General features: G+C 59.8%; 56 protein-coding genes and 1 tRNA gene (1 of these 57 only partly in view). 30 read left to right on the top strand and 27 right to left on the bottom strand.

Annotated features, from left to right (window positions below):
- From AB4Z13_RS10275 to AB4Z13_RS10235, 9 genes are all read left to right on the top strand, one after another.
- Positions 1–824, top strand: the 3' portion of a protein-coding gene (locus AB4Z13_RS10275; RefSeq protein WP_439017065.1) for a DegT/DnrJ/EryC1/StrS family aminotransferase. It extends 325 nt beyond the left edge of the window; only the last 824 of its 1,149 coding nucleotides appear in the window; the start codon falls outside the window, past its left edge; it ends in the stop codon at positions 822–824.
- A 31-nt stretch (positions 825–855) separates the two neighbouring features.
- Positions 856–1,611, top strand: coding sequence for a cephalosporin hydroxylase family protein (locus tag AB4Z13_RS10270; RefSeq protein WP_439017064.1), 756 nt, complete (start codon positions 856–858; stop codon positions 1,609–1,611).
- 78 nt (positions 1,612–1,689) lie between these two features.
- Positions 1,690–2,415, top strand: a complete 726-nt coding sequence (locus AB4Z13_RS10265) for a WbqC family protein (RefSeq protein WP_439017063.1) — start codon at positions 1,690–1,692, stop codon at positions 2,413–2,415.
- Positions 2,412–3,269: a phytanoyl-CoA dioxygenase family protein gene (locus AB4Z13_RS10260; RefSeq protein WP_439017062.1), complete on the top strand. Its 858-nt coding sequence runs from the start codon at positions 2,412–2,414 to the stop codon at positions 3,267–3,269. Before AB4Z13_RS10265 ends, AB4Z13_RS10260 begins: the two co-directional genes overlap by 4 nt.
- Positions 3,266–4,423 carry a class I SAM-dependent methyltransferase gene (locus AB4Z13_RS10255; RefSeq protein WP_439017061.1) on the top strand — a complete coding sequence of 386 codons (1,158 nt, stop codon included), beginning with the start codon at positions 3,266–3,268 and terminating at the stop codon, positions 4,421–4,423. Before AB4Z13_RS10260 ends, AB4Z13_RS10255 begins: the two co-directional genes overlap by 4 nt.
- Positions 4,424–4,554: 131 nt before the next feature.
- Positions 4,555–5,286 carry a class I SAM-dependent methyltransferase gene (locus AB4Z13_RS10250; RefSeq protein WP_439017060.1) on the top strand — a complete coding sequence of 244 codons (732 nt, stop codon included), beginning with the start codon at positions 4,555–4,557 and terminating at the stop codon, positions 5,284–5,286.
- Positions 5,283–6,158, top strand: coding sequence for an NAD-dependent epimerase/dehydratase family protein (locus AB4Z13_RS10245; protein WP_439017059.1), 876 nt, complete (start codon positions 5,283–5,285; stop codon positions 6,156–6,158). The genes AB4Z13_RS10250 and AB4Z13_RS10245 overlap by 4 nt, the downstream gene beginning before the upstream one ends.
- Positions 6,159–6,169: 11 nt before the next feature.
- Positions 6,170–7,147 (top strand): ATP-grasp domain-containing protein, encoded by a 978-nt coding sequence (locus tag AB4Z13_RS10240; RefSeq protein WP_439017058.1) that lies wholly within the window; start codon positions 6,170–6,172, stop codon positions 7,145–7,147.
- On the top strand, positions 7,144–7,836 hold the full coding sequence (locus AB4Z13_RS10235; protein WP_439017057.1) for a metallophosphoesterase family protein: 693 nt from the start codon (positions 7,144–7,146) through the stop codon (positions 7,834–7,836). The genes AB4Z13_RS10240 and AB4Z13_RS10235 overlap by 4 nt, the downstream gene beginning before the upstream one ends.
- A 53-nt stretch (positions 7,837–7,889) precedes the next feature.
- Here the strand turns inward: AB4Z13_RS10235 and AB4Z13_RS10230 are convergent, their stop codons facing one another.
- Together AB4Z13_RS10230 and AB4Z13_RS10225 are read right to left on the bottom strand one after the other, a co-directional pair.
- Positions 7,890–8,216 carry a hypothetical protein gene (locus AB4Z13_RS10230; protein ID WP_439017056.1) on the bottom strand — a complete coding sequence of 109 codons (327 nt, stop codon included), beginning with the start codon at positions 8,214–8,216 and terminating at the stop codon, positions 7,890–7,892.
- A gap of 70 nt (positions 8,217–8,286) precedes the next feature.
- On the bottom strand, positions 8,287–9,909 hold the full coding sequence (locus AB4Z13_RS10225) for a GumC family protein (protein ID WP_439017055.1): 1,623 nt from the start codon (positions 9,907–9,909) through the stop codon (positions 8,287–8,289).
- A 130-nt stretch (positions 9,910–10,039) separates the two neighbouring features.
- On the opposite strand from AB4Z13_RS10225, the gene AB4Z13_RS10220 reads away from it, so the two are divergent.
- The 12 genes from AB4Z13_RS10220 to AB4Z13_RS10165 all read left to right on the top strand — a co-directional run bounded on the left by AB4Z13_RS10220 (position 10,040) and on the right by AB4Z13_RS10165 (position 25,348).
- The gene (locus tag AB4Z13_RS10220) at positions 10,040–11,095 is read left to right on the top strand and encodes a glycoside hydrolase family 5 protein (RefSeq protein WP_439017054.1); all 1,056 of its coding nucleotides are present in this window, start codon (positions 10,040–10,042) and stop codon (positions 11,093–11,095) included.
- A 1-nt stretch (position 11,096) separates the two neighbouring features.
- Positions 11,097–12,368, top strand: coding sequence for a hypothetical protein (locus AB4Z13_RS10215; RefSeq protein WP_439017053.1), 1,272 nt, complete (start codon positions 11,097–11,099; stop codon positions 12,366–12,368).
- Between the two features lie 54 nt (positions 12,369–12,422).
- Positions 12,423–13,439, top strand: a complete 1,017-nt coding sequence (locus AB4Z13_RS10210; RefSeq protein WP_439017052.1) for an acyltransferase family protein — start codon at positions 12,423–12,425, stop codon at positions 13,437–13,439.
- 214 nt (positions 13,440–13,653) lie between these two features.
- A complete protein-coding gene (gene purU, locus AB4Z13_RS10205; RefSeq protein ID WP_310379717.1) occupies positions 13,654–14,538 on the top strand; it encodes a formyltetrahydrofolate deformylase in 885 nt (294 codons plus the stop codon).
- Between the two features lie 106 nt (positions 14,539–14,644).
- Positions 14,645–17,572 carry an aminotransferase gene (locus tag AB4Z13_RS10200; protein WP_439017051.1) on the top strand — a complete coding sequence of 976 codons (2,928 nt, stop codon included), beginning with the start codon at positions 14,645–14,647 and terminating at the stop codon, positions 17,570–17,572.
- A gap of 520 nt (positions 17,573–18,092) precedes the next feature.
- Positions 18,093–18,287, top strand: a complete 195-nt coding sequence (locus AB4Z13_RS10195) for a hypothetical protein (protein ID WP_025669973.1) — start codon at positions 18,093–18,095, stop codon at positions 18,285–18,287.
- A gap of 138 nt (positions 18,288–18,425) precedes the next feature.
- Positions 18,426–19,421 (top strand): P1 family peptidase, encoded by a 996-nt coding sequence (locus AB4Z13_RS10190; RefSeq protein WP_439017050.1) that lies wholly within the window; start codon positions 18,426–18,428, stop codon positions 19,419–19,421.
- 44 nt (positions 19,422–19,465) lie between these two features.
- On the top strand, positions 19,466–20,386 hold the full coding sequence (locus AB4Z13_RS10185; protein ID WP_439017049.1) for a LysR family transcriptional regulator: 921 nt from the start codon (positions 19,466–19,468) through the stop codon (positions 20,384–20,386).
- Between the two features lie 150 nt (positions 20,387–20,536).
- On the top strand, positions 20,537–22,066 hold the full coding sequence (locus AB4Z13_RS10180) for an ABC transporter substrate-binding protein (RefSeq protein ID WP_439017048.1): 1,530 nt from the start codon (positions 20,537–20,539) through the stop codon (positions 22,064–22,066).
- A 43-nt stretch (positions 22,067–22,109) separates the two neighbouring features.
- Complete coding sequence (locus tag AB4Z13_RS10175; protein WP_439017047.1) at positions 22,110–23,057, top strand: ABC transporter permease; 948 nt, start codon at positions 22,110–22,112, stop codon at positions 23,055–23,057.
- The gene (locus AB4Z13_RS10170) at positions 23,057–23,920 is read left to right on the top strand and encodes an ABC transporter permease (RefSeq protein ID WP_439017295.1); all 864 of its coding nucleotides are present in this window, start codon (positions 23,057–23,059) and stop codon (positions 23,918–23,920) included. The genes AB4Z13_RS10175 and AB4Z13_RS10170 overlap by 1 nt, the downstream gene beginning before the upstream one ends.
- 36 nt (positions 23,921–23,956) lie before the next feature.
- Positions 23,957–25,348, top strand: coding sequence for an amidase (locus tag AB4Z13_RS10165; protein WP_439017046.1), 1,392 nt, complete (start codon positions 23,957–23,959; stop codon positions 25,346–25,348).
- A 15-nt stretch (positions 25,349–25,363) separates the two neighbouring features.
- Here the strand turns inward: AB4Z13_RS10165 and AB4Z13_RS10160 are convergent, their stop codons facing one another.
- From AB4Z13_RS10160 to AB4Z13_RS10150, 3 genes are all read right to left on the bottom strand, one after another.
- Positions 25,364–26,218, bottom strand: coding sequence for a C40 family peptidase (locus tag AB4Z13_RS10160; protein WP_439017045.1), 855 nt, complete (start codon positions 26,216–26,218; stop codon positions 25,364–25,366).
- Between the two features lie 51 nt (positions 26,219–26,269).
- The gene (locus AB4Z13_RS10155) at positions 26,270–26,620 is read right to left on the bottom strand and encodes a MarR family transcriptional regulator (RefSeq protein ID WP_113298189.1); all 351 of its coding nucleotides are present in this window, start codon (positions 26,618–26,620) and stop codon (positions 26,270–26,272) included.
- Between the two features lie 188 nt (positions 26,621–26,808).
- Entirely contained in the window at positions 26,809–28,200 is a 1,392-nt protein-coding gene (locus AB4Z13_RS10150; protein ID WP_310379737.1) for a leucyl aminopeptidase family protein, read from the bottom strand.
- Positions 28,201–28,338: 138 nt separating this feature from the next.
- On the opposite strand from AB4Z13_RS10150, the gene AB4Z13_RS10145 reads away from it, so the two are divergent.
- Positions 28,339–29,172: a tetratricopeptide repeat protein gene (locus tag AB4Z13_RS10145; RefSeq protein WP_113320572.1), complete on the top strand. Its 834-nt coding sequence runs from the start codon at positions 28,339–28,341 to the stop codon at positions 29,170–29,172.
- Between the two features lies 1 nt (position 29,173).
- Here AB4Z13_RS10145 and AB4Z13_RS10140 read toward each other — a convergent pair whose 3' ends face one another.
- The 11 genes from AB4Z13_RS10140 to AB4Z13_RS10090 form a co-directional block, all read right to left on the bottom strand.
- The gene (locus AB4Z13_RS10140) at positions 29,174–29,806 is read right to left on the bottom strand and encodes a LysE family translocator (RefSeq protein ID WP_037100579.1); all 633 of its coding nucleotides are present in this window, start codon (positions 29,804–29,806) and stop codon (positions 29,174–29,176) included.
- A gap of 184 nt (positions 29,807–29,990) precedes the next feature.
- Complete coding sequence (locus AB4Z13_RS10135; protein ID WP_113320571.1) at positions 29,991–30,974, bottom strand: type II secretion system F family protein; 984 nt, start codon at positions 30,972–30,974, stop codon at positions 29,991–29,993.
- Positions 30,975–30,989: 15 nt separating this feature from the next.
- The gene (locus tag AB4Z13_RS10130) at positions 30,990–31,997 is read right to left on the bottom strand and encodes a type II secretion system F family protein (protein WP_439017044.1); all 1,008 of its coding nucleotides are present in this window, start codon (positions 31,995–31,997) and stop codon (positions 30,990–30,992) included.
- Position 31,998: 1 nt separating this feature from the next.
- Complete coding sequence (locus AB4Z13_RS10125) at positions 31,999–33,486, bottom strand: CpaF family protein (protein WP_439017043.1); 1,488 nt, start codon at positions 33,484–33,486, stop codon at positions 31,999–32,001.
- A gap of 23 nt (positions 33,487–33,509) precedes the next feature.
- The gene (locus AB4Z13_RS10120) at positions 33,510–34,787 is read right to left on the bottom strand and encodes an AAA family ATPase (protein WP_439017042.1); all 1,278 of its coding nucleotides are present in this window, start codon (positions 34,785–34,787) and stop codon (positions 33,510–33,512) included.
- 17 nt (positions 34,788–34,804) lie between these two features.
- Positions 34,805–35,557 carry a CpaD family pilus assembly protein gene (locus AB4Z13_RS10115; RefSeq protein ID WP_113320567.1) on the bottom strand — a complete coding sequence of 251 codons (753 nt, stop codon included), beginning with the start codon at positions 35,555–35,557 and terminating at the stop codon, positions 34,805–34,807.
- Positions 35,554–37,065 carry a type II and III secretion system protein family protein gene (locus AB4Z13_RS10110; protein ID WP_439017041.1) on the bottom strand — a complete coding sequence of 504 codons (1,512 nt, stop codon included), beginning with the start codon at positions 37,063–37,065 and terminating at the stop codon, positions 35,554–35,556. Before AB4Z13_RS10110 ends, AB4Z13_RS10115 begins: the two co-directional genes overlap by 4 nt.
- A 5-nt stretch (positions 37,066–37,070) precedes the next feature.
- Positions 37,071–37,886 carry a Flp pilus assembly protein CpaB gene (gene cpaB / locus AB4Z13_RS10105; protein WP_439017040.1) on the bottom strand — a complete coding sequence of 272 codons (816 nt, stop codon included), beginning with the start codon at positions 37,884–37,886 and terminating at the stop codon, positions 37,071–37,073.
- A 110-nt stretch (positions 37,887–37,996) separates the two neighbouring features.
- Positions 37,997–38,509, bottom strand: a complete 513-nt coding sequence (locus AB4Z13_RS10100; RefSeq protein WP_439017039.1) for an A24 family peptidase — start codon at positions 38,507–38,509, stop codon at positions 37,997–37,999.
- A gap of 101 nt (positions 38,510–38,610) precedes the next feature.
- Positions 38,611–38,799, bottom strand: coding sequence for a Flp family type IVb pilin (locus AB4Z13_RS10095; protein WP_007827289.1), 189 nt, complete (start codon positions 38,797–38,799; stop codon positions 38,611–38,613).
- A gap of 51 nt (positions 38,800–38,850) precedes the next feature.
- Positions 38,851–39,039, bottom strand: coding sequence for a Flp family type IVb pilin (locus AB4Z13_RS10090; protein WP_113320563.1), 189 nt, complete (start codon positions 39,037–39,039; stop codon positions 38,851–38,853).
- A gap of 392 nt (positions 39,040–39,431) precedes the next feature.
- Here AB4Z13_RS10090 and AB4Z13_RS10085 point away from each other — a divergent pair, with 392 nt between their 5' ends.
- The 7 genes from AB4Z13_RS10085 (at position 39,432) to AB4Z13_RS10055 (ending at position 45,125) form a co-directional block, all read left to right on the top strand.
- Positions 39,432–39,833, top strand: a complete 402-nt coding sequence (locus AB4Z13_RS10085) for a pilus assembly protein N-terminal domain-containing protein (RefSeq protein WP_113320562.1) — start codon at positions 39,432–39,434, stop codon at positions 39,831–39,833.
- Between the two features lie 112 nt (positions 39,834–39,945).
- Positions 39,946–40,575: a TadE/TadG family type IV pilus assembly protein gene (locus AB4Z13_RS10080; RefSeq protein ID WP_113320587.1), complete on the top strand. Its 630-nt coding sequence runs from the start codon at positions 39,946–39,948 to the stop codon at positions 40,573–40,575.
- Positions 40,575–41,156 (top strand): TadE/TadG family type IV pilus assembly protein, encoded by a 582-nt coding sequence (locus AB4Z13_RS10075; RefSeq protein ID WP_439017294.1) that lies wholly within the window; start codon positions 40,575–40,577, stop codon positions 41,154–41,156. Before AB4Z13_RS10080 ends, AB4Z13_RS10075 begins: the two co-directional genes overlap by 1 nt.
- Positions 41,157–41,404: 248 nt before the next feature.
- A complete protein-coding gene (locus AB4Z13_RS10070; RefSeq protein ID WP_439017038.1) occupies positions 41,405–42,625 on the top strand; it encodes a phosphopentomutase in 1,221 nt (406 codons plus the stop codon).
- Positions 42,622–43,590: an adenosine deaminase gene (locus AB4Z13_RS10065; protein WP_439017037.1), complete on the top strand. Its 969-nt coding sequence runs from the start codon at positions 42,622–42,624 to the stop codon at positions 43,588–43,590. Before AB4Z13_RS10070 ends, AB4Z13_RS10065 begins: the two co-directional genes overlap by 4 nt.
- A 210-nt stretch (positions 43,591–43,800) precedes the next feature.
- Complete coding sequence (gene upp / locus AB4Z13_RS10060; RefSeq protein ID WP_037072717.1) at positions 43,801–44,430, top strand: uracil phosphoribosyltransferase; 630 nt, start codon at positions 43,801–43,803, stop codon at positions 44,428–44,430.
- Between the two features lie 125 nt (positions 44,431–44,555).
- Positions 44,556–45,125 carry a TIGR02281 family clan AA aspartic protease gene (locus AB4Z13_RS10055; RefSeq protein WP_310379766.1) on the top strand — a complete coding sequence of 190 codons (570 nt, stop codon included), beginning with the start codon at positions 44,556–44,558 and terminating at the stop codon, positions 45,123–45,125.
- 6 nt (positions 45,126–45,131) lie between these two features.
- On the opposite strand, the gene deoA is transcribed toward AB4Z13_RS10055, so the two are convergent.
- From deoA to AB4Z13_RS10010, 9 genes are all read right to left on the bottom strand, one after another.
- On the bottom strand, positions 45,132–46,439 hold the full coding sequence (gene deoA, locus AB4Z13_RS10050) for a thymidine phosphorylase (protein WP_439017036.1): 1,308 nt from the start codon (positions 46,437–46,439) through the stop codon (positions 45,132–45,134).
- 1 nt (position 46,440) lies between these two features.
- Positions 46,441–47,217, bottom strand: a complete 777-nt coding sequence (deoC, locus tag AB4Z13_RS10045) for a deoxyribose-phosphate aldolase (protein ID WP_439017035.1) — start codon at positions 47,215–47,217, stop codon at positions 46,441–46,443.
- Positions 47,218–47,238: 21 nt separating this feature from the next.
- Positions 47,239–48,033, bottom strand: a complete 795-nt coding sequence (locus tag AB4Z13_RS10040) for a purine-nucleoside phosphorylase (protein WP_439017034.1) — start codon at positions 48,031–48,033, stop codon at positions 47,239–47,241.
- Complete coding sequence (locus AB4Z13_RS10035; protein ID WP_439017033.1) at positions 48,030–48,419, bottom strand: cytidine deaminase; 390 nt, start codon at positions 48,417–48,419, stop codon at positions 48,030–48,032. Before AB4Z13_RS10035 ends, AB4Z13_RS10040 begins: the two co-directional genes overlap by 4 nt.
- 1 nt (position 48,420) lies before the next feature.
- Positions 48,421–49,392, bottom strand: a complete 972-nt coding sequence (locus AB4Z13_RS10030; protein ID WP_439017032.1) for an ABC transporter permease — start codon at positions 49,390–49,392, stop codon at positions 48,421–48,423.
- Between the two features lie 10 nt (positions 49,393–49,402).
- Positions 49,403–50,506, bottom strand: a complete 1,104-nt coding sequence (locus AB4Z13_RS10025) for an ABC transporter permease (protein WP_439017031.1) — start codon at positions 50,504–50,506, stop codon at positions 49,403–49,405.
- A gap of 7 nt (positions 50,507–50,513) precedes the next feature.
- Positions 50,514–52,025, bottom strand: a complete 1,512-nt coding sequence (locus AB4Z13_RS10020; RefSeq protein WP_439017030.1) for an ABC transporter ATP-binding protein — start codon at positions 52,023–52,025, stop codon at positions 50,514–50,516.
- 72 nt (positions 52,026–52,097) lie between these two features.
- Complete coding sequence (locus AB4Z13_RS10015) at positions 52,098–53,090, bottom strand: BMP family lipoprotein (RefSeq protein WP_113320553.1); 993 nt, start codon at positions 53,088–53,090, stop codon at positions 52,098–52,100.
- Between the two features lie 320 nt (positions 53,091–53,410).
- Complete coding sequence (locus AB4Z13_RS10010; RefSeq protein WP_113320552.1) at positions 53,411–53,728, bottom strand: hypothetical protein; 318 nt, start codon at positions 53,726–53,728, stop codon at positions 53,411–53,413.
- A 228-nt stretch (positions 53,729–53,956) separates the two neighbouring features.
- On the opposite strand from AB4Z13_RS10010, the gene AB4Z13_RS10005 reads away from it, so the two are divergent.
- Positions 53,957–54,046 (top strand) — tRNA-Ser (locus tag AB4Z13_RS10005).
- A 314-nt stretch (positions 54,047–54,360) separates the two neighbouring features.
- Here the strand turns inward: AB4Z13_RS10005 and AB4Z13_RS10000 are convergent.
- Both AB4Z13_RS10000 and AB4Z13_RS09995 read right to left on the bottom strand, forming a co-directional pair.
- A complete protein-coding gene (locus AB4Z13_RS10000; protein ID WP_439017029.1) occupies positions 54,361–55,785 on the bottom strand; it encodes a hypothetical protein in 1,425 nt (474 codons plus the stop codon).
- Between the two features lie 573 nt (positions 55,786–56,358).
- On the bottom strand, positions 56,359–56,844 hold a 486-nt coding region (locus tag AB4Z13_RS09995; protein ID WP_442205973.1), incomplete at its 5' end, for a hypothetical protein.

The following is a 56,844-nucleotide window of genomic DNA, read 5'->3' as shown; positions in this document are numbered from 1 at the left end:
GCATCGACCCGGCGGAGGTCGAGCGCCAGATTACGCCGCGCACACGCGCCATCATCGCAACCCATATCTACGGCAATCTCTGCGACATGGATGCGCTGCTCGACATCAGCCGCCGCACCGGCATCCCTGTTATTGAAGATGCGGCGGAGGCGATCGGCTCGGTCTGGCATGGCCGGCGTGCCGGCTCCATGGGCGTCTTCGGCACCTTCTCCTTCCACGGCACCAAGACGCTGACGACGGGCGAAGGCGGCATGTTCGTGACGAGCGACGCCGATCTCTATGAAAAGGTGCTGACGCTCAGCAATCACGGCCGCGCTCGCAGACAGAGGAAGCAGTTCTGGCCGGACGCAATCGGCTTCAAATACAAGATGTCGAACATCCAGGCGGCGCTCGGCTGCGCCCAGCTGGAGCGCATCGAGGAGCTCGTCTCCCGCAAGCGGGAGATCCTGGCAGCCTATATGGTGCGGCTCTCGACCCTGAACGGCATCAGCATGAACCCGGAATATACCGGCACGATCAACGGCGCCTGGATGCCGACAGCCGTCTTCCATCCCGCCACCGGCATCACCCGCGAAGTGCTGCAGCAGGCCTTCGAAGCCGCCAATATCGATGCGCGCGTCTTCTTCCACCCGCTTTCCAGCCTTTCGATGTTTGCGGAAAAGCAGGCCAACATCAACGCCTGGAGCATTCCGGAGCGGGCGATCAACCTGCCGAGCTATCACGACATGAGCGAGGCCGATATCGACCGCGTGGCGGAAACACTGATCTCGGTCGTCCGCAGCCATCAAGACAATGGCGCCGTTCACCTCCGTCAATCGGCCTGAGCGCAGAATATACAGAAGGTTTCAAAGAGTTATGACCACCAAGGACGATCGCCTCGAATTCGAAGCCCATAAGCGCGAAATGTCGCTTGCTCTCGGCAAGGACGAGGAAGCCTTTCAGCATTCGCTGAACACGCTGGTAGCGCTCGACAAGTATGACTACGCCTACCTCTGGTCCTGGATGGGTGTGCCGATCATTCAGATGCCAGCCGACGTGATTGCCACCCAGGAAGTGATCTGGAACACCAAGCCCGACGTCATCATCGAAACGGGTGTGGCGCGCGGCGGCTCGATGATCTTCATGGCTTCGTTGCTGAAGGTGATCGGCAAGGGCAAGGTGATCGGCGTCGACATCGATATCCGCGCCCACAACCGCGATTCCATCGAAAAACATCCGCTTTCGCCGTTGATCACCCTCATAGAAGGCCCCTCGACGACAGCCGAGACGCTTGCCAGGGTCAAAGCGGAAATTCCGGCAGGCGCTTCAGTCATGGTCGTACTCGACAGCGACCACAGCCGCGACCACGTTCTCGACGAGCTGCGCTGCTACGGCCCGCTGGTCACCGAGGGCCAGTATATCGTCGTTGCCGATACTCTGCTCGGCTACGGAAAAGATACGGCTCTGACCCCGAACAGGCGCTCGAAAATCTGGCATCCCGGTGACGAGCCCTACACGGCGCTCAACATGTATCTCGAGGAGACCGATCGTTTCGAGACCGACGAAGCGCTAAACGGCAAGCTGGTGCTTTCCAGCTCGCCGGGAGGATATCTCAAATGCATCGGCAAATGACGGAGGGCCATCGGCATGTGGCCGGCGGCATGACGCGCGACGTGATGCCATCCGAGCAGCGACTGGAGAAGGTGTGACATGACTGCCGTCGTCATTACGCAACCCATGCTGTTTCCCTGGCCGGGCTTCTTCGAACAGCTCATGATCGCCGATAGCTATATCTATCTCGACGATACGCAGTTTTCGAAAGGCAGCTTCACCAACCGCATCCAGCTTCTACGTGGTAACGACCGCTGCTGGATGACGATTCCGCTTGCCGGCAAGGGCAGCTTCCAGAAGATTTCAGAGCTTGCTGCGGCAGGCGAGGACTGGAAGGCGAGCCATCGCGCCCTGCTGCGCCAGTCGCTGCTTGGTGCGCCCTTCATAGACGATGCTCTTTCGATCTTTGATAGCGTTTACAGCCATTCCTCCCTGGTGGAGCTGCTGATCGCCAGCATCGAGGAGCCAGCCCGCTATCTCAGCGTCGGTGCGAACCGGACAATCGGGAAAACCAGCGATATGGGTGTCGAGGGCACTTCCTGGCAGCGCGTGCTCGACATCGTTCTGAAGGCTGGAGGCAACCGTTATCTCACGGGCCATGGCGCGGCGAATTATATGGATCACAAGGCTTTCGAACGAGCTGGCGTGCAGGTGGACTACATGGACTACAGCCGCACCCCTTGGCCGCAACCGGCAGGCTCTTTCACTCCCTATGTTTCTGTACTCGACCTAATCGCCCGAATGGGTCCGGAGGCACGTCACTGTCTCATCCCGACCACCGTGGCGTGGCAAGACTTCCTGAAGGAGGAAACGGTAACATCATGACCGACGCAATAACGTTCACCGACAGCCTGCGCGCTGAATTCGACAGCAAAGGCTACCTCGTCATCCGCGGTTTCTACGATCCGGCGACCGACATCGCGCCTATCCAGGAAGGTATTCGCAAGATCGTCGAAGCCATCTGCAGGAAGTACGGCGTCGACGCCCCGACCGAAACCACGCATGAGGCCATGACGATCGCCTATCCGAAGCTGATCGCCCAGAACCGTTCGTGGGGCGGCGAAGTCTATGATGCGGTGAAGCAGATCCCCGCCTTCATGCAGCTCGTGACCAAAGCGAAGAATGCTACGATATTCGAAGATCTGCGACCCGGGTCCGTGCCGGGCATCGCTGCCGGCGGTTACGGCATCCGTATCGACAATCCTGGAGAAGAGAAATTCCGCGCGCAATGGCACCAGGAATTTCCGGGCCAGTTGAGAAGCCTTGATGGTATCGTCTTCTGGACGCCGCTACTACCGGTCACCCCTGAAATGGGTCCGGTGCAGATCGCCGAAGGCTCCCATGCCGAGGGCCTGATCCCGGTCTATCGCGATAGCGCAGGTCTTGGAAAGACGGGCGCCTACGCACTGTTCATGGATCGCGTCGACGAACGGTTGGCGAAATATGACGTCGTCGCGCCACTCCCCAAACCGGGTGACCTCATTCTGATGGACTTCCTGACAATGCATCAGGGCGGCCATAACGTTTCGAAGACACCGCGGTGGAGCATTCAGTTCCGGTATTTCAATTTTGCCGAACCGCTCGGCGTTCGCATCGGCTGGTGCGGCTCCTTCGCCGCCGGCGTTGATTTCAGCAAGATCCTGCCGGAACTGGTGACCGATGGGGAGAACACCATATGACAGCGTGCCGCGTCTGCGGGTCGCATATCGCCGAAGCCGCATACGAGGCTTCGGCGCCGGCGCTCACAACGACCATGGCGTTCGTCGATATTCCGACGCTCGCCTTCGTTTGCGATGAATGCGGGCATGCGCAATCCGGCGATCTGCCCGATATCCAGGCCTTCTACGATACGTCCTACCAGATATCGATGGAGTCGGACGATCACGACCAGATTTTCGCCATCGGTGCAGACGATCAGCCGATCTACCGCACCGACCATCAGGCGGCCGTGAGCCTGCGTCTGCTCGACCTACCGCAGGGCGCCGCCATCCTTGACTACGGCGCGGCAAAATCGACGACCTTGCGCAAGATGCACAAGGCAAGGCCGGATCTGCGGCCGCACGTCTTCGACGTCAGCGCCGACTACAAGCCCGCCTGGCAGGGATGGGTCGCACCGGAAGATCAGGCGTCCTATACGATACCGGCCGAATGGGCTGGTCGCTTCCATGCGATCATGAGCCATTTCGTCATCGAACACGTGCCCGAGCCGGTCACCTTTCTCAGGGCCCTGCATGATCTCCTTGCTCCTGAGGGACGTCTTCTGCTGTCGATGCCGGATGTCGCCGCCAATCCAGGCGACATGGCGGTTGCCGATCACCTCAACCATTTCAGCATCCCATCGCTGAAACGGGCCTTCAGCCTTGCCGGCTTCAGCGTCGATACGATCGACAGCGAGGTTTTTCCTGGCGCATTCTTCGTCGTTGCGAAACGTGCAGCCGATTCTGTTCGCCTGATCGTGGACAGGGACGAGATCGTTACGGCGACAGAGAACGCCAGAGAGATTTGTGCTTTCTGGAAACAAGCCGCCATCCGTCTCGACGAGGCGGCGAAAGAGTTTGCCGGTCGCCGCGCGGCAATTTACGGCTCCGGCTTTTATGGAAGCTGGATCTGCAGCCGGATCGAAAGCGAAGTCGATCTCAGCGTCTTCCTCGACCAGAACCCCAACCTGCAGGGGACCAGCCATTTCGGCAGACCGGTCATAGCGCCTGCGACCCTCGCGGACGAGGTCGACGTGGTTTTTGTCGGACTCAATCCCCTTAAAGCAAAGGCAGCCATCGCGCAGCAGCCAAGTCTGCATCGCTCCGGACTGAACCTCGTCTGGATCGACGGCTAGCGTGCGAAGCTACCAGCAAGCCTGGGGCCTTATAAAAGGGCCATGAGCCGGACGATCGTCGTCGCCAACTGCGGAACCGAAAGAACCATATCGGTACATTCGGGAACCATCGACTCGAAGGAATTTGTATAATGACAGCAGCAGCCATAAACCTTGATGCGGTAACGTCAGAATATCGTCCGAACGGTGCAACGGCGATCGAGAACGATCTTATCCTCAACTGGTACCCCGAGCGGATCATCAAGCGCTTCGGCCATTGCGGCTCGCTGCTGGAATTGGGCATCGGGCATGGATACACGCCTGGCATCTTCAACGCTGCCTGCGATCGCCACGTCATCATCGAAGGGTCGCAGGTCGTCATCGATCTCTTCAATGAGAAGAGCCCTGACTTCTCGGGTGAGGTTGTCTTCTCCTACTTCGAGGACTTCGATACGGAAGAGCGCTTCGACGTCATCGTCATGGGCTTTGTTCTCGAGCATGTCGAGGATCCGGGCCTGGTTCTTGACCGGTTCAGAAAATTCCTGAAGCCGGGCGGCAAGCTCTTTGCAGCGGTTCCAAACGCAAAGTCGATGAACCGGAGACTCGGGGTCGAACTCGGCAAGATCGACGACATCTACAGCCTGAATGCGAACGATCTGGCACTTGGGCACCGTCGGCAATATTGCCGCGATACGTTCCAGCAGGAGTTGGAACGTCACGGGTATTCGATGACCTACCAGGAAGGGATCTATCTTAAGCCGCTTCCGCTCGGCGTTCTCAAAACACTGCCGGATTTCCAGGAAAATCTCGAAGCGATGCTCCACGTCGGCATCGAATTTCCCGATCTCTGCGTTGCTTTGCTGATGGAAGCCGAAGCGGCATGACGACAGCCCTCGTCATTGCTCCGCGGTCCATGCTGGGAAGCCAGATTATCGAGCGGCTGCGGGCGCTCGATATCAAGACATTGACCGCGGGACGATCGAGTGCAGACGATATCTTCCTTGATCTCGGCGTCTCCGGGGCCAAAATGCCGGAAGGACTTTCCGCCGATATCGTCTTTCACTGCGCAGCAAATTTTGCCGACGACAGTGACAAGGGGCGCAGGCAGAATTTCGACGTCAATACTGCCAGCGCTGTCGATGTCGCGCAGCTGGTCACGGAGCTCGGCGCCAGCGTTCTTGTTTATGCAGGCTCAGCCTCTTCCGACGAGAACTTGGATCCAGGCAATTTCACATCCTATGGTCTGACCAAGGGTCTCGCGGAGCAAGTCCTTGCCTGGGCGGCGCAAAAACAAGGGTTTCGGTTTTGCAGCCTGCGTTTTCCGCAGATCTACGATATGGAGGGACGCTGCTGCAGCCACCAGGCTTGGTTCGGCCGGATCATCGCGTACACCTCACGTGGCCAAAATATCCGCATGCCCCGGTCGCTTGGTATCCGAAACTTCCTTCATGTGAGGGATGCCGCCGATTTGATGATCCGCGCCGGCCAAATCGAGATTACCGGCATATTGAATATTTCCCATCCGGAAGCGATGACCTGCGATGAAATCGCGGTGGTCGCTTACGACACGTTTGGCCTCGGCGGCAATGTTATCGAAGCGCCGGAAAAGGCGCCGTTCCGGCGGATAAACTTCCCCGATGGCGCACAGGCATTCAGCCAACTCAACTTGTTGCCCTCGATCACAATGAAAGACGGCGTCGGCATGATACGGGATGCGGGGACCTCAAAGGCTTTCGGACCTATGGATATAACATGACGGCAGCAGGCATGAAGACAGCTCCTATCACGGTCGTCGTTACCGCGGTCGGCGCCATCATCGGGCAAGGAATCGCGAGTTCCTTACGGAAATCCGGACTATCTATCCGGATCATCGGCGTAGATCGCGATGCGAACGGTATAGGCCGATACTGGTGCGACGACTTCTCCGCCAAGCCACCATGCAGCGAAGACAGCCCCGAATATCTGGACTTTTGGAAAAATCTTCTGATTCGGGAAAATGTCGATCTCGTGTTCCCCGGGCTGGAGTCGGACGTACTGTTCTTCAATCGAAATCGGGCCCTGACCCAGGAGACAAACGCTCGGGTCGTCCTTAACAATCCCGATCTGATCGAACTTGCGCAGGACAAATGGGATTTCGGCGAAGGGCTTCAGCGCCTCGGCCTGCCGGCCATACCCAGTTGCCTGAGTGCGGACTGGGAAGGTGCGATCGATCGTCTTGGCGCCCCTCCGCTACTTCTGAAACCCCGGCGCGGAAACGGATCGCGCGGCATCGCCATTCTTCGGGACGAGCATGATTTTGCCTACTGGAGCAGGAAAAGCACCGACGATTTTCTCATCCAGAAATTCATCGGCAGCGACGACACGGAATTTACCGTCGGCGCCTTCGGCTTCGGCGACGGCACCGGCCTGCCGCCGATCATCTTCCGTCGTAAGCTGTCCGTTGCCGGCAATACCCAATATGCCGAAGTCGTCGAGCATCCGGTTCTGGCCAAGACGGTCGAGACGATCGCCGGCCTTTTCAAGCCATTGGGACCGACAAACTATCAATTCCGCGTGGATGGCGAGATCCCCTATCTTCTCGAAATCAATCCCCGGTTTTCCAGCAGTACTTCCCTGCGCACCGCCTTCGCATACAACGAAGCCCTCATGGCCGTAGAGCTTTTTCTTTGGGGCAAACGGCCCGCAGCACCGGAGATCCGCTCGGGTCGCGGCTGGCGATATTATGAAGACTATGTGGTGACATGATCGCAATCATTTCCGATATTCACGGCAATCTGCCTGCCCTCGAGGCGGTGCTGGAACGCATTGATGCACTCGGATGCCGCCGGATCATCTCGCTCGGCGATGTCGTGGGTTATTATGCGCAGCCAGGCGAATGTATCGATCTGCTGCGTGCTCGCGGGATCGTCAACGTTCTGGGAAACCACGACCACTATATCGTCAGTGGCGAGGGATGCCCGCGTTCGAAGCTGGTTTCGGATATCACCGACTATCAGAGAACGATCATTTCGCCGGAGCAGGTCACATGGCTGGCGACTTCGATGAGTTTCATCTCCAATAGTCCGATCCATTTCTACCACGGCGGCATGCGGGACCCTATCGATCAATATCTCTATGAGATCGGGCCTGGCGACATTCCGGACGACGCATCGATCCTCTTTGCTGGCCATACCCATGTCCAGACGTTGCTGGAACTGGGCGGGAAGCAATTCTGCAATCCGGGTGCCGTCGGACAGCCGCGCGATGGCGACCCGCGCGCCGCCTTCGCCACGCTTTCCGGCGATGTCATCGATCTGCATCGTGTCGACTACGATATCGACCGGACGGCATTTCATATGCGACAGACCGGCTTTCCGGCAAAGTGCTACGAGAATCTCTATATCGGAGCCCAGATCGGTGGCCGGATCGACAAGATCTCCCTGGCAGCTGCCTGACGGCTAAAAGTCGGCTTCAGGTTAAGGCTGTCAGCAGTACCCACCTCCGGCTTTCACCGCACCGGCTGGTAGTGGCCGCGCAGCGGCACGCGGCTGTCCATCGAAATCACACCGTCGCGTTCGCAGACATACATCAGTGTCGGCATGCCGCCCGAGCGGAAGATCTGGTCATGGCGGCGGCGGATCTGCACCGTCTCGGTGTGGCAATCATACGACTCCTCCACCTTCTTATCCGGCTGGGCCTTTACGCCCGGAAGATCCTTGTAGGGATAGAGCGGTTGCGCGGCCTGCTTGCCGGAATTCTGCCAATCGATGGCAAAGGCGGGCGCAGCCGAAGCGCCGGCAACAAGCGACAGCAGGAGAACCGCAACGAACCGCATCACAACCTCTTTCACGGGCGTCCTTCGTTCAGTACCCGTGTTCAGGATGTAGGAAGATTGGAAGTCGCCATCAAGCGGAAGCGCGAGCAGGCTTGCGGAAATAGCTCCTGATGACGGGGTGAGAGAAGAGGCCGGCGAGGATTGCAAAACCGGCGCCGACAGCAAAGCCGGCAAGCAAGCCACCGATCACGCCTGCGACCATGATGATTTTCTTACTCGGCCCATCCGCCTTAACAGGAACTTCGGCTGGCGAGACGACGCGGATATTGCTCTGGTTGAGGTTCTGCTCTTCGCTGGTCTCACCCGAGCGTTTCAGCACGGCCTCGTAAAGCTCACGGGCGGCAGTCGCCTTGCGCTGCAGTTCGTTCAGCTGAACCTGCTTGTCCGATGTCGTGGCTTGCAGGGCTTTCTGCACGGCCAGTTCCTTGGCAATATCGTCTTCGGCCTTCTTGGCCTGTTCGTATTCGGCTCTTGCCGAGGTCGCGACCCGCTGCAACTCGCCCCTGATTTCCACCCCGATGCTGTCGAGCGAAGAGCGCGCAGCCTGAAGGCGCGGATGACGCGAACCCATCTGGCTCTGCAGGCTGCCGACGACAGCGGCCTGGGCGGAATATTGCTGCCGCAGGCTCACGAGCGGCGATGTGCCCGTGGCGCCATCCGTCTGGCTGCCGGCAACGATATCTTCGACCCGCAGATTTGCAGCGGCATCGGCGCGGGCCTTAGCCTGAATTGTCTTTTCCTGGGCGGTGATGAGCAGCGTATTCAGGGACGAAAGGCGCTGGTCGGAAATCAAATTGCCCTCGGTCGCCGCCATGTCGTTGTCGGCGCGGAAGGTTTCGACCGCCTGCTCCGCTTCCTGCACCTTCTGGCGCAGATCGTCGAGGCGACCGCCGAGCGCTGAGGAGGTGGTCTCATAAAGGCCGGTTGATGCGCTGCTTTCCTCCTGCATGAAGGAGGTGACGACCTGGTTCGCGAGCTTTGCGGATTTTTCAGGATCGTGCGTCGTCGCGGCAAGCGAGACCACATAGGTATTATTCTCACGCGTGATCAGCAGGGCCTTTTGAAGAGCGCCGATGATAGCGGCACCATCCGTCCTGCCGCCGGTGAATTCCGGATCCTGATCGAGCTTCATGGCGTCGGCTACGCGACGCAATACGTTGCCCGAGGTCAGCAGCTGAACCTGGCTATCGATCAGCGTCGAAATCATTTCCGGTGACGGGGCCGCGGTCTGCGCGCCGCTGTCGGCAAGTCCGATCTGACGCGGATCGAAATAGAGGGCGGCAACGGCAGTGAATTTTTGCTGAATGCGAGGCGCGATCACCGCGCCGGCAGCGGCACCGACGAGGCAAAGACCGGCAATAATCAGGCGCCTGCTCCAGATGGCGGCAACCGCGGATCTGATATCCAGCAATGGTCCGACGACATCAGGTGCTTGCTGGACCACGGGTTCAGGCGCTGATGAGGGTTCGGGGATGGCAGGAATATCGCGGCGTGGCGGCTCAGCGGGGCGGCTTTCCGACGCTGCAGGGCGAACCGGAAGAGGACCAGGCTCGGGAGCCGGTGGAGGCGGAACGAAATCGGTCGGCCGGATGATAGGGCTGCGCGCACGGGTGCCTTCAGGCGCAGGCTGAGACGACTCATAACTGCGCCAGGCAGGCAGGCGGCTCACCCTGTTCCCGTCATACTGATTCATAAACACCGCATCCGCCCGGCAGGAAAGGATGGCCGAGACAGAGCGACTTTAGAAATTCTTAGCTAACGGACCGTTAAGATGACGGCATTGAAGCCGACGTGGCGACCTGCCGCGACCCGCGAGGATAGCCATGAAACGGAAAAGACTGCTGCACAGGCTGCTGGTTGCCGCCGTCATCACCATTTCGTCCACCGCCCATGCCGCGAGCGCACCACTTTGCTATTACGGCGTCAACCTCTCCGGCGCCGAATATGGCGAGCGCGGCGGCGTCTACGGCACGAACTACACCTACCCGACCGAAGAAACGATCCGCTATTTCGCCAAGAAGGGCATGACGATTATCCGCCTGCCCTTCCGCTGGGAGCGGCTGCAGCCGACGCTTGGTGCGCGGCTCGACGATGATGAATTGCAGCGCTTGAAGGATACGGTAGCACTGGTTCGCAAGCACAAGATGAGCGTGCTGCTCGATCCGCATAATTTCGGCTACTATGACAAGGATCAGGTCGGCAAGCCGCCCGTAGCGAACGCAGCCTTTGCCGATTTCTGGGCTCGGCTTTCCGTCGAATTTGCCAACCAGGACGGCGTGCTCTTCGGGCTGATGAACGAGCCGCACGACATTCCCGCGACCGATTGGCTGAAAGCCGCCAACGCCGCTATCCGCGGCATTCGAGCGGTTGGCGCGCGCAATCTCATCCTCGTTCCCGGTACGGCCTGGAGCGGAGCTGCCAGCTGGGAAACCGATGTGATCGGCGGCGCGAACGGAACCGTCATGCTCGGCGTGCGTGATCCGCTCGATTTCTACGCCTATGAATTCCATCAGTATCTCGACGCGGATTCTTCGGGCACGCACGAGACCTGCGAGGGCGCAAAGGCCGCGACCGATGCCGTCACTAATGTGACCGCCTGGCTGAAGAAGAACGGCAAACGCGGCTTCCTCGGTGAATTTGGCGCGTCTGCAAATGCGGATTGCCTCGATGGCCTGAAGATGATGTTCACCACCATGTCCGACAATAGCGATGCGTGGATCGGTTTCTCCTACTGGGCGGCTGGCGAATGGTGGCCGGCCAACGAACCTTTCAACGTGCAGCCGCGTGACACGCCTGAGCGCCCGCAAATGCGGCTGCTTGAGCAAATGGTACCCAAACATGCGCCCGTCTGCGCAGCGGTAAAGCCGGCGGGGAAGTGATATGGCAGCAGTCGGAGAGACAAGCACGAGATTCGAAACGGTTGCTGGTGCGGCCAGCCCGGCTGCGCGCCTCGATTACCCGATTCTGATCCTCGGGCTGCTTTCGGTTCTCTACAATGGCATCCTGGCCTTCATAAACCACAACGTCATGCCACTTTCGATGACGCACGTGGCGGCCAGCGAAGGCCTGATCATGGCGAGCGCAATCATCTACATCCTGCACAAGGGGATCTATGAGGAAGACCTTCCGGCCTTCCTGTTCATGCTCTTCACGCTGATCGTGACGGTCTATGTCAGCGTGATCAACCGCATGGCCTTCATCGATCATTTCCGCAACGTACTGATCATCTTCTGCTTCACGGGGCTTGGAGGCTGGTGCAACGAGCGGACGCTGAAGCTGATCTTCCGTGTGGCGTGTTTCATGGTGCTGCTTTTCCTGATCTTCGAGATCATCAGCGTGCCCTTCTATGTCAGTATCGTGCATCCCTCGGACTATTTCGCCAACACGCGCGGGCTGAAGCCGCTCAGTTTCAACACGACGGGCCTGTTCCAGAATGCACTCGGCTTTCCCGGCCGATTCTCATTCGGCATCATCGATCACCGCTCGTCCTCGATCTTTCTGGAGCAGGTGTCGCTCGCCAATTTCTGTGGCGTGATCGCGATCTACCTTATTTCGATGTGGGACCGGCTGACGCGGATCGACCGGGCGCTGGCCATTGCGACAGCGCTGCTGATCCTCACGACCAATGATACCCGCACGATGCTCATCTTCTGCATCTGCTGTATCGGCGGCTATTTCGTCTTTCCCAGAATCCCCAAGGCTTTCAATCTGGCGCTGATGCCGCTCATCGTTTGCGCCGGCTTTCTTGTCTACATGAAGGACCCCAATGCGATCGGCGACAATTTTACCGGGCGCATCAATCTGACGATGAAGAAACTGATGGATCTCGATCCACTGGCGATCCTCGGGCTTTCCGTCGATAAAGTCGCCGAATTCGCCGATAGCGGCTATGTCTACCTCGTCTATGGCGCAACGATCTTCGGCGTCATCGCCTTCTGGCTCTTCGTCTGCCTGTTTCCCGCGGGCACGACCCCGGCACAAAGGCGCTGCGCCCATTCACTTTCTCTTTTCATTTTTCTGAATATGATGATCGGGGGAACGGCAATCTTCTCGATGAAGATCGCCGGTCTCGTCTGGCTTGTCATCGGGTTCATGCGTTTCCGCGACACGCCACGTATCCGGCAGGGTCGTCCGGCAAATGTACTGAGTTGACGAAGCGGCTTGCCTGAAGGGCGATCCGCAGAGCCTGTGGGAGCAAGACACCAGATGCTTGTCCAGCTGCAATATCTGCGTGCCATCGCGGCGCTGATGGTCGTCTATTTCCACGCGATCCTGCAGCTTGCCAAGGTCAATCCCGCCATAGACGCGACCTCGTTCATCTATGGCGAAACGGGTGTCGATATCTTCTTCGTGCTCAGCGGCTTCGTGATGTGGCTGACGACAAGCGGACGAAACATGACGCCGGTCGATTTCGTCCGCAAGCGCGTCAAGAGGATCGTGCCGCTCTACTGGCTGGCGACGCTATTTTCGGCGGCTGTCGCGCTTATCGCACCGTCGCTTCTCAAGTCTACCGTTTTCGATCTGCCGCATCTCATGGCCTCGATGCTGTTCCTGCCGTGGATCAATCCGGTCGACCCGACGATGATCGCGCCCGTCATCGTGCCCGGCTGGACGCTGAATTATGAGATGTTCTTCTATTTCGTCTTCGCGCTGCTATTGCCGATCCGCGAGGACTATCGCCTGCCCGCCCTCTTCGGTGCCTTTGCAGCCATCCTGATCGTCTGCCACCTGCTGCCGGAAACGACAGCCACTAAATTCTATGGCGAACCCATCATCCTGGAATTCCTGGCCGGCGTGGCGCTCGGCTGGCTCTATGGCCAGAAGCTTCTGCTGCCGCAGCGCTGGGCCTGGGTTCTGCTTGCTGTCGGCTTCGCCTTCCTCTTCATCAACGAGGATCTGGTGCGGCCTGGAGACCGTTATTATGGCTGGGGCATACCGGCAATCTTCATCGTCTATAGCGCTATTTCCATCGACTTTTCGAAACTTCCCTTTGTGCGCTGGCTCAACTATCTCGGCGACGCCTCATACGAGATCTACATCACGCATGCCTTCACGCTGGCTTTCCTCCGGATCATCGCCAATCATTTCCCGGTCGGCGCGCTTCAGCAGCCTGTCATCTTCGTGATCCTCTGCCTCGCGCTCTCCTCCATCGTGGGAGCGATCATTCACGAAATCATCACGCCGCGCAGAAAAGCCCGGGTCGCCAGCCGGCCGGCCGTCTGACCTCAAACTATCAGAGGGCGAGGACGGGATTTCGAACGGCGCAGGCAGAACGGAATCCCGCGCGTCCTGTCATAAGCTTGCGGCCATGAAAGCAAATGCCGCAGGCATGAAGGTTCGGCTTGCAATTTATTGCAGAAATGAAAGCTTGCCGGCCTGTTCGCGGCCGGGGGTTTGATCTAAGGACGGCCCGGCGGCTTAAGAGAGGGAAGAGGACATGACGGACTACGTATTGACGGTAACCTGCAAGTCGACGCGCGGCGTCGTGGCGGCGATTTCGACCTATCTCGCCGAAAAGGGTTGCAACATCATCGATAGTTCGCAGTTCGACGACCTCGATACCGGCAAGTTCTTCATGCGCGTCAGCTTCATTTCCGAAGAGGGTGCAACGCTTGCCGAGATCCGCGAAGGCTTCAAGCCGATCTACGAGAAGTTCGGCATGGATGCGGAGGTACATGACGGGAGCGAGCGCCTGAAGGTGCTTCTGATGGTCTCCCGCTTCGGCCACTGTCTCAACGACCTGCTCTACCGCTGGAAGATCGGTGCGCTGCCGATCGACATCGTCGGCGTCGTCTCCAACCATTTCGAATACCAGAAAGTCGTGGTCAACCACGACATTCCCTTCCACCACATCAAGGTGACGAAGGAAAACAAGCCGCAGGCCGAAGCCCAGATCCTCGACATCGTCGAGCAGACCGGCACCGAACTCATCGTGCTTGCCCGCTACATGCAGGTGCTGTCGGATGCGATGTGCCGGAAGATGTCAGGCCGTATCATCAACATCCACCATTCCTTTCTGCCTAGCTTCAAGGGCGCCAACCCTTACAAACAGGCCTATGAGCGCGGCGTGAAGCTGATCGGCGCGACAGCGCATTACGTGACGGCCGATCTCGACGAAGGCCCGATCATCGAGCAGGATACGGCGCGCATTACGCATGCGCAGAGCGCCGAGGACTATGTTTCGATCGGCCGCGATGTCGAAAGCCAGGTGCTGGCGCGCGCCATCCATGCGCATATCCACCGCCGGGTCTTCCTGAACGGCAACCGCACCATCGTCTTCCCTGCAAGCCCCGGAAGCTACGCCTCCGAACGCATGGGTTGAGGTAAACAACCCGCTATCCGCGGCTGGCGCAATCTTCCGTTGCTTGTCGGCAAGTGCCTGATTATCTGTTTTAATAGACAGTCGAATCATGCCGCGGAGGGGTGCCATGACCGAGGAAGCGCTTGTGGACCGCATGGCGCTGCCGCGCCCGGATGTTACTGATTCCGAAGCCGCGGATATCCTCCTTTCCCATTACGGGCTTTCCGGCACGCTGTCCGAACTCGGCAGCCAGCAGGACCGCAACTACCGGCTCGACACGGAAGACGGCCGCTATGTGCTGAAGATCTGCCATGCCGCCTACGAGACAGAAGAGCTCGAGGCGCAGAATGCGGCGATCCACCATTTGCGCGCCAAGGCGAGTGCGCCGCGTGTTCCCAACGTGATGGCGTCCACCGAGGGGCAGGAGATCGTTTCCGTCAGCGTGCGGGAGCAGGATTATCAGGTCCGTTTGCTGGAATATCTCGAAGGCGAAGGCCTGACCCACCGTGCCTATCTGGCGCCCGCCTCGGTCGCGGCGCTCGGCGCGCTCTGCGCGCGGCTGGCTGAGGCGCTTGCCGATTTTACCCATCCCGGGCTCGACCGCAGCCTGCAATGGGACCTGCGCCGCGCCGGGCCCGTGGCCGTGCAACTGCTTTCGTCCATCACCGACAGCGCCGCGCGCGACAGGATCGCCAAGACGATGGTCATGGCTGTGCGCCGCATCCAGCCGCTTGCGCCGTCACTGCGGCTTCAGGCGGTTCATCACGACGTGACGGGTGACAATGTCGTCAGCCGCCCTGATCTGCATGGGCGGCCTGTTCCCGACGGCGTGATCGATTTCGGCGACATCATCCGCGGCTGGCTGGTCGGCGACCTTGCCGTGACCTGCGCCTCTCTGCTGCATCAGGCAGATGGCGATCCCTTTTACATTCTGCCGGCAGTGAAAGCCTATCACGAGATTTATCCGCTGATCGAGGACGAACTGAAGGCACTCTGGCCGCTCATCGTGGCGCGCGCCGTCATCCTCGTCGCCAGCAGCGAGCAGCAGATCGCGATCGATCCCGATAATGACTATGTCAGAGGAAATCTGGAGGGCGAACGGCGCATTTTCGATACGGCGATGTCCGTACCGTTCGAACTGATGGAAGCGGCTATCCTGAAAGCGGCCGGTCTCGATATTGCCGGTGTCAATACGACGGACTGGCAGCCGCTCTTGCCGGAGATCGATCCTGCATCCATCGCCTATGTCGATCTCGGCGTGCAGAGCCCGCATTTTTCTGACGGCAACTGGCTGGCGACCGACATGGACTGGCGGCTTCTTGCCCGTGCTGCGGCGGAAACGGGAACCGCGGCGACGCGTTACGGCGAATATCGCCTGTCCCGCGCCGGCCTGCACCGTGCAAAAGTCCAGGCGACCTATGCCCTGCATATGGATATCTGCCTTGCGGCCGGCAGTATCATTGCGGCACCCTTTGCCGGTCGGATCACCTGGTACGACCAACATCTGGTCCTCACAGGCGCCGATATGAAGCTGCATATCGACGGCATCGAGCTTTCAGTCGAGGACGGCAGCGAGGTCGCCGCCGGTCAGGGGCTCGGCACGGTCTCCGGCGAGACGTCCTCACTCGGCGGATTGCGCCTGCAGCTTTGCAGCATCGCCGGCTTCGAGCCGCCACTCTTTTCGACACCGCAACAAGCCGAGGCGTGGTCCGCGCTCTGCCCCTCGCCTTCGGTGCTCCTCGGGCCGGGTGCGGATGCACCAAAACCCGAAACGGCAGCGCTTCTCGAGCTGCGGCAGGCACATTTCGCCAGTCCGCAGAAGAATTATTACGCGCACCCGCCGCAGATCGAGCGCGGCTGGAAGGAGCATCTCTTCGATATCGAGGGTCGCGCCTATCTCGACATGGTCAACAATGTCACGATCCTCGGCCATGGTCATCCGCGCATGGCGGAAGCGATCGGCCAGCAATGGCTGATGCTGAACACCAATTCGCGCTTCCACTATGCCGCCGTCGCGGAATTCTCCGAGAGCCTGGCATCGCTGGCGCCCGACGGCATGGATGCCGTCTTCCTCGTCAACAGCGGCTCGGAAGCGAACGACCTGGCGTTGCGGCTTGCCTGGGCGCATAGCGGCCAACGCAACATGCTCTGCCTGCTGGAGGGCTATCACGGCTGGTCGGTGGCAAGCGATGCCGTCTCCACCTCTGTCGCCGACAATCCGCAGGCGCTGACGACACGGCCGGACTGGGTTCACGCCGTCGTCTCGCCCAATACCTATCGCGGCCAGTTCCGTGGGCCGGAAACCGCAGCGGATTATCTCGGCACGATAACACCGGTGCTGGAAGCCATCGATGCCAAGAGCGAAGGGCTGGCCGGCTTCATTGCCGAATCTGTCTATGGCAATGCCGGCGGCATTCCACTGCCCGACGGCTATCTCACGGAGGTCTACCGGCACGTGCGAGAGCGCGGCGGCCTCTGCATCGCCGACGAAGTGCAAGTGGGCTACGGGCGGCTCGGCCATTATTTCTGGGGTTTCGAGCAGCAAGGCGTCGTGCCCGATATCATCACCATTGCCAAGGGCATGGGTGACGGCCATCCGCTCGGCGCCGTCATCACAACGAAGGAGATCGCCGCTTCGCTGGAGAAGGAAGGTTATTTCTTCTCCTCGGCCGGCGGCAGCCCGGTCAGTTGCGTTGCCGGAATGACGGTTCTCGACGTCATGGCCGAGGAGCGGCTACAGGACAATGCCCGGGAGGTGGGCGACCATCTGAAGGCGCGACTGGCGGCACTCATCGACAGCTATCCGATTGTCGGCGCCGTGCATGGAATGGGCCTCTATCTCGGCCTCGAATTCGTGCGCGACAGAACGACGCTGGAGCCGGCGACCGAAGAGACGGTGGCGATCTGCGACCGGCTGCTGGAACTCGGCGTCATCATGCAGCCGACAGGTGATCACCTGAATGTGTTGAAGATCAAGCCGCCGCTCTGCCTCACCGAACAAAGCGCCGATTTCTTCGCCGATATGCTGGAAAAGGTGCTTCGGGAAGGCTGGTAGACAAGGGCTCCAGCCGTTTACTAATTCGGTCTTTTCAAGGCTTTCCAAATTTTAACCAAACGCCCCATTGCCGGAATCAGATCGGCCTCCTATCTCTGCTTCGGCGATTACGAGGCTACTCGGACCGTCACATGGGTTGCACGAAGACGTGATAGATTTCTTTCTGCAAACCGACGTGCGATGGAATGAAATTTTTCGGATCGCCGATATTTTGACACGTTTCGGAATATGTTTCTTATAGGCCATCGGCTATTCTCTACTAAGTTAGTAGATTAAAGAGATGGTCTTTCACCGGCCCCGGGCTCTACCGGGACCACGCAAGTGCAACGCCAATACAAGGAACGAGACATGATCGATTTCGCAATTCTCGCCAGAGTCCTTGGGCGATCTGTACTTGGCAATGACCGTCCGGGCGCCCTCTCCCGCCCGAACTGTCGAATGTGACGTTCGTCCCCTTTCAACGGTAACAGACAAGTCAATTCGCCATAGCCAGCGCATCCGCGCGGCAGGAGTTCTACGCATGAAAAAAGAAGTTATCGAATATGCAGGCATCCCGGTCGGGATCGTCATTCCGGACGATGACCGGTTGAAGTTCATTGCCGTCAAGTTCCATGTCCATGACCTCGACGAGCAGCATTTCAGCTCGCCCGCCGAGGTGAAGCTGGCCATTCACGACCTGATGACCCGCCGCCACCCGAAGCCCCTTCATGCCTGACGCAGAACGCGGCTTTAATACTCAGAGGATTTCCGACCGGCCCGGCAAAACGGGCCGGTCTTGTTTTTTGCCAGTCTTGTCTTTTAAACGCATTTGACTTCCTATCGGCGCGCTTCCCTTCAAGACAGGAGCCAGCGCTTGTCCGATCTTCTCAACCTCCTCACCGATATTGAAGGCGTCTCCGTCGGCCACGCAACCGACCTCTCGCTTGGTTCCGGCGTCACGGCCATTGTCTTCGATGAACCGGCAGTCGCTTCCGGCAGCGTGCTCGGCGGTGCGCCGGGCGGGCGCGATACAGCGCTGCTCGACCCTTCCATGGTCGTCGATGCTGTCGACGCCTTCGTGCTGTCGGGCGGATCGGCCTTCGGTCTCGACGCTGCGGGCGGCGTGCAAGCAGGCTTGCGAGAGATGGGACGTGGATTTCAGGTCGGCCCGGTTCGCATTCCGATCGTGCCCCAGGCGATCCTGATGGATCTGCTGAATGGCGGCGACAAGGATTGGGGCGTGCATTCGCCCTATCGCGAGATGGGCTATGAGGCCGTGAAAGCCGCCTGCAAGGGCGCGTTCGATCTCGGCACTGTTGGTGCGGGCACGGGGGCAACGACCGCGACCTTCAAGGGCGGGCTCGGCTCGGCAAGTGCGGTCAGCAGCGCCGGGCATCGCATCGCGGCCATCGTCGCCGTCAATGCCGTCGGTACGGCGACGATCGGCGAAGGCCCGCATTTCTGGGCCGCCCCCTTCGAACAGAATGCAGAATTCGGCGGGCTCGGCTTGCCCAGCCTGATGGACCACAGCCTGCGGCTGAAGGGCGTGAAGACGACGGCCACGACGATCGGCGCCATCGTCACCGATGCATCGCTGATCAAGGCGGAGGCGCACCGGCTTTCCATCGTCGCCCATGACGGGCTGGCCCGCGCCGTGTTGCCCGCCCACCTGCCGCTCGATGGCGATACGATTTTTGCGGCTTCCACCGGCAAACACAAGCGCAACGACATGGCAAGCCTGATGGAATTGTGTCATCTGGCCGGGATCGTCATGGCGCGGGCGATCGCGCGCGGCGTCTACGAGGCGACGGCGCTTCCGGTGCCGGATGCGCTGATGGCATGGCGCGACCGCTATCCGGCCGGACGCTAGTTGCCTAGATTACATAAAAGAGCCTCACGGCGGAGAACGGGTGAATGCAGATTCGGGCGCTGATGTATTTCGACGAGCTGGTGCGAACCAACTCCATGCGCCAGGCCGCCGAAAACCTGAATGTCGCGCCGACGGCCATCAGCCGGCAGATCGAGAACCTCGAATACCACTTCGGCGCGCCCCTTGTGGAACGCAGCGCCCGCGGTGTGAAGCTGACGGCTGCCGGCGAGCTGCTGGCGGCGCGTGCCGGGCGCACCCTGCGCGAGCTCGATCATGTGCAGCAGCTGATTGAGGATCTGAAGGGCCTGCAGCGCGGCCGCGTCAACATTTATGCAAACGGCGCAACCGTTGCTAATCTGCTTGCGCCTGCGCTGGCCGAATTCAGCCTGAAATATCCCAAGCTGCGCTTTGCCGTGACGATCACCAGCGCACGGGCGGCCATCGAAGCGGTCAACAGTGCGGAAGCCGATATTGGGGTGACCCTGTTTGCGCCGCCGATGTCCGGCACCAAGGTGCGGCTGCGCTCGGAAATCGCCTACGACCTCATCACCTCGCCGAGCCACCCCGCAGCGGCGCGTCCGGATATTCCCCTGAAGGAATTGGCCGATTACGCGCTGGCTCTGCCCGATCAATCCTTTGGTTTTCGCCAGGCCTTCGACGCGCTCTTCGAGAAGGAAGGGCTCAGCCTCGATCCGGTTTTTGTGACAAGTTCGCTGGAGATGCTCAAGGAACTGGTGTTGAGCAACGCGGCGGTGACGCTGCTGCCGGCGCTGACCGTTCGCCGCGAGATCGAGGCCGGGCAGCTCTGCGCCATTCCCTTTGCCGGCAAGACCAGCATCCGCACGCATGTCGATCTCTGCGTGGCGCCCGATCGACAGCTTTCCTTTGCCGCAACGAAGCTTCTCGATTTCATCGAACGCTTCATGCGCGAGCAATCGAACCGCAAGACCGACAGCAAAGAGTAGAACTCGCGGACTTGCATCAAGGCAAGAATTGCGGTGTAGCTTTTTCGGCTACGCTGAGCACACAAAATCGTCATTGTGTGTGCACTGCCGTAGTGTCACTCTACTCGCAAAAGGGATCCGCCAAGCAGCGGAACCAAACAGGGGAACAGGATGATCAAGGTCTCGCTCGTGCCGTCGGCGCGTCTCATGCGGCGTCTTTCCATTGGTGCGGCGCTTTTCGCCGGCATCATGATGCTGGCGCTGACGCCCGCCGAAGCCGCCAAGACCACACTCAATCTCGGTATGAGCGTCGAGCCTGCTGGACTCGACCCGACGATCGCCGCACCGGTCGCCATCGGCCAGGTCACCTGGCAGAATGTCTTCGAAGGGCTGGTCAGCATCGACGAGACCGGTAAGGTGCAGCCGCAGCTCGCCAAGAGCTGGGAAATTTCCCCCGATGGCCTGACCTATACGTTCAAGCTGCAGAGCGGCGTGAAATTCCACGACGGCGAGGCCTTCGATTCGGCCGCCGCCAAGTTCGCTCTCGACCGCGCCCGCGGCAAGGATTCCGTCAATCCGCAGAAGCGCTTCTTCGCGTCGATCGCCTCCATCGACACACCCGATGCCGAAACATTGGTGTTGCATCTTTCCGCCCCGACCGGCAGCCTGATCTACTGGCTCGGCTGGCCGGCCTCCGTCATGGTCGGCCCGAAGTCTGCAGCGGACGACAAGACGACGCCTGTCGGTACCGGACCGTTCAAATTCTCCACCTGGGCCAAGGGCGATCATGTGGAACTGGTCAAGAACGCCGACTACTGGAACAAGGACGGCACGGCCAAGCTCGAAAAGGTGACCTTCCGCTTCATCAACGATCCGCAGGCACAGGCGGCAGCACTGAAATCCGGCGATCTTGACGCCTTTCCGGAATTTGCCGCGCCGGAGCTGATGAGCTCCTTCGATGGCGACGCGCGTCTCGCGACCAAGGTCGGCAATACCGAGCTCAAGGTCGTTGCAGGCATGAACAATGCCCGCAAGCCTTTCGACGACAAGCGCGTGCGTCAGGCCCTGATGATGGCGATCGACCGCCAGACCGTCATCGACGGCGCGTGGTCCGGCCTCGGCACGGCGATCGGCAGCCACTATACGCCGAACGATCCCGGTTATCAGGACGCGACAGGCGTGCTGCCTTACAATGTCGAAAAGGCCAAGGCACTGCTTGCCGAAGCCGGCTATCCCAGTGGTTTCACCTTCACGATCAAATCGCCACAGATGACCTACGCCCCGCGCAGCGCGCAGGTGATGCAGGCGATGTTTGCCGAAATCGGCGTGACCATGAACATCGAGCCCACGGAATTTCCGGCGAAATGGGTGAAGGATGTGATGACCAGCCGCGATTACGACATGACGATCGTCGCGCATGCCGAGCCGATGGACATCGATATCTATTCGCGTGATCCCTATTACTTCAACTACAAGAACCCCGCCTTCAACGATCTCATGAAGAAGGTGCAGGAGACTACTGATACGGCCGAACAGGCCAAGATCTACGGCGAAGCACAGAAGATCCTCGCCGAGGACGTGCCGGCGCTCTACCTCTTCGTCATGCCCAAGCTCGGCGTCTGGGACAAGAGGCTGAAGGGCCTGTGGGAGAACGAGCCGATCCCGTCCAACGTTCTCAGCAACGTTTCCTGGGAAGATTAAACAACCGAGTGCGGGCGGCGACTGACAGGGTGATGAAGACGATATGATCGCACTGCTTTCCCGCCGCCTTGCCGGCCTTGCCATTACCCTTCTCGTTGTATCGCTGGTGATCTTCGCCGTCATGGATCTGCTGCCCGGCGATCCTGCTTCGATTATGCTCGGCACTTCGGCAAGCCCGGAGACACTGGCGGCGCTGCGGCATGAGCTCGGCCTAGACCAGCCGCTTCTGTTTCGTTACGGCCAATGGCTTGCCGGTGTCTTCTCGGGCAATCTCGGACAATCCTACACCTATGGCGTTCCGGTCGCCGGGCTGATTATCGAGCGGTTGGCAGTGACGCTGCCGCTCGCGCTGATCGCCATCATGCTCTCGGTTTTGATTGCCTTGCCGCTCGGCGTGCTGGCGGCGGCGCGGCGCGGCGGCATTGTGGATGCGATTGCCACGGTCTTCTCGCAGGTCAGCATCGCCGTGCCGGCCTTCTGGGTGGCGCTGCTGCTCATCATCCTGTTTTCCACTACGCTCGGTCTCATGCCGGCAGGCGGTTTTCCGGGATGGGACGCCGGGCTTCTGCCTGCATTGCAGGCGCTGGTGATGCCGGCCGTAGCGCTGGCTCTGCCGCAAGCCGGAGTGCTGACGCGCGTGACGCGATCTGCCGTACTCGACACAATGCATGAGGATTTCGCCCGTACGGCCGTCGCCAAAGGATTGGCGCGCAGCACCGTGCTCTGGCGGCATATCGTGCCGAATGCACTGGTCCCGATCCTGACCATCCTCGGGCTGCAATTCACCTTTCTCGTTGCCGGCGCGGTTCTGGTCGAAAACGTCTTCAACCTGCCGGGGCTTGGCCGGCTTGCCTTTCAGGCGCTGTCGCAGCGCGACATCATCGTCATGCAGGATGTCGTGCTGTTCTTCGCGAGCCTCGTCATCGTCATGAACTTCATCGTCGATCTCTCCTATCTCGTGATCGATCCGCGCATGCGAAAGGCGGCATGATGGCACCCATCGTCTCCTCCGCCATCATTCCGCGACGCAGAAGCTTCAGGCTTAGCCGGCGAAAGAATCTGATCGCCGGAGCCGTGATCGTTGGCTTTCTGGCCGCGATAGCCCTGCTGTCGCTTGTCTGGACGCCGCTGCCTCCGGCAAAGATGCAGATCATTCACAAGCTGCAGCCGCCGCTTGCCTTCGGCCTGCTTGGCACGGACCAGTTCGGCCGCGATGTGCTCTCCATGCTGATGGTCGGATGCTGGAATTCGCTGTCGATCGCCGTCAGCGCGGTCGCCATCGGTGGGACGCTTGGCTCGATCGCCGGCATTTCCGCGGCTGCGATCCGTGGCCCCTATGAGACGCTGATGATGCGCGCCTGCGACGTGATCTTCGCCCTACCTCCGATCCTTTCGGCCATGATCCTCGGCGCCTTTCTGGGACCGGGGCGCTTTACCGCCATCACGGCAATCGCGGTCTTCATGGTACCTGTCTTTGCCCGCGTGACGCTCGCTACCTCCTTGCAGGCCTGGAGCCGAGATTACGTTCTGGCGGCGCAGGCGATCGGCAACAGCCGCTTCACGATCTCGGTCCGACATGTGCTGCCGAACATCATAAGCCAGATCATTGTGCATGCAGCGATCCAGCTCGGCTTGGCGATTCTTACCGAGGCCGGCCTTTCCTTCCTCGGCCTCGGCATGGCGCCGCCGGCGCCGACCTGGGGGCGAATGCTGGCGGATGCCCAGACCTTCCTTTCGCTGGCCCCTTGGCTGGCGATTATGCCCGGCCTTGCGATCGCGCTCACCGTCTTCGGCTTCAACATGCTGGGCGACGGGCTGCGTGATCTTTTCGACCCGCGCGAAGCGAGCCGCTGATGTCCTCCCAAGACAAAACGCCCGAAAGACCAGACCATGCTAGATACCGATTTCACCATCCACGAACTCAGGCGGCGCTTCACTGACAAAAGCCTCTCGCCGCTCGAATACTGGCTTGCCCTCGAAAGGCATATCGACGCCTGGGAACCTTCGATCGCAGCGCTTTATCTCTACGATCCGCAGGCGGCGCGCGAGCAGGCGAAGGCATCGAGCGAACGCTGGATGAAAGGCGGAACACTCGGTCCACTGGACGGCATCCCGGTCACGCTGAAAGAGCTGATCGCGACCAAAGGCCAGCCAGTACCGCTTGGCACGAAAGCGATCGAACTGAAGCCCGCGGAAGCGGATGCCCCGGCGGCGGCTCGTCTGCGGGAAGATGGCGCAATCATCTTCGCCAAGACGACCTGCCCCGATTACGGCATGCTCTCTTCGGGCCTTTCCAGCTTTCATCCTCTGAGCCGCAATCCCTGGGACATCACTCAAAACCCCGGCGGTTCGAGCGCTGGCGCCTCGGCGGCAACCGCTGCCGGCTACGGGCCGCTGCATGTCGGCACCGATATTGGCGGCTCTGTGCGCCTGCCGGCGGGCTGGACCGGCGTCTTCGGCTTCAAGCCAAGCCATGGGCGCATTCCGGTCGATCCCTATTATGTCGGGCGCTGTGCGGGGCCCATGACCCGCACCGTGGAGGATGCCGCCTATTCCATGGCGACGCTTTCCCGTCCCGACTGGCGCGACGGCACCAGCCTGCCGCCGAATGATTTCGACTGGCTGGATCTCGATATCGATCTCAGCGGCATGCGGATCGGGCTGATGCTCGATGCCGGCTGCGGTCTTGCCGTCGATGAGGATGTGAGGATAGCGGTCGAAGAGGCAGCTAGGCTCTTCGAGAAGGCCGGGGCAACGATCGTTCCAGCCGCACCGGTGCTGACGCGCGCCATGCTGGATGGGCTCGACACTTTCTGGCGCGCGCGTTTCTGGGGCGACATTGCCGGGCTCAGCGAGGAACGCCGCGAGAGTATTCTTCCCTATATCTACGAATGGGCGAAGGGCGGTGCCGATGTCAGCGGCGTGGACGCCGTCAAGGGTTTCAATCAGACGATCGAGATGCGCAAGACCTGCGGCCGGCTTTTCACCGAGGTCGATGCGGTGTTGTCACCGACCAATCCGATCGTCTCCTATCCGGCCGAATGGCCCTCGCCGACCAACGATCCGAAGCTGCCCTTCGAGCATATCGCCTTCACGGTGCCGTGGAACATGTCGGAGCAGCCGGCGTCGTCCATCAATTGCGGCTTCTCGAAATCCGGCATGCCGATCGGCCTGCAGATCGTCGGGCCGCGCTTCGATGACATGCGGGTGCTCAGGCTCTCGAAAGCCTTCGAAAACTGGACGGGTGGCGTGAAAGACTGGCCAAGGCCGCCAGCGGCCTGACGATTGCAGGTAACGTCAGAACGGACGGCGATAGCCGGTCGGCTGCTCGTATAGCCAGCCGATGCGCTCGACGGCCGCCTCGAAATTCTCGCGCGCAACGGTCATCGTATGGCCGTTGGCATGGATGATGGTTTCGGGATCTTCGAAAATCGCAACATGCCCCTTCCAGAAGACCAGATCACCGCGGCGCACATCCGAGCGCTCGATCGGCTCACCGAGATCAGCCGCCTGCATGTCTGTATCCCGCGGCGCGCTTCTGCCGGTCATCTGCAGCGCAAGCTGGACGAGGCCGGAGCAATCGATACCGAGGCCTGAACGGCCGCCCCAGAGATAGGGCGTTTCCAGAAAGCGGGCGGCGATATCGACATAATCCTGGCCGTCCAAGGCACCCAGCGGCAGCAGGTGCTTCGAGAAGATCGCGGTGCCGTCATCGAGCACCAGATAGCGATTGCCGCGCGCTTCCGCTTCGCCGGCAATATGAACGCGGCTACCCATGGAAAGCACTGTCTTATAGGGTTTGCGCAATTCCGGTTCGGGATAGAGGAAGGTGCGCTGCGGAACGACGATGTGGGTCGGGGTCATCGCTGCTTCTGCAATTGCGTCCTCGGGCAAGTAGCCGACATAGCCATCCGATGCGGCTTTGACCCAGCACCAGCCGTCAGCGCGATCGAATATCGTGATATCCTCGCCATAAAGCAGTTCCGTGTCTATGCCACGGGCAAAGTCCGGCTGGGGGCGCAAGGCAACGACCGGGACGCAGACACGGGCCGGCGTGCCGCTGACGAAACGCGTCGCCTCGACCTTGCCCTCGAGGCCGGCTTCCGCGAGATCCGGGCGATAAGCGTGGAGGCGGCGGTCGAGCATCGTCATGACATTCCTTTCAGATGGGCCTTTCAGATGGCCCTTTCAGTCGGGGGCCATTCAGACCGAAAGCTTGCGGCCCTGCTCGCGCACGAGGTCGCCGAGCTTTTCGAGATAAAGCGCACCGCCAACGGTGCGCTTGATGATGACGTTGCGCCGGTCGGCATCGTCGCGGACGCGATCGACGAGGCCCATTTCCCCCATCGTATCCAGCGCCCGGGTGATGACCGGCTTCGTCACGTTCAGCGTCGCAGCCAGTCCGCGCACGGTATGCGGCGGCGGCACCAGATAGATATGCAGCAGGATCGCCATCTGGCGCAACGTCAAATCTCTGTTGTCGTGACGGACCTGGTTGAGCGCCACACTGTGCCAGAGGCCCAGCGCCTGCGAGGCGGTCAGTTCGATCGGCACGGCCCCTCCGGAAATCGTTACGCTAACGTTTCATTTTCCGGCAGTTACAGCGCGCAAGCAAGAGGCGGCACAGAATGCCGCCTCACAAGGTGAATAAAATTTTAACGATCGGCTCAGCGAAGGCCTTTGTTTTCACATATCGCTATCGCAAAACCGCTGCACACTTTTGCTCGACATGCTTTGGCGGCTCAGCGGACGCTGTGGCGGATGTGATGGTAGAGCGCGCGGATGGCCTGCGCCTCGCCGCCTCCAGGCGAATGTGCGCGCTCGTTCGGTGCCCAACCGTAGATATCGAAATGCGCCCAGCTCTTTGCCTTGCTGACGAAGCGCTTCAGGAAGAGTGCCGCGGTGATCGCACCGGCCATGCCGCCCGCCGGAGCATTGGTGATATCGGCAAACTTGGTGCGGATGTCCTTCTCGTAGCCGGCGTACAGCGGCAGCCGCCAGAGCGGATCGTCCGTCTCGAGGCTTGCCTCCGTCAAGTCGTGAGCGAGGATCGCATCATCGGTGAAGAAGGGCGGCAGATCGGGGCCGAGGGCAACGCGAGCGGCACCCGTCAGGGTCGCCATGTCGATCAGCAGATCGGGTTCTTCCTCGTCGGCATAAGCGAGCGCATCGGCCAGAATCAGGCGGCCTTCGGCATCGGTATTGTCGATCTGGACCGTCAGGCCCTTGCGGCTCTTGTAGATATCGCCGGGGCGGAAGGCATTCGACGAGATGGAATTCTCGACGACCGGGATGATGACGCGCAAATCCACCTTCAGCTTGGCATCCATGATCATGAGCGCTAGGCCCATGACGTTTGCCGCACCGCCCATGTCCTTCTTCATCAGCAGCATGGAGGAAGCCGGCTTGATGTCGAGACCGCCTGTATCGAAGCAGACGCCCTTGCCGACCAGCGTCACCTTGCGGTGGCCCTTCTTGCCCCAGCGCAGCTCCAGAAGGCGCGGCGCATCGGCGCTGGCGCGGCCGACAGTGTGGACGAGCGGGAAGTTTTCCTTGAGCAGGTCGTCGCCAATGATGACCGACATCTCCGCCTTGTAGTGCTGGGCCAAGCCACGGAAGGCGGCTTCGAGCTGTTCCGGACCCATGTCGTTGGTCGGCGTGTTGATGAGGTCGCGGGCGAGGAAGACGCCGGCGAGCTGGCGCTTGATCTCGTTGCCGTCTGCATCGCGCGGGATCATCAGCGTCGCAGCCGGGGATTTTTCAGACTTGTAGCGGTCAAAGCGGTAGCTGCCGAGACCGAAGCCGAGCGCCAGGCGGTTGGCCGTCAGCGGTGCGGTCTCGATGTGCCAGTCGCCGGCCGGAAGTGCGCGGGCTAGCTTGCCGGTTATAAAAGGCTGTTCCGACGGATTACTGCCGAGCCCGAAGAGCGCGCCGCCGAGGTGACCCTCGGCGGTGGGGATCAGCAGCACCGAGCCGCTTTCCGCCTTGTAGCCGGCCTTGCCGGCCCAATCGAGCGCGATCGGATCGATCGTGCCGGTTTCGATATGGGCGGGCGTGACAGCGAAGATGGGCAGCGTCGACCCACCCTTGGTGTTGAAAGGCGTGGGTCTTTCGATGAACTGGAAGGGGGCCATGATTGTCCTTAAGCGGCGGGGCAGAATCATTTCTTAACGGTCTGTTAGGGTTAACAGACTATTGCTGGAGCGAAGATTGCGTCAAACCTTTCCCTGTTCCGCTTCGAGGTCAGGCGCCGATTTATTCAGGAACGCGCAATGCCCTTCTCGGCCTCTACCCCTTATAAGAAGCGTGTTTTTCAGGGAACCGTGGCTCTTCTCGCCATGCTCGCCCTCGGCGGCTGCTCGACGACATCAAAGGATCGGATGACAACCGGTTCGATCCCGAAACTCGACAGGCCAGTCGAGCAGATGGATGCCAACGAATTGCGGGCCGCCATCGACCGCGTCGGCCGGGCCTATGAGAAGAATCCGCGCGATCCCGTCAACGGCGTAAACTATGCGAATCTGCTGCGGATGAACGGACGCGACGCGCAAGCGCTTGCCGTCATGCAGCAGGTTGCCATCGCCAATCCCAGTGATCGCAACGTGCTTGCCGCCTACGGCAAGGCGCAGGCCGCTGCGGGGCAGCTTCAGCAGGCGCTGGATACGATCGGCAGGGCACAGACACCCGATCGGCCCGACTGGCGGCTGATCTCGGCGGAAGGCGCGATCCTCGATCAGATGGGCAAGCCAAGCGACGCACGCCAGCGCTACCGCGATGCGCTCGATATTCAGCCGAACGAGCCGTCGATCCTTTCCAACCTCGGCATGTCCTATCTTCTGACAGGCGATCTGCGCACGGCGGAAACCTATCTGCGCTCGGCCGCCGGCCAGCCTTCCGCCGACAGCCGCGTGCGCCAGAACCTCGCCCTCGTCGTCGGCCTGCAGGGCAGATTCCCCGAGGCAGAGCAGATTGCGCGGCGCGAGCTTTCGCCGCAGCAGGCCGATGCGAATGTCGCCTATCTGCGCGGCATGCTTTCCCAGCAGAATTCCTGGCAGAAGCTCGCGGCAAAAGACACGACGTCGTCTGCCGCCGCCAGTACCAACTGACCTATTTGCTGCTCAGTCCCGAGAGGATGAGACGCAGGCCAAGGCCGGCCATGACAGCGCCTGCCGCCCTGTCGATCCAGACCTTGGCGGCGATATAGAGCTTTCGCGGATGATGGGCCGAGAAGGCAAATGCCACAATCGCATACCATCCCGCCTCCACCAGGAAGACGCCCACCGGCAGCGCCAGCAAAAGCTCCGCCGGCACGGTTTTGGGCAGCAGTGCTGCAAAGATGCTGGCGTAGACAACAATCGTCTTCGGATTGCTCAACTGCGTCAACAGAGCAGCCGTAAAACTGCGTGCCGGCACGCTTTTGCCGGCGACATCGCCCGACAATACAAGCGGCTCGCTTGCTCCCTTCCAGATCGCGAAGGCGATGTAGAGCAGGTAGGCTCCGCCAGCGATCTTCAACACCAGATAGAGCCACTCGAATTGTGAAAGCAGCGCCGTCAAGCCGGCAAGCGCAAGGATAGCGAAGGTCACGCCGCCGATGCCCATGCCGAGTGCAGCGGCAAGTCCGTCAAAGCGGGAACGGGAAATGGCAATCCGCGAGACGACGACGAAACTCGGACCGGGGCTCATAGCGCCGATCATCAAAGCGCTGATGATGCTGATAAAGATGCCCAGAGAGGACATGGCAAAACTCCATTTTCACACAATTCCAGACGCAAAACCGCTGTATAGTTTTGCCGGTATTGCTCACGTGATCAAGGGTTGCCAAGCGGGTGGCGCGAAGTTCCGCCCTTATCGATGGGTCGCCATCCGTTTCGCCAGTCACGCGGAAAAGCGGGGTCATCGGATCTCTTGACGGCGGCAAGCGTCAGAACCTGTCGGCAACCTGGATGCCGGCGGGACCAAGGATGACGGCGATCAATACCGGCAGGAAGAAGAGGATCATCGGAACGGTCAGCTTCGGTGGCAGGGCAGCAGCCTTCTTTTCCGCCTCGTTCATACGTTCGTCGCGGCCTTCCTGCGCAAGCACGCGCAGCGCCGTCGCAATGGGCGTACCGTAGCGGTCCGCCTGCATGAGCGCCTGGGTGACCGAACGAACGAGATCGATCTGGGTGCGGGTTGCGAGATTCTCGAGTGCGGCGCGGCGATCCGGCAGGAAGGAGAGCTCAGCGGTCGTCAGCACCATTTCCTCGGCAAGCGGCGGCGATTGTTCGCCGAGCTCTTCGGAGACGCGACGCATGGCCGCTTCGATGGAAATGCCCGATTCCACGCAAATCAGCATCATGTCCAGCGCGTCCGGCCAGGCGCGCTTGATGGATAGCTGACGCTTGCCCATACGGTTGGAGATATAGATGTTCGGTGCATAGAAGCCGATATAGGCGATGCCGATGACGATGAAGACCCGTATCGGCAGGCCCTTCTCCGCAAGGTTGCCGAGTCCGAACATCCAGAATGCGGCAACGGCCAGGAAGAGAAACGGCAGAAGAAAGCGCGCGACGAGGAAGGTGTTCAACGCGTTTTCCGAGCGAAAGCCAGCTGCGCGCAGCTTGTTCATCGTGTTGTCGTCGACGAGCGCCTTGCGCAGGTTGAAACGCTCGACGATCTGGCGGACGGGCCGGTTGTTCTGGCTTCTGAGCGTGGCCTTGCCGCCGACGTCGGCATTCATACGGGCTCGCTCGCGGGCGCGGATCTGCTCGCGCTCGGTCGAGACAGCCTTCATGCGCTTGTTGAGATCGCCGCGCTCGAAAAAGGGAACGGCAAGCGTGTAGAAGGTGGCAAAGACGGCAATGGCGACGAGCACCGCGACGATCATGGCGGGGTCGGTCAATGTTGCGGCGAGTTCCTGCGACATGCTGCTTTGCTCCCGCTAGATATCGAAGTTGATCATATTGCGCATCACGAAGATGCCGATCGACATCCAGACCGCCGAAAAGCCCATGATGAAGTGGCCGCGCGGATCGGTGAACAGGATCATCATGTATTGCGGCGACGTCAGGTAGACGAGCGTGGCAACGATGAATGGAAGGGCGCCGATGATGACGGCAGATGCCTTGGCTTCCATCGACAGCGCCTTCACCTTGGCCTTCATCTTCTTGCGGTCGCGCAGCACCTTGGAGAGATTGCCGATCGCTTCCGACAGGTTGCCGCCGGCCTGCGACTGGATGGCGATGACGATCGCGAAGAAATTGACTTCCTGCAACGGCATCTGATTGGTCATGCGGGCACAGGCTTCGGGCACGCTGAGACCCACCTGCTGCGATTCGACGATACGGCGGAATTCGCCCTTGACGGGCTCGACCCCCTCGGTCGCAACGAGGCGGATCGCATCGTTCAGCGGGAGGCCGGAGCGGATGGAGCGGACGATGACGTCGAGCGCGTTCGGAAATTCATCGAGGAACTTGTTCTGGCGGCGCGAGACGAGGAAGCCCAGCACCCAGCGCGGCAGACCAAGCCCTGCGACCACGGGAATACCGAGCATGATCGGTGTCGATGCGCCGACGATGAAAAGCACGACCAGCAGCACAAACGCGAAGAGCGCGCTGAAAAGATAGAAACGGACGGGCGTGATCGGCAGTCCCGCCTGCACCAGGCGGGATTTCAGCGACAGTGTCTTCTTGGTCTTTTCGTGCTGCCGCTTTTCGAGATCCTTCAGGCTGTCCTGCATCGATTTGCGGCGCTTCGACAGTTCCTGCACACGGTCGCGGGCGGCCTTGACCTTGGTACGGTCGAGTTCGGCCGACTTGACGCGGTTGATGCGACTTGCCGATTTCTTGTCGCTCTCGATACGTGAGAACAATACGGCATAGCTCACCGCGGCCGCCGCAACGGCTGCGAGAACGACAATTGCCAGCACTGTCGGATCGATGCCAAACATCTCAATCCTTCGATTTCGATTCCATCTCGTCGAGCGCGGCGGCGAGGCGTTTTTCTTCGTTGTAATAGCGGGCGCGATCCCAGAAATGCGGCTTGCCGATACCGGCAGACATATGACGGCCAATCAGACGACCGCTCGCGTCCTCGCCTTCGATCTCGTAGCGCATCAGGTCCTGGGTGATGATGACGTCACCTTCCATCCCGACCACCTCGGTGATCTGGGTGATGCGGCGCGAACCGTCGCGCAGGCGCTGCGCCTGGATGATGACATCAATCGAGGAGGAGATGATCTCGCGCACGGTCTTTGCGGGCAAGGTAAAGCCACCCATGGCGATCATCGATTCCATACGGCTCAAGCATTCGCGTGGGTTGTTGGCGTGGATCGTGCCCATGGAGCCATCGTGGCCGGTGTTCATGGCCTGCAGGAGGTCGAAAACCTCCGGTCCGCGCACTTCGCCGACGATGATGCGTTCGGGACGCATGCGCAGGCAGTTCTTGACCAGATCGCGCATGGTGATCTCGCCCTCGCCTTCGATGTTCGGCGGGCGGGTTTCGAGACGCACGACATGCGGTTGCTGGAGCTGCAGTTCGGCCGTATCCTCGCAGGTGATAACGCGCTCGTCGCGGTCGATGTAGTTCGTCAGGCAGTTCAGAAGCGTGGTCTTGCCGGAACCCGTACCGCCGGAGATGATGATGTTGCAGCGGACGCGGCCGATGATCTGCAGGATGGTCGCGCCTTCGGGCGTGATCGCGCCGAAGCGCACCAGCTGATCAAGCGTCAGCTTGTCCTTCTTGAATTTGCGGATGGTGAGTGCTGGGCCATCGATGGAAAGCGGTGGCGCAATGACGTTGACACGTGAGCCGTCAGGCAGGCGCGCGTCGCAGATCGGGCTCGATTCATCGACACGACGGCCGACCTGGCTGACGATGCGCTGGCAGATCGAAAGAAGCTGCGAATTGTCGCGGAAGCGGATTTCGGATTCGATAGTCTTGCCGCCGACTTCGATGAAGGTCTGACCCGCACCGTTGACCATGATGTCGGCAATGTCGTCGCGCGCCAGCAGCGGCTCCAGCGGACCGTAGCCCAGCACGTCATTGCAGATATCCTCGAGCAGTTCCTCCTGCTCGGAGATCGACATCGCAAAATTCTTGATGGTGATGATATCGTTGACGATATCGCGGATTTCCTCGCGCGCGCTTTCGCCGTCCAGCTTGGAAAGCTGCGAGAGGTCGATCGTATCGATCAGCGCGGAAAAAACCTGCGCCTTGGTATCGTAATATTCGTCCGTGCGAGCGGGGCGCTTGCGCTGCGGCGTCTGCATCGGCGGCGGCGCCACCTGCTGGCGGACAGGCTCGCGCGACGGCTCGACGAGCACTGCGGGACCGGATGGGGCTGCCGGGGCGGCAGCCGGCATCGGCGGCGGCGGCGGAGCGGCGACACCGCCGACACCGGCCTTTCCGAAACCTTCATTTCCGCGTTTTCCGAACATTGATCCGATCCAATTCTACTCGTTCACTTACGCTTCAGAAGGCCGAGAAGGCCGCCCTTCCTGGATTTCTTGATTGCCACGCGACCGGTGACGATGTGCGAGATCTGCGAAAAAGTCTCCGCCGTCGGAGATTTCGGATCGACCTCCGAAATCATCCGGCCACTGTTGGCGGCGTTTCCGAAGAGGGCGATATCGAAGGGAATGATGGCAATCGGTTCGACTTCCAGCGGCTCGCAGAAATCGGAAACCGAGATTTCCGGCCGCTTCGGCATACCGACCTGATTGAGAATGAGATGCGGCACCTTGTCGTTCGGGCGTATCTTACGGAGCGCATCAAGCATGTTCTTGGTGTTGCGCAGGTTGGCGAGATCGGGAACCGCGCAGATAACCACTTCGTCGGCGCTTGACAGTACCGTACGGGTCCAGTCCGACCAGGCATGCGGAACGTCGAGCACCGTTACAGGCGCGCTGCGCTGCAGCACATCCATCACCGGCTGGAAGGCTTGGCCCTCGAAATCATAGGCGCGGTCGAGAAGCGAGGGAGCGGCCAGCAGTGAAAGATGCTCCGAGCACTTGGTCAGCAGGCGATCGAGGAAAACCTCGTCAAGCCGCTCCGGCGCAAAGACGGCCTCGACAATGCCCTGGGCCGGATCCTGATCGAAATCGATGTTCGCCGTGCCATAGGGCAGGTCGAGATCGGCCAGGATCGTCTCGGTCGAGAACAGGTTGGAGATGCCGAAGGCGCAATTATGGGCGATCGTCGAGGCCCCGACCCCGCCCTTGGCGCCAATGAAGGCGATGGAGCGGCCAAGCGGCTCGGCTTCCGGATCGACGAAGATCGTTGCCATTGCGCCCATGATATCGGGCATGGCGACAGGCTGGACCATATATTCGGAAATACCGTTGCGGATCAGATCGCGGTAGAGGCCGATGTCGTTGTAGTAGCCGACGATGATGACCTTGGTCGAGGGATCACAGACGGCAGCGAGCGGCGCGAGTTCGGCGAGCAGGCTGGCGGAGTTCGCCCTGGTCTCGATGATGATCAGGTTCGGCGTCGGTGTGCTTGAGAACATGTTTGCAGCAGCAGCCGTGCCGCCGCTGGTGATGCGCAGACTGACTTTCGACATGCGCCGGTCATTGGCGCAGCGCTCCATCACCCGCTGCAGTCCTTCGCTCTCGCAGAAGGCATGAACGGAGATGCGCGGCAGCGGCCGCATGTTTTCCAGTTCGCCCATGCGCATTGCCTCTTCGGCATGGCGGAGTTCGCTGGTATTCTTGATCTCGTAGTCGACGGTGCTCATCGTTCCATCCCGCCTGATCAGAAACCGGTCTGGCCGGAATCGACGTCCTCGATCGTGGACGTCGTCGTCCGGTATTCCTGGATCGCCTGATTGCGCCGCTCTGCGTCGATCGGGGTCATGCCGCGCGGAGCGACGAAATCTTCCGGATTGGCGACCTGGGCGGCGAGGTTGTTCTGCGAGGCACAGCCGAAATTGTAATAGTTCTGGTTCGTGAAGTCGGCCGTGATATCCTTCGGCCATTGGCCGCACTGGGTCGTTACCGCCGTTGTGCCGGTAAAGCTCAGCCGCAGCGGTGCAGCATCGAGGAGACCGGTTGCCGCATAGGACGTATTGATGATCTTGTTGCTGGCAATACCGCGCGAGGCAAGTTCGGCCCGGACCTGGCTGCGCAGGGCGCGGGCCGCTCCCGCATTCGGTGAACCTTCCGGAGACAGGATATAGACCGGGCCGGAGGCGCGCGACACATAGTTGGTTGCAAAGCCGCGGATCAGCTCACGCTGGGCAATCGTCAGGCGGCGATCGGTAGAGGCGACGGGAATGTCTACCGTCTGCTCGGCTTCCGTAACGACAATGGGATGGCGCTCCCGGTAGTCATCAGGGATGCCGCCCGTCGTCAGTTGGTCGCGCGGGCCGGCGCAGCCGGAAAGGATGGCAACGGCGAGCGAAGCAGCCACGAGCAGTGGTTTTGCGCCTCGGGACTGTCTCGTATTCGAAGGAGCCATCGCCTGATCTCTGTTCTTTTTCATCGGTCCAGACCGCGCTCCGCTCATTTGTAGATAAACCCGATGGAACCGTGGAACTGTGCATCGGCAACCGGCGCCTGGCGGCTGCCGTAAACCTTGTTGACGCGGTTCATGAAGAAGGCGGAGGCATCGTTTTCCGGACTGAAATTGTCATCCGGACGATTGAGCTGGTTGCGCGCCACCGGACGCACCAGATAGGGCGTTGCGATGATGACCAGCTCCGTTTCCTGGCGCTCAAATCCCTTCTGGCGGAAGAGCGTGCCGAGAAGCGGGATCTTCGAGACGCCAGGTGTGCCGTTCATCGTCTGGGAAATGTTGTCCCGAATGAGGCCTGCAAGAGCGATCGAACCGCCCGAAGGGAGTTCGACTGAAGTCTCTGCCGAGCGGCGCTGATAGGTGGGCGCGGTACCCGATACCGACGGCGCCGGCTCCGAGACGTTGGTCTTGATCTGCAGGCTGATGCGGCCGGAAGAAAGGACCACCGGTTTGAAAGCCAGATTGATACCGTAGTTATAGGGAACGACCGTGACGTTGCCTTGGTTGTCCGTCGTTGAATAAAGAACCTGACCGCCGGAATTGAAAGTCGCGGCCTGACCGGAGATCGCCGTCAACGTGGGTTCGGCCAGCGTGCGAACGACCTTGCCCTGTTCCAACGCATTCAGGTAGGTCGAAATATCGTATTTGCCGATCGAGTTCTTGAAGAGTGCGGCGAGGCCACCACCGACGACGGATGTGGCCGTATCCGCCGAGGGGCTGCCGAGCTGGGCGACCGTCATGCCCGAGGAATTGGTGACGAGATTGTCGAAGCCAAGCTGTTTCAGGATTTCACGGCGAACCTCGGCGATCGTGACCTTGAGCGTGACCTGGTCTTCGCCCTGGATTTGCAAGAGGTTGACGACCTGGGAGACCTGGCGGTTTTCAGCAAAGAGCGCAACCGCACTGTCGCCGCCGGTACCTGAAGCGGTTTCCGTGCGCGTCGTGGCCTCGCCGCCCTTCAGGAATGCTTCGGCGAGCGATGCTGCCTGGGTTGCATCCTGCGGCGTGCGAACGGTACCCGTCAGCACGATATTATCAGAAACGATCTCGACTTTGATGGCGGAGTCGGGAATGAAGCGGCGCAGATTGGTCTCAAGACCGGAAACGTCGCGCTCGATCTCGATATCAAGGCTGACGACCTCCTCGCCGCTGGCGCCGAAAACGAAGATGTTGGTCTGTCCGACCTTCTTGCCGAAAAGATAGATGCGCCGCGACGTACGGGTCACGGCATCGGCCATGCTGGGATCGGAAACGAGAATGTCATGTGCGTCTTCCGGCAGGTCGACGACAACAGCCTTGTTGAGGCCGAGCTTCAGACGGCGATGTGCGCCGGGACCGCTTTGCGAAATGCGGATGAGGCTTTCCGAGCCGGCGTTGGCCTGCTTCACGTCGAAAGGCGCATGAAAGGAAGGCAGCGTAACGCCCGTCGCCGCCATTGCCAGAGAAAGGCAGCCGGTCAGGAAAAGCCTGGTGCGCTGTTTTGAGTTGCCCATCTGCATTTCCCTTACTCCGGCTTTATTGAGCCGGTGGCATCCGTGACGATGGAGCCGGACTTGATGACCTGGATGAGTGCGCTGCCGTTATCGCCGCTGAGCAGATAGTCTGCCGCGCTGGTATCCTGCTCCTGCGCATCGGCGACGGAACGCAGCGCAAGCGAAAGGCGATCGGCCATCTGTTGGGCGACGGCCAGAACCTTGGTCTGGTCGGGGGTCAGCTCCAGGGTTGCTGTCGTGCCGACCGCTGCCTTGGTGCCGTCTTCCTTCTCCTCGATCTGCTGGTCGATGGCGAGAACACGGACATTGCTGAGCACGGTTTCGGTTATGTATTTGTCCGTGCCCTGCCCCTTGCGCACCATGATGACATCGACGCGGTCATTGGGGAGGATGAAGCCGCCGGCGCCGGTCGCGACGGAGATTTCGGTCGCGACGGCGCGCTTGCCGGCGGGCAACAGCGAAGACAGGATACGACTGTTGGAATCGGCGACCTTCTCCGGACGGATCGGCTCTCCTTCGAAGACGGGCAAGCGCACGACGGCGCCCTGCAGATCCTTGATCGCATCCGGCCGGTCGGTCTCGGTAATGAAACCCTGGACAACGCCGTTCTGAGGCCAGGCCATCCAGTGAACGGCCTTCTCATCCAGTCTCGCGCCGACAGGAAGATTGGCGCTGGAGACCAATACGTTGACGGTCGGCTCCTTCTCGATAACGGATTGAACCTTCGTGACGACACCGCCACTACCGGCCATGTTCATCGCAAGAAGACCGGCGAGGCCGGCTGCCACCACGGCGACAGCTAGGATAATAAGGCGGGCCGGTTTCATTGATCATTCCTTGGGGCACAACGCGTTCGCCCCGCAGAATGCTCAGGAATTGGTATAATTATGGTTAATGGAACACTTACATTTTAAGTTAACGGCCGATTAAAATGCCGTCATTTCAGGCTTTCCAGCGCGGCGATGAAGAGCGGCGAGGACGGAAACGCCAGGAAGCCGCCGATCGCGATGGCGATACCGTAGGGAATCTTATTCGCTAGCAGGAGCGAATTGGGAATAGGGAGCCCAATGGCCAATATCGTATTTGCCTGCGAGCGGATCAACAGGATTGCGAACGTCACCAGGCCGCCGGTGACACTGACATAAACTAGAAAAGACAGCAGAGCGGGATCGTAACCGAACCAAATTGCGGCCGCGCTCAAGAGTTTGGCGTCTCCACCGCCCATCACATTGAGCGCAAACAGGGCAAAACAAATGCCGAACACGATGGCGGCGCCAAGTGCGTGCATTCCGATCGCCGGAAGAGCCAGGCCGCTCAAAGGCGCCAGCACGGCGAATGAAATTATCAGGATCAACGATACCCTGTTCGGGATCGTCATTGTCAACAGATCGGATATGGCCGCGAAAGCAAGGCAGAGCGGAAAAACCAGAAGTATTGCGGCTACGATCATCTTCTCACCTGCCCCAAGTTCTCATCTGCCCAAGACAAAACAGGCTCACGGCGGTTCGCTCGTGAGCCTGATCGCAGTGAACCAGAGCTACGCTCCAGTTATTACGGAGTGGTCTTCGTCGTGGCATTAGTCAGCTTTAGACCGAGCTCGCCGAACGTGTCATTGAGCTTGGTGCCGAGCGTGGTGGCGCCAGCAACGAGGGCTACGGAAATGAGGGCGGCGATCAGGCCGTATTCGATTGCGGTCGCGCCGGATTCATCTTTCAAAAAACGGCTAAAAAGCTTGATCATGGTCACTCCTAACTCCAGTTGATGCTCTGAACCAGAGCTACGCCGCAGCTATTAAGGGGCCGTCTTCGCCGTAGCATCGGACAGCTTTGTGCCAAGTCCAGCGAACGTGGCGTTGAGCTTGGTGCCGAGCGTGGTGGCGCCAGCAACGAGGGCTACGGAAATGAGGGCGGCGATCAGGCCGTATTCGATTGCGGTCGCGCCGGATTCATCCTTCAGAAAACGGCTAAAAAGCTTGGTCATGGTTACTCCTAACTCCAGTTGATGTTCAGCACGTCCGCCAACTGTTGCCGTTGATCGGATGGCTGCAACCTAGCGAATGGCTGTTTCCATCGACTTAATGAAATGCGTTAACAAGGCGTAAACGAGACAACCGGCCCAGTCAGGGTAAGTAATTCCTTACCGCATTGCTTGCATTTCTAAGGAATTTCCGGAAGCAAAGTGAAACAATAGCTTTCAAGCATCCAGAAATGGCACGAATTTCTGCTGCCCGTCGATTTCATGCCTCATCGAAGCGTACCGAAACAATCCAGGGCGTTTCACTCATGAACATGGCATGGAGAGCTTAAAGCTTCGTTCACCATTTTTTTCCATTCTATCTGCAATTAGCATTACGATCGTGAAAGAGGGCCAAAATGCCATCGAACGGCAAGACCGTTTTCTTTGCCTGGGTGATTGCGGCTCTTACGGCATCCGCGGCCTCCGCCCAGGAAGACATGCTGCGCGTCTATATGGATCACGCGCGCGTCCTGAAGCTCGACCGGCCGGTCAGCAAGGTCATCGTCGGCAATTCCAAGGTTGCCGATGCGACTGTCGCCGATGCCAAGACAATCGTCTTGACGGGCCGCGCCTTCGGCACCACCAACATCGTGCTGCTCGATACCGATGGCAACGCCATTCTGGACGAACGCATTCTCGTCTCCATCGATGAAGGCAACACAGTGCGCGTCTATCGCCAGACGGAGCGCTCGGTTCTTTCCTGCACGCCCAATTGCGAGCAGCATTCGCAGCAGGGTGAAGCGGCTTCCGGAAACTAGCCAATTACGCCCAGCTCACACCTATTCGTTAAAATAGCTGCTCCGACCTGAAACGGAAAATCAACGAACGCGTCTTAGTGTGGCGCCCGAAGAACATTTTCGAGGCCAGACCATGGCGATCCGTGAGCAGGAGACGGGCAAGGTGCGTGCGTCCCTCCGTTTATCCAGACTTCGCGCCTTGGCCCGCTCGCGTGATGGCTCTGCCGCGATCGAATTCGCGTTGCTGGCCATTCCCTATTTCATCATCATATTCGCCATCCTGGAAACCTTCATCGCCTTTGCGGCGGAACAACTCGTCTCGAGCGCCGTCGATACGATGAGCCGTCAGATGCGGACGGGGCAGATCACATTCGATTCCACCCGTACGACCTACAAGACGCAGACACAGTTCCGGCAGGCCTTCTGCGACGAGATCTCGATCATCATCCGCTGCTCGGCGACGGAGGCGGCGACACCTGGCAAGCTATATTTGGATGTACAGAGCTTCACAAACTTTGCGTCCATTCCGACGACGATCCCGAGAGTGTCTGCGGATAAATATTCCGATCTCAAGACTTCGGATTTCAAGTTCACGCCCGGCGGCCCCGGCTCGATCAACATGGTGCGCGCCTATTACCGCTGGTCCATCACCGTCGATCTCGTCCGTCCTTATGTCACCGGCCTTCGCCCAGTCGGCAGTTCCATGCCGAGCGAATATCTGATCGTCGCCACGGCAGCCTTCCAGAACGAGCAGTATCCATGATGGCACGCCGCGGACCCCTGATCTGGCTGGCTTCGACGGCGCGGCGCTTTGTACGCGACCGGAAGGGCGTGGGCGCCATCGAGTTTGCGATCATCTTCCCGGTTCTGATCATGCTCTATCTCGGCGCATTCGAGATCACGCTCGGGCTCAACGTCAGCAAGCGCACGACACGTGCCGCCGGCTCGATCGCCGATATCATTACCCAGCAGCAGAGCGTCACCAAAAGCTCGCTCACAGATATCGCCAAAGCTGCCCCGGCGATCTTCGCGCCTTATGACAGTTCCGGTCTCTCATTGAAGGTCACGGCAATCCAGATCGACGGCAGCGCCAATCCCACGGTTCTTTGGTCCTGGGCCCCAAGCGGTGCAGCACCCTATGCCAAGAACAGCGCGGTTTCAGATGTGCCGACGGAAATGAAGAAAGCAAACAGCTTCCTTGTCCGCACCGAGCTCAGCACGCCCTATACGCTGCTCGTCTTTGCTCCCAGCTTCTTGCCGGCGGAGACGCGCACCATCACGATCAGCCGCAGCTATTTCTATCGCCAGCGGCAAAACGACAATATTCCCTGCGGCGACTGCTGAAGCGTGTCGCGATCCTTCGGATCCGCCTGCCAAACTTTAAGTTCCACACCGCAAATTTGCCAAGCCGTTCCCGTCATTATATGGCTGTGCGCTACTGCATAATTCCTTAAATCGGAATCGATTTAAGGATAAAATTATGCAGCAATTTAAAGTGCTACAGCGTCCTTTGCGCGTCCGAAAAGACGCGCGGCGCTGTAGTCGGATCGTTCCAGCTATACGCTGGCGACGGCAGATAATACGGGTGAAAAATGGCGCGTGCCTTTCTCTTCGTTCTGGATTCCTTCGGTGTCGGCGGAGCACCGGATGCGGCGACCTATGGCGATGAAGGCGCCGACACGCTCGGCCATATCGCCGAATTCTGTGCGGCAGGTGCTGCCGACCGAGCCGGTCTGCGTTCCGGCCCCCTCGCACTCCCGAACATGTCGGCGCTCGGGCTGCTGCATATTGCGCGGGCGGCTTCCGGCCAGTTTCCGGCCGGCATGCCGTTGCCGGACAAGATCTACGGCATCTACGGCGCTGCCAACGAAACTTCGCGCGGCAAGGACACGCCATCAGGTCATTGGGAAATCGCCGGAACGCCTGTTACCTTCGACTGGGGCTATTTTCCGAGCGAAGGCGATGCCTTTCCGCAGGAACTGATCGACGCGCTCTGCCGCGCAGCGGATGTGCCCGGCATTCTCGGCAACTGCCATGCCTCGGGAACGGAGATCATCGCCCGTTACGGTGAAGAGCATATGCGCAGCGGCAAGCCGATCTGCTACACTTCCTCGGATTCCGTGTTCCAGGTGGCGGCTCATGAGGTCTATTTCGGCCTCGACCGCCTGCTCACCTTCTGCCAGATCGCCCGCAGCCTTCTCGATCCCTATAATATTGGCCGCGTCATCGCGCGCCCCTTCATTGGCCAGAGCGCCGCGACCTTCCAAAGAACCGGCAACCGTCGCGACTTCTCGGTGCCGCCGCCGGAGCCGACATTGCTCGACCGGCTCGTCCAGCATGGCCGCAATGTGCACGCGATCGGCAAGATCGGCGATATCTTCGCTCATCATGGCGTTTCACGGGTCATCAAGGCTAATGGCAACGATGCCCTGATGGATGCCTCCCTTGCTGCGATAGACGAAGCGGAGGATGGCGATCTTGTCTTCACCAATTTCGTCGATTTCGACATGCTGTACGGCCATCGCCGCGACGTGCCGGGTTATGCAGCTGCCCTTGAAGCCTTCGACGAGCGCCTTACTGAAGTTCACCGGAAGCTGCGGGCCGGCGACCTCGTGATCCTGACTGCCGATCACGGCTGCGACCCGACCTGGCGCGGCACCGACCATACGCGCGAGCGCGTGCCTGTTATCGCTTACGGTCCCGGCATCAGGTCACGTTCGGTCGGCCTGCGCCGGACCTATGCCGATATCGGCGAGAGCATTGCGCGGCATCTCGGTATTCCCTCGGGACAGCATGGGAGGAGTTTTCTGTGACATCGCATTTGAGGAAGGTCGAGCTGCACTGCCATCTGGAGGGTGCTGCTCCCCCTGATCTGACCGAGGCTCAGGCGCGCAAATACAACATCGACATCAGCGCCCATCTGCAGGGCGGCGCCTATGTCTGGCATGATTTCGCGAGCTTTCTGGAATGTTACGACAAGGTTTCCGAGGTCTACAAGACCGAGGAAGACTATGCGCTGCTGACGGAAACCTATCTGGAAGAACTTGCCGGCATCGGTACGATCTACAGCGAGCTCATCGTTTCACCCGACCACGGCAAGCGCATCGGCCTCGGTGCGGACGCCTATATATCCGGTGTTTGCGAAGGCATCCGCCGGGCGAAGGCAAAAAGCGGCATCGAGGCCCGGCTGATCGTGACCGGGGAACGACATTTCGGTCCGGAAAGCGTGATCGGCGCTGCGGAATATGCGGCAAAGGCCAATAACCCGCTGATCACCGGCTTCAATCTCGCCGGCGAGGAGCGGATGGGTCGCGTTGCCGACTATGCGCGCGCCTTCGACATCGCCCGCGATGCAGGGCTCGGCCTTACCATCCATGCCGGTGAAGTTTGCGGCGCCTTCAGCGTTTCGGACGCATTGGATGAGGTGCGCCCTTCGCGTATCGGCCACGGTGTGCGGGCAATCGAGGATGCCGAACTCGTCAAGCGGCTTGCAGACCTCGGCACGGTACTGGAGGTCTGCCCCGGCTCGAATATCGCGCTCAAGGTTTTTCCGGATTTCGTCTCGCACCCGTTGGGCAGGCTGAGAGATGCGGGCGTGAAGGTGACGATCAGCTCCGACGATCCGCCATTTTTCCACACATCGCTCAAGCGGGAATACGAGCTTGCCTCGGAGGCCTTCGCCTTCAGTGACGCTGAAATCAATGCTATGACGCGAACGGCCATCGAGGCAGCCTTCGTCGACGAAGAGACCCGCCAGGCGTTGCTTGCCCGGCTCTAAAGCGTGCCGCGATCTATCGGATTCGCTTACCACGCTTTAGACTTTTATTTTCGCATGCCGTTATCGCAAAACCGCGGCGCACTTTTGCGCGGCATGCTTTAGTGGTGCGAGATTGTTAATGCTCCAGGCAAATTCGCCTCCGCTCTTGCAGAGGAGACGATTTCCATGAAAGAAACAGCCGATAAGAACAAAGAATTGGAAGGTTTCCCTATGGACGGCGTCACAGTCATCGATCACCCGCTCGTGCAGCACAAACTCACCATCATGCGGCGCAAGGAAACCTCGACAGGCAGCTTCCGCCGGCTGTTGCGCGAGATCTCGACATTGCTTTGTTATGAGGTCACCCGCGATCTGGAGCTGACGATGGAGACGATCGAAACGCCGATCCAGCAGATGCAGTCGCCGATCCTCGAAGGCAAGAAGCTGGTTTTCGCCTCCATCCTGCGCGCCGGCAACGGTCTTCTGGAAGGCATGCTCGATCTCGTGCCGTCCGCCCGTGTTTCCCATATCGGCGTCTATCGCGACCATGAAACGCTGCAGCCGGTCGAATATTACTTCAAGGCGCCCGAGGATGTCGCCGAGCGCCTGATCATCGTGGTCGACCCGATGCTTGCGACCGGCAACTCCTCGATTGCGGCCATCGACAAGCTGAAGGAGCGTGGAGCCCACAACATCCGCTTCCTCTGCCTGCTGGCCGCTCCGGAAGGTATCAAGAACTTCCGTAGCGCCCACCCTGACGTTCCGGTCTTCACGGCGGCGATCGACAGCCATCTGAACGAGAAGGGCTATATCGTGCCCGGTCTCGGCGATGCCGGCGACCGGATGTACGGTACCAAATAGTTTCGGCTTCCTTTACCAATTCGAAAACCTTGCAAGGCCCGGCGGTTCGTTCCGGGCCTTTTTTATGTCGCCGTTAGCAACTTTTCAGCACTTATGGCTTAGCTGCTTGAAGCGTGAGGTCCCGCATGAGGCGGGGTTTATACAGGAAGGATTTCTGTTTCATGCTCATGCGTACCGTCATATTTGCCAGCATCGCGGCTGCGCTGGCGACACAAGTGCCTTCTCTGCTCACCCGCACGACGCAGCAGCCCGGCAATACGATCTCCGCAAATTTCGTCTCGACCGAAGATAGTGCACCCGATACGTCGGCCACGATCGCCGATGGCGGCATGATCCGCCTGCAGGCTGATGCTCAGGGCCACTATACCGGCAATTTCAGGATCAACGGCAAGCCGGTACAGGGGCTGATCGATACCGGCGCCACCTATGTCGCGCTGAACGAAAGCCTCGCCCGCAGGCTCGGCTTTTCCGGCAACCAGCTCGATTTCCGCTATGCGGTCAATACGGCGAACGGCCAGACCAAGGCGGCGCATGTGATGCTCGACCGCGTGGAAATCGGCGGCATTCGCGTTCGCAGCGTCGAAGCCTTCGTGCTGAAAGACGAGGCGCTGAGCGGCACGCTTGTTGGCATGAGCTTCCTGCAGAAGCTTGCCTCCTACTCCGTCGCCGACGGCTCACTCAGCCTCAAGCAGTAAACTCCATCAGATACGGCCGGCGATAACTGGGGGAAGCTCCGGCTTCTCGTCTGCAATGCGATAGTTTGCGGCAAGTGCGACGACGGCCCTTTCTGCCGAAGCCTCGTCGGCAGCGTGAACGAGCGCTATCGGATCGCCCTCATTCACACGCGTTCCAAGCGGCAGCAGACCGGTGAAGCCGACGCTGTGGTCGATCCTGTCAGCCGGATGGCGTCGCCCGCCGCCAAGGTCGATCACGCTCACGCCCACATCGCGGGCGTCGCAGGCCGCGAGCCAGCCGGTGCGCGATGCCGGAACAGGCCGCTCTATCGGTGCCTTGCGCAGATAGGCATCCGGCCGTTCCAGAAGATCGGCCGGGCCGCCGAGCATATGCACCATGCGCGCGAAGATCTCCGCAGCCTTGCCGGAAGAGAGAGCATCCTGTGCCTTGCTCTCCGCCTCCATAAGCGAGCCCGCAATACCCGACTGCACGAGCATCTCGGCGGCAAAGGCAAGCACCACGGTTTCAAGACGGGTACCGGCCTTTCGGCCTGCCAGGAAATCAAGGCAGTTGTGTATTTCCACGGCATTGCCGGCGCTATCGGCAAGCGGCTGATTCATGTCCGTGATCAGCGCAGATGTCTTCACGCCCGCGCCATTTGCGACTTCGACCAGCGAATGCGCCAGCACGATTGCCTGCTCCGGATCGGCCATGAAAGCGCCGTTGCCGGTTTTGACATCGAGCACCAATGTCTGAAGGCCGGCGGCAAGCTTCTTCGACAGGATCGAGGCTGTTATCAGCGGGATGGAATCGACGGTGGCCGTCACATCGCGCACGGCATAGAGCCGGCCATCGGCCGGCGCCAGGGCACCCGTCGGACCGATGATGGCGCAGCCGACCTCCTTCACCACTTTGCGGAAGAGAGTGGCATCCGGATTGATCGTATAGCCTGGAATGGATTCGAGCTTGTCCAGCGTTCCCCCGGTATGACCGAGGCCGCGGCCGGAAATCATCGGCACGGCCAGACCGCAAGCGGCGGCGATCGGGGCAAGCATCAGCGAGACGTTGTCGCCCACTCCCCCGGTCGAGTGCTTGTCCGCGACTGGCCGATCGACGCCTTCCCAGGAGAGCATGTCGCCGGAGCGCGCCATGGCAAGCGTCAGCGCGACGGTCTCGGTGCGTGACATGCCCTTGAACCAGACCGCCATGGCAAAGGCGCCGATTTGGCCTTCCGACAGATTGCCGGCAGCCAGGGCTGCGATAAAGGCGTCGATATCATCGGTCGGCAGTTCGGCGCCGTTGCGCTTCTGGCGGATGATCTCCTGGGGGATCATCTCAATAGCTCGAGGCTGCCGCCGGCTTCGGCTCCGTGCCGCTGAGCACGGAGAGGATATTGTCGAGCAGGCCGGAGGCACCGAAACGGAACGTGGAGGGCATCGCCCAGTCCGGCGTCATGATGGTTTCCGCAAGGCTCAGATAAAGGGCCGCATCCGCAACGGTCGATATGCCGCCAGCCGGCTTGAAACCCACCTTGCGGCCGCTCTCTCTGATCGCGCGGATCATGATGTCGGCTGCTTCCAGCGTCGCGTTGACGGCAACTTTGCCGGTAGAGGTCTTGATGAAATCGGCGCCCGCTTCGATCGCCAGTTCCGAGGCACGGCGGATGAGGGCGGCATCCTTCAGCTCGCCGGTCTCGATGATGACCTTCAGGAGCACGGGTGCAACGCACTCGGCGCGCACGGCCGCGACCATATCGGTAACGGCCTTCTCGTTGCCTGCCATCAGCCTGCGATAGGGGATGACGAGATCGATCTCATCGGCGCCATCGGCGATCGCCTCGCGCGTTTCGGCGGCGACATCAGCGATTTCCATGTCGCCGGAGGGAAAATTGACGACGGTCGCGATACGGACCGGGTGGCCCTTGCCGAGCACGATGCGGGCATGGGCGACGAAACGCGGCCAGATGCAGATTGCGGCACTGCTGCCATAGGGTGTCTGCGCGCGGGCGCAAAGCGTATCGATCTGCTCCTGGGTGCAGTCATCCTTCAGATTGGTGAGGTCGAGAAGGGAAAGGGCAACGGCGGCCGTTTCCCGGCTGGAATAGCTATTCATTTTCGCTTCCTCCACCGGCAATCATTTACCGGCAATCATTTCTTTGAGTATAGCGGCAAGACGGGCACCGCCAACCGGCGCCATGTCCTTGGTTTCCTCGTGGCTGAGCTCGTCTCCGGTCATGCCAGCCCCATAGTTGGTGATTACGGAGGCAGCCGCAACCCTCAAGCCCAGCATTCTTGCAATGATGACTTCAGGCACGGTCGACATGCCGACCGCGTCGGCGCCGAGAACACGGGCCATGCGGATTTCGGCCGGCGTCTCGAAGCTTGGGCCCGAGAACCACATGTAGACGCCGCTTGCGAGCGGGATATCAAGCGTCTTTGCTGCATCTCGCATGGCAGCCGAAAGCTCGGCGTCATAAGCATTGGTCATGCCAACGAAACGGTGGTCGCTCTCTTGCCCGATCAGCGGATTCATGCCGGAATAATTGATGTGATCGGCAATCTGCATGACCGAACCGGGCGGTATGTCCTCTTTCAGCGAACCCGCCGAATTGGTGAGAATCAGGACCTCGACGCCGAGCGCCTGCAGGACCTCGATCGGCAGGCGCATGGCGTTTGCATCGCCCTTTTCATAATAGTGGACACGGCCGGAGAGCATGATGACCGGCACCGAACCGAGATGGCCGGCGACGACCTCTCCGGCATGGCCGGAGACGGCGCTGACCGGAAAACCCGGCAGATCCTTATAGGGAATACGCACGACATCGGTGAGCTCACTGACCAGCGAGCCGAGGCCCGAGCCGAGCACGATGCCGTAGCGCGGTTTGAGCCCGCCGAGCAGAGCCGCGAGCAGATCGATGGTCGCGATCATCCGAGTTCCGTCTCAAAACTGAAGGGAAGAAGCTCTTCCATGGTCATGGTCTTCTTCACACCGGCTTCATCGCAGAGATAGACCTTCGTGTCCTTCGAGGCGAATTCCGAGATCTTCTGCCGGCAGCCGCCGCAAGGCGGGCAGAGCGGCAGTTTTTCGGCGATGACCGCCATTTCGACGATCTTCTTCGCGCCGCCCATGATCATGGCGCTGATTGCCGTCGGCTCTGCGCACCAGCCCTGCGGGAAGGAGAGGTTTTCGATATTGGCGCCGGTATAGACTTTGCCGTCCTCGGCGCGGATTGCCGCGCCGACGGGAAACTTGGAATAAGGAGCATGCGCGAAGGCCATGGCGCCGCGGGCGGCTTCGAACAGGTCGTGAGACATATCAACGCTCCTTCGTATAGGGCACGCCGCCGGCCTTCGGCGGTATTGCAACGCCGATGAAGCCGGCGAGCAGAACACAGGTCAGGATATAGGGCAGAGCCTGGAAAACCTGTACCGGTACTTCGCCGATCAGCGGCACCTGTTTGCCCTGCATGAAATTCGCCAACGCATCGAGAAAGCCGAAGAGCAGGCAGGCGAACATGACAGGCACCGGCCTCCACTTGGCGAAGACGAGAGCGGCAAGCGCGATATAGCCCTTGCCCGCCGACATGTCCTTGATGAAGGCAGCCGATTGGGCGATCGCCAGGTAGGTGCCGGCAAAGCCGCAGAGGATGCCGGCGCACATGACGGCGCGGTAACGCAGCCAGGAGACCGAAATGCCTGCCGTATCCACCGCTCCCGGATTTTCACCGACGGCGCGAAGACGCAGGCCGAAACGCGTGCGGTAGAGGACCCACCAGGAGAAGGGCACGGCGAGGAAGGCGAGATAGGTGAGGATATTGTTGCCGGAGATCACGCCGGCATAGAGCGGGCCGATGATCGGCACTTCGCGCATGGCCTCGGCGCCGGGAAGCACAATCGGCGAGAAGCGGGCTTCGGCCGCCAGCTGCGGCGTGCGGCCGCCCTGCTCGAACCAGGCCCCTCCAAGCACGATGGTGATACCGGCGATGAAGAAATTGATGGCGACGCCCGAGATGATCTGGTTGCCGCGATTGGTGATCGAGGCAAAACCATGCACGAGGCTGAGCGCCACCGAGCAAGCCACGCCGGCACCGAGGCCGGCCCAGGCTGAACCGGTGAGATAGGCGACACAGGCGGCGGCAAAGGCCGAGCCCAGCATCTTGCCTTCCAGGCCGATATCGAAAATGCCGGCGCGCTCGGAAAACAGGCCGGCGAGTGCTGTAAAGATCAGCGGAATGGAGAGCCGGATCGTCGAGCTCAGAACGCTGATGAAGATTTCATAATAATCCATCATTCGCTCCTCAGGCTCGCTTGAACTGCTGGTAGATGAGCGCCATCGCCGGGCGGAACATATATTCCAGAGCACCGGCAAACAGGATCACCAGACCCTGGATGACGAGAACCATCTCGCGGGTGATGTTGGGCATTTCGAAGGAGATCCAGTCGCCGCCCTGATAGAGCACGCCGAAGAGAAGGGCTGCGAAGAGGATGCCGAGCGGATGGTTGCGGCCCATCAGCGACACGGCGATGCCGACGAAACCGGCGCCGCCGACGAAGTCCAGCTGCAGGCGGGCAGACGAGCCCATGACCGGATTGAGCGCCATCATGCCGGCCAGCGCGCCCGACAGCATCATGGCGATCATGACGATCCGGGTATAGGGAATGCCCGCATAGGAAGCAGCGGTCGGGCTGACGCCCAGCGTGCGCATTTCGAAGCCGAGTTTGGTGCGCCAGACCAGAAGCCAGACGAGGTAGCACATGATCAAGGCGATGACGAAAGAGACGTTGAGCGGCGCCGCGCCGAGCTTCGAACCGAACATTTCCATCAGCCATGTCAGCTTCGGCAACTGGCCGCCTACGAGGAAGGTGCGGGTTTCCGGCGCCATCTTGCCCGGCACTTTCAGCACATGCACCAGCACGTAGTTCATCAGCGTGGCAATGATGTAATTGAACATGATCGTCGTAATGACGATATGGCTGCCGCGCCTTGCCTGGAGCCATGCCGGAATGAAGGCCGCGACTGCTCCGAAAAGGGCCGCGCCGACGATGGCGACCGGCATGGTCACATACCAGGGCACGTAATTGTCGAGCGACAGCGCCACCAGCGCACAGCCGAGGCCGCCAAAATATGCCTGGCCTTCCGAGCCGATGTTGAAGAGGCCGGCATGGATGGCGACGGCGACCGAAAGGCCGGTGAAGATGAAGCTCGTTGCGTAATAGAGCGTGAAGCCGATGCCCTCGCCGCTGCCGAAGGCACCTTCGATGAGCAGCGACAGCGCGGCCAGCGGACTCTCGCCGATCAGCCAGACGACGAAGCCGGAGATCAGGAAGGCGACGACCAGGTTCAAAAGAGGGATCAGACCGTAATTGATCCATCTCGGTAGTGTTACGGAAGCAGTGCTCATCGAGGCCTCACGCGGCAATGCCGGCCATCATCAGGCCGAGGGTCTGTTCACCGGCATCGGGCGTCTTCTCGCCGACCACGTGGCCGGCAAACATGACAAGGATACGGTCTGAAAGGGCGCGGATTTCGTCGAGTTCGACGGAGACGAGCAGGATGGCCTTGCCCGCATCGCGCATCTCGATAATCCGGCGATGGATGAATTCGATGGCGCCGATATCGACGCCACGGGTCGGCTGGCCGATGATCAGCATCTTCGGGTCGCGCTCGATTTCGCGGGCGACGACGATCTTCTGCTGGTTGCCGCCGGAGAAATTCGCCGTTTTCAGGCGCGGGTTCGGCGGGCGGATGTCGTATTTCTCGATCTTCTCCATGGCATCCTTGCGGATGGCTTCGAGATCGAGAAATGGGCCACGGCTGTAATCCGGCCGGCGGTGATAACCGAGTACCGAATTCTCATATTCCTCAAACTTGAGGACGAGGCCCATATGGTGGCGGTCTTCAGGGATATGCGCTAGGCCGAATTCGCGCAGGCGTGCAGGATCGGCCTTGTCGATCGGCTGCCCATCGAGCAGGACCTCGCCGGAGGCAGGCTTGCGGATGCCGGCAATCGCTTCCAGCAGTTCCGACTGGCCGTTGCCCGCGACACCGGCAATGCCGACGATCTCGCCGGCGCGGACATCGAAGGAGACGTTGTCGACCATCGTCACGCCCCTGTTATCCTTGACCGTCAGGTTGCGGACGGAAAGTACGACATCGGCGGGCTTGGCCTCGCCCTTCTGGACACGAAGCAGCACGCGGCGGCCGACCATGAGTTCGGCAAGCTCTTCGACCGTGGTCTCGCTGGTCTTGCGCGTGGCGACCATTTCGCCGCGGCGCATGACGGAGACCGTATCGGTGATCGCCATGATCTCGCGCAGCTTGTGGGTGATGAGGATGACGGTCTTGCCCTGGTCGCGCAGCACGCCGAGGATGCGGAACAGGTGATCGGCCTCAGCCGGCGTCAACACACCTGTCGGCTCGTCGAGGATCAGGATCTCGGCGCCGCGATACATGGCTTTGAGGATTTCCACCCGCTGCTGAAGGCCGACCGGAAGCTGCTCGATCAGCGCGTCCGGATTGACCTCCAGGCCGTACTCGGTTTCCAGCCGCTTGAGTTCGGCGCGGGCCGATGCCACGCCCTTGGCCAGCAGCGCGCCGCCTTCGGCACCGAGCATGATGTTTTCGAGGACGGTGAAATTATCGACCAGCATGAAATGCTGGTGCACCATGCCGATGCCGGCTGCGATCGCCGCCTGGCTGTCCCTGATGGTGATGGGCTGGCCGTTGACGCGGATCTCGCCGCTGTCGGCCTGGTAAAAACCGTAGATGATGGACATCAGGGTCGATTTACCAGCGCCGTTTTCCCCGATAATGCCATGGATCGAGCCCTTGGCAACGGTCAGGTTGATGTCCTTGTTGGCGTGAACGGCGCCGAATTTCTTGTCGATGCCGACAAGTTCGATAGCAGGCTGATCTGTCACAGCAGGCTCCAAATAAGAAAAGGGCGTATGGCGAAAATCCTTGTCCGCCATACGCCCGATCTCAGTTACGACTCACTTCGGGCAGGCGTTGTCCGTGGTGTAATCGTGGACCTTGACGGTGCCAGCAATGATGTCGGCCCTGGCCTTGTCGACGGCGGCCTGCATTTCCGGCGTGATCAGCGACTTGTTGTTCTCGTCCATCGCGGCGGCAACGCCGTCTTCCTTGACGCCGAGAGACTGGACGCCAGCCGTGAACTTGTCGTTCTTGGTGTCGTTATAGGCGTTGTAGACGGCGAGATCGACGCGCTTGACCATCGAGGTCAGGACGGAACCCGGGTGCAGGTGGTTCTGGTTGGAATCGACGCCGATCGACAGCTTCTTGTTGTCGGCTGCCGTCTGCAGAACGCCGAGACCGGTCGCACCGGCTGCTGCGTAAACGACGTCAGCACCCTGGTCGATCTGGTTCTTGGCGAGCTCGCCGCCGCGAACCGGGTCGTTCCAGGCAGCACCGGTCGTGCCGGTCATGTTCTGGAAGACTTCGACGTCGGCCTTGACGGCGCGTGCGCCCTGCTCATAGCCGCATTCGAACTTGCGGATCAGCGGAATGTCCATGCCGCCGACGAAACCGACCTTGCCGGTCTTGGACGCCATGCCGGCGAGAACGCCGACGAGGTAGGAGCCTTCTTCTTCCTTGTAGAGGACGGAACGGACGTTCGGCTTGTCGACGACGGAGTCAACGATGATGAACTTGGTATCCGGGAATTCAGCGGCAACCTTCTCGACAGCCGAGGTCCAGGCGAAGGAAACGGCAACGACCGGGTTGAAGCCGCGGCTTGCGAAGTTGCGGATGGCCTGCTCGCCCTGGGTGTCGCCGGTCGGCTCGAAATCGCGGTAGGCGATGCCGGTTTCCTTCTTGAACTTTTCAGCGCCGTTAAAGGCAGCTTCGTTGAAGGATTTATCGAACTTCCCGCCGGTGCCGTAAACGAGAGCCGGCTTGATGTCGGCGGCAAGCGCCGTCGTCGACATCGCTGCCACGGCAAGGAGGGTGAGAAGGGATTTTTTCATGAGTTTGCAGCCCTGTTGTTGCTATTTGTTTGGGTCCTCCCGCAAGCCTTTTTCAGGCATGTCTGCGGAACCACCGACCTCCCCCCGGAGGCCTGGCTGCGTGCATCCTTGCATGGCTCAGCGAAAAATTCACCAGAAATTTTTCGGTTGGTAAAGATTTGCCATTATTGCCGAAAATCAGTCCTTTGGTGCTGAATTCTGGGCAAATCGACTGCTAAAATGCGAATTTTCTAACCAATGCCCTGGCGTCATCGGCACCATTATCTTCCCGTTCTGGTAGCTGCCGATTGCGCTCATCCACACCCTCCAGCCCCTGTCTGTCAGGCGGTAAAACGGCCTGCCACCGGCGGCTTCTTGTAGCCGATCATCCACAGCAGCAGCGACAGCACCAGAAGCACGGCAAAGGCCGGCTGCAGCATGAGCCATTGGAAGATGAAAGCGTAGAAACGCGGATGGACGTAATAGGAAACGGAGGACTGCAGCGCGACAAGCGTCGAGGGGCTGACGTCCTCCCATGCATCCGACATCGGGGTCATGATCACTTGCGAGGATGCGACGGACTGGATCGAATCGATGGTACCGGCAATGACCGCAACTGCCAGCGCAAACAGACTGGCAAGACGCAACAAGAAACGCATCGATTCCTCCGACGACGGGTAGGCCTGATTATACGGCGAGCCGCGCCATTCTCCACTCAGACCTAGAGATAGGTTGGCAACGGAGACGGCGCAATGGACGGCATTGCGCGTAGTTTTATCGGAAGAAGTCAAAAAACTGTTAGATTTGGGTTGATCGGTGAAAAATCATCGGTATATATCGCGCCGTTCCGACGATTTGCATCCTCTGCGGATGCGAACACCCAATAAGGACAGGTGGCCGAGTGGTTTAAGGCGCACGCCTGGAACGCGTGTGTACGTGAAAGCGTACCGTGGGTTCGAATCCCACCTTGTCCGCCATTGGTTTCATCTAATGCGCTGAAAATTTGCATTATTTAATGCCGGCTCACCTGCATCCCCATTTCGATCGCGACTTTTAGCTCTGAGTGACAGCTACTGAAGACCTATTAAGAATGTTCACGCTTGCTGTGAAATTGAGGTCATGTGCTCCAGTCGTCTTGCATGGCGTGCAAGAGGTCAGCGGTTCGATCCCGCTTAGCTCCACCAAATTTCGCTTCGTTCGTTATTTCCCTTAGAAATCAATCTGATGTGGCCTGCCGCTGAGCGGGCAAGTACCCAAAGAAGTACCCAGCGAGCGTACCCAAATCTGAGCGCTATGGTTTCGTTCTACTCCAGCGTCGAGTCATGTGTTCGTACTCGGCCCGGAAGAATCGGCAGATTGACCGAATCGAGCGCAGCTTTTGCTCGTCATCGCCATTAGTTTTGCTGAGCCGGTCCTGCCAGACCCGCAAACCCTGGGCTAAAGACTTCAAGATTTCCTGCGGTGCATTTGAACGTGAGCCTTGCAGCCGTTGCGGATAAACGCCTGTCATGATGTAGGGGTGGCGAAGTTGATCCTGATAAGCCTCGCGTTGGGCTGACCAAAGAGCGTGAGCAAGTGGCTTACCAAAATGCTTACCGATTGTTCGCAGGAGTACATCCTCTGCCTCGACGCCTGTAACCGGCCATAGCGTGCCAACGTAGGCCCGTGCGTTCGCGAACATGAAGCGCTTGGAGAGTTCGTGCCATGAAACGCAAGCGTTGTTAAAAATGACCGGTGTGCGGTAGTTAGCTAAAGCTGCCGGGAGCGCTATGAGGTTGTTGTCGAACATGCGAAGTGCCGCCGAGCCCAAAACGCGGTCTATGGTTTCCTTGGAAATTGGCTCCAATTCGTGCGTCTCGTGAGTTTGACGCATATATTCAAGTATTGCCGAGCCGACGAAGACCTTCTTGCTTTTTTCTGGATCATTCCAAAGCACGCTATCCAGGGAATGAAATCGGTCAAATCGTGTTAAGTGTACCATGTCAGGATCGTCATCTGACTGAGCAATACCCAGCGCTATGTCTACAACAAGCTGTCTCGACTTACCAACGGCATCCTTGAATTCGTACGTCCAACGATAACCTGGGGCGTCCCCGCAGTGAGTAGCGATGATCAATAAATCATATGGGAAATGCTCAATCATCAGGCTTACGTCGCGCACGTTCGCAGCGGGTCCCTTGTATCCCCGCACGAATGTCCCCCGTTGCGCCAGCAGCTGGGCGGCGGTCGCAATTTCTGGTGCAGGTGTCTGACCGGGGTCTACTACAACTGCCGAAACAGTTTCACCCTCGTTTGAGGTTGTGCCAGCGAAACCGTTGATGATCGCCATTCCGAGATCGGGATAGGTGAACAAGTGCGTGGAGGGCGCTTCGGTATATCCAAAACCAAAGGGCAGCTTGTTTGTTATGAACGTCAGTGATGGAGATACCGGGAGTCTTAAATCTCCACAGAAAGAGCGTAATTGCGACCGCAGGTTCTCTCTAAGTTCATGGGGAGAGTAGTCCGGATGGTCATACAGCGAGTAAAAAGTCTCCAATATGGCGTCAGCCACATCAGCAGGGACCTTGGGGATGATAGCAAGTCCGGCTCCCAGTCCATATGCGTAGTTGGCTGCAATGACCTCACTGAGTTCATGTCCCTGTTCACAAACCACTAAATGCCCTGTTCGACCTTCGACAACTTCGCAGGGGGATGGTCCAGTCGTAAACTCGATCATCCGACGCTCACGGAGAGCTTTAAGAACTCCGATCCCAAGGTTGTCGCATCCCCAGACCAAAGCGGGTGACGTTGACGAGTCGTGGGCAGTCTCACCTCCCAAGCCTATCAGCGAACTTGCGTCCGAGATGTAGGTGGTTCGGCGGATTGGAAGATAATTTCCAAGCTGGGAACGAGCGGCTCTGGATAGGCCCACCATATAAATTGACTGGGCACCTGAGCGAGCGACCGCGTTGTTGCATCTAACAACTTCAGAATCAGCGTCGGGTCTGGAAAGGCGCGGGCCAGCCAGCACGGGTAAGTAACTGCCTCGTACGGCTAATTTGCATGAAACCTGTGCAGCAAGTTTCGCATCTTCAGCAATAACTAGTGAGTTGGAGAGTTTTGGCGGTTTCAAACTATGCTCGATTCACTGCTGTCCTACAGGCGCGAGTTGCATACAAGGTGGAGGTCTAGCACTGTGATGAAATGGACCGAGGCTATCCACCTTGCTGCTGGACGGTTCCCGACGTTCGCGGACTGGTAAAGACCATGCCGAAAAACATTACTTCTCCAGTCTGTCGGTTCGGTTATCTCAGTGGGATACAAGCGGGCCATCACCAAGGACAGCGCTGATCCGGTTCTTGAGCTTTTCACGCAACTCTTCTGGGGTCTTCCATGTGATGTGGTTGAACTGTCGAGTATCGAAGTGAACGTGATTAATGTGATCCTCGCGGCAACACCAAATCACTGGGATACCTAGACCCTGTGCAAAGCCCGCCTCGTAGTAGACACCGCCTCTTGGTATCGCGGTAATTCCTTCTCCAGAACCGACTAGCCCACACGTAAAGTCCGCGATGAGGAACTTGGAGCGCCTGATTTCGGCGATGATCTCGTCGTCAATCTTATTACTATGCTCCTTCTGATCGATCGTAAGCGCGAATTTCGGTGCGCCTTTTGAGACGCAGCGCTCTGAGGCATGAGTGTCCACCAAAATAGGTGGACACCAAATCATGGATGAAGATGCTCCTAAACTGCAGGTGCGGCTTGTTGGTCGCGACGGCCGCCGTCGATATGACCC

This window comes from Rhizobium sp. YAF28, from assembly GCF_052113285.1.
Taxonomy (GTDB): domain Bacteria; phylum Pseudomonadota; class Alphaproteobacteria; order Rhizobiales; family Rhizobiaceae; genus Rhizobium.
Note: the sequence above shows the minus strand (reverse complement) of the source record. Positions and strands in the feature narration are given on the sequence as shown.

Coding starts and splice junctions, on each gene's coding strand:
- AB4Z13_RS10150 (WP_310379737.1), bottom strand. CDS start 28,200: ATGGCCCCCTTCCAGTTCATCGAAAGACCCACGCCTTTCAACACCAAG.
- AB4Z13_RS10170 (WP_439017295.1), top strand. CDS start 23,057: ATGGCACCCATCGTCTCCTCCGCCATCATTCCGCGACGCAGAAGCTTC.
- AB4Z13_RS10070 (WP_439017038.1), top strand. CDS start 41,405: ATGGCGCGTGCCTTTCTCTTCGTTCTGGATTCCTTCGGTGTCGGCGGA.
- AB4Z13_RS10220 (WP_439017054.1), top strand. CDS start 10,040: ATGAAACGGAAAAGACTGCTGCACAGGCTGCTGGTTGCCGCCGTCATC.
- AB4Z13_RS10200 (WP_439017051.1), top strand. CDS start 14,645: ATGACCGAGGAAGCGCTTGTGGACCGCATGGCGCTGCCGCGCCCGGAT.
- AB4Z13_RS10130 (WP_439017044.1), bottom strand. CDS start 31,997: ATGTTTGGCATCGATCCGACAGTGCTGGCAATTGTCGTTCTCGCAGCC.
- AB4Z13_RS10135 (WP_113320571.1), bottom strand. CDS start 30,974: ATGTCGCAGGAACTCGCCGCAACATTGACCGACCCCGCCATGATCGTC.
- AB4Z13_RS10160 (WP_439017045.1), bottom strand. CDS start 26,218: ATGACGATGCTCGACCGCCGCCTCCACGCTTATCGCCCGGATCTCGCG.
- AB4Z13_RS10120 (WP_439017042.1), bottom strand. CDS start 34,787: ATGAGCACCGTCGACTACGAGATCAAGAATACCAGCGAACTCCGCCAT.
- AB4Z13_RS10030 (WP_439017032.1), bottom strand. CDS start 49,392: ATGGATTATTATGAAATCTTCATCAGCGTTCTGAGCTCGACGATCCGG.
- deoC (WP_439017035.1), bottom strand. CDS start 47,217: ATGAATAGCTATTCCAGCCGGGAAACGGCCGCCGTTGCCCTTTCCCTT.
- AB4Z13_RS10210 (WP_439017052.1), top strand. CDS start 12,423: ATGCTTGTCCAGCTGCAATATCTGCGTGCCATCGCGGCGCTGATGGTC.
- AB4Z13_RS10180 (WP_439017048.1), top strand. CDS start 20,537: ATGATCAAGGTCTCGCTCGTGCCGTCGGCGCGTCTCATGCGGCGTCTT.
- AB4Z13_RS10040 (WP_439017034.1), bottom strand. CDS start 48,033: ATGATCGCGACCATCGATCTGCTCGCGGCTCTGCTCGGCGGGCTCAAA.
- purU (WP_310379717.1), top strand. CDS start 13,654: ATGACGGACTACGTATTGACGGTAACCTGCAAGTCGACGCGCGGCGTC.
- AB4Z13_RS10090 (WP_113320563.1), bottom strand. CDS start 39,039: ATGACCAAGCTTTTTAGCCGTTTTCTGAAGGATGAATCCGGCGCGACC.
- AB4Z13_RS10230 (WP_439017056.1), bottom strand. CDS start 8,216: ATGCGGTTCGTTGCGGTTCTCCTGCTGTCGCTTGTTGCCGGCGCTTCG.
- AB4Z13_RS10260 (WP_439017062.1), top strand. CDS start 2,412: ATGACCGACGCAATAACGTTCACCGACAGCCTGCGCGCTGAATTCGAC.
- AB4Z13_RS10100 (WP_439017039.1), bottom strand. CDS start 38,509: ATGATCGTAGCCGCAATACTTCTGGTTTTTCCGCTCTGCCTTGCTTTC.
- AB4Z13_RS10240 (WP_439017058.1), top strand. CDS start 6,170: ATGAAGACAGCTCCTATCACGGTCGTCGTTACCGCGGTCGGCGCCATC.
- AB4Z13_RS10125 (WP_439017043.1), bottom strand. CDS start 33,486: ATGTTCGGAAAACGCGGAAATGAAGGTTTCGGAAAGGCCGGTGTCGGC.
- AB4Z13_RS10095 (WP_007827289.1), bottom strand. CDS start 38,799: ATGATCAAGCTTTTTAGCCGTTTTTTGAAAGATGAATCCGGCGCGACC.
- AB4Z13_RS10000 (WP_439017029.1), bottom strand. CDS start 55,785: ATGATCGAGTTTACGACTGGACCATCCCCCTGCGAAGTTGTCGAAGGT.
- AB4Z13_RS10185 (WP_439017049.1), top strand. CDS start 19,466: ATGCAGATTCGGGCGCTGATGTATTTCGACGAGCTGGTGCGAACCAAC.
- AB4Z13_RS10110 (WP_439017041.1), bottom strand. CDS start 37,065: ATGCAGATGGGCAACTCAAAACAGCGCACCAGGCTTTTCCTGACCGGC.
- AB4Z13_RS10145 (WP_113320572.1), top strand. CDS start 28,339: ATGCCCTTCTCGGCCTCTACCCCTTATAAGAAGCGTGTTTTTCAGGGA.
- AB4Z13_RS10225 (WP_439017055.1), bottom strand. CDS start 9,909: ATGAATCAGTATGACGGGAACAGGGTGAGCCGCCTGCCTGCCTGGCGC.
- deoA (WP_439017036.1), bottom strand. CDS start 46,439: ATGATCCCCCAGGAGATCATCCGCCAGAAGCGCAACGGCGCCGAACTG.
- AB4Z13_RS10115 (WP_113320567.1), bottom strand. CDS start 35,557: ATGAGCGGAGCGCGGTCTGGACCGATGAAAAAGAACAGAGATCAGGCG.
- AB4Z13_RS10055 (WP_310379766.1), top strand. CDS start 44,556: ATGAGGCGGGGTTTATACAGGAAGGATTTCTGTTTCATGCTCATGCGT.
- AB4Z13_RS10175 (WP_439017047.1), top strand. CDS start 22,110: ATGATCGCACTGCTTTCCCGCCGCCTTGCCGGCCTTGCCATTACCCTT.
- AB4Z13_RS10140 (WP_037100579.1), bottom strand. CDS start 29,806: ATGTCCTCTCTGGGCATCTTTATCAGCATCATCAGCGCTTTGATGATC.
- AB4Z13_RS10010 (WP_113320552.1), bottom strand. CDS start 53,728: ATGCGTTTCTTGTTGCGTCTTGCCAGTCTGTTTGCGCTGGCAGTTGCG.
- AB4Z13_RS10165 (WP_439017046.1), top strand. CDS start 23,957: ATGCTAGATACCGATTTCACCATCCACGAACTCAGGCGGCGCTTCACT.
- AB4Z13_RS10075 (WP_439017294.1), top strand. CDS start 40,575: ATGGCACGCCGCGGACCCCTGATCTGGCTGGCTTCGACGGCGCGGCGC.
- AB4Z13_RS10245 (WP_439017059.1), top strand. CDS start 5,283: ATGACGACAGCCCTCGTCATTGCTCCGCGGTCCATGCTGGGAAGCCAG.
- AB4Z13_RS10250 (WP_439017060.1), top strand. CDS start 4,555: ATGACAGCAGCAGCCATAAACCTTGATGCGGTAACGTCAGAATATCGT.
- AB4Z13_RS10255 (WP_439017061.1), top strand. CDS start 3,266: ATGACAGCGTGCCGCGTCTGCGGGTCGCATATCGCCGAAGCCGCATAC.
- upp (WP_037072717.1), top strand. CDS start 43,801: ATGGACGGCGTCACAGTCATCGATCACCCGCTCGTGCAGCACAAACTC.
- AB4Z13_RS10035 (WP_439017033.1), bottom strand. CDS start 48,419: ATGTCTCACGACCTGTTCGAAGCCGCCCGCGGCGCCATGGCCTTCGCG.
- AB4Z13_RS10270 (WP_439017064.1), top strand. CDS start 856: ATGACCACCAAGGACGATCGCCTCGAATTCGAAGCCCATAAGCGCGAA.
- AB4Z13_RS10085 (WP_113320562.1), top strand. CDS start 39,432: ATGCCATCGAACGGCAAGACCGTTTTCTTTGCCTGGGTGATTGCGGCT.
- AB4Z13_RS10015 (WP_113320553.1), bottom strand. CDS start 53,090: ATGAAAAAATCCCTTCTCACCCTCCTTGCCGTGGCAGCGATGTCGACG.
- AB4Z13_RS10265 (WP_439017063.1), top strand. CDS start 1,690: ATGACTGCCGTCGTCATTACGCAACCCATGCTGTTTCCCTGGCCGGGC.
- AB4Z13_RS10235 (WP_439017057.1), top strand. CDS start 7,144: ATGATCGCAATCATTTCCGATATTCACGGCAATCTGCCTGCCCTCGAG.
- cpaB (WP_439017040.1), bottom strand. CDS start 37,886: ATGAAACCGGCCCGCCTTATTATCCTAGCTGTCGCCGTGGTGGCAGCC.
- AB4Z13_RS10195 (WP_025669973.1), top strand. CDS start 18,093: ATGAAAAAAGAAGTTATCGAATATGCAGGCATCCCGGTCGGGATCGTC.
- AB4Z13_RS10025 (WP_439017031.1), bottom strand. CDS start 50,506: ATGAGCACTGCTTCCGTAACACTACCGAGATGGATCAATTACGGTCTG.
- AB4Z13_RS10215 (WP_439017053.1), top strand. CDS start 11,097: ATGGCAGCAGTCGGAGAGACAAGCACGAGATTCGAAACGGTTGCTGGT.
- AB4Z13_RS10080 (WP_113320587.1), top strand. CDS start 39,946: ATGGCGATCCGTGAGCAGGAGACGGGCAAGGTGCGTGCGTCCCTCCGT.